Origin of the sequence: Pantoea sp. UBA5035, assembly GCF_002415245.1 — a bacterium.
Classification (GTDB): domain Bacteria; phylum Pseudomonadota; class Gammaproteobacteria; order Enterobacterales; family Enterobacteriaceae; genus Pantoea; species Pantoea septica.
Window position 1 is genome coordinate 226,613 of the sequence record NZ_DICD01000014.1, and the last position, 45,301, is coordinate 271,913.

Here is a 45,301-nt window from a genome sequence, read left to right on the forward strand (position 1 = left end):
CGGCGTTGCCCATCTTGAAGCCGTTGGTGAGCATGCCTTTCAGATCGATCAGCATACAGTTGAACATGGGGAAGAACGGGGAGTAGTCGAGATCGTGATAGTGGATCTCGCCGCGCTCGTGCGCCTGCACCACGTCGCGCGGCAACAGCTGCTGCTGCGCATAATGTTTCGCGACGATGCCCGCCAGCAGGTCGCGCTGCGTCGGGATCACCTTACTGTCTTTATTGGCGTTTTCATTCAGCAGCGCGGCGTTGGTCTGATCGACCAGGCCGCGAATGGCGTGGTGCAGCTTGCCGCGCTGCTCGCGCGCTACGTCGCGATCGTGACGATATTCGATATAGGCACGCGCCAGCTGCGGATAAGGGCCGCACATCAGCGTCTCTTCAACCGCGAACTGAATATCGCGGATATCCACTTCGGCGCGATCGGCCAGCTTCTCGCTGACGCGCTGAGCCACCGTTGCGCACCAGGGCGCGTCCTCGACCTGCGCCGCGCGCGCCGCAGCGGCTACTGCCGCCTCGATTCTTGCTGCGTCAAACTCTGAGCGACAGCCGTCGCGCTTCACCACTACCTTTGCCATGCTCTCTCCATCCGCTACATGTTGTGCTGCGAGAGATTCTAACCACTATATATGGGCATCAGGAGAATATAATCGCCACGGTTTTGACCTGAAACAAAGAAGATTGGGTCGTGGTGCAAAGCCAGGCAGAAGAGAAAACAGAGGGGCAATAAGAGGAGAAAGAGATGCGCGCTGCGGGCGCAGCGCGCAGCGGATCCTTAGCGGCGCAGGGCGATCGCTTCGATCTCGATCTTCACGTCTTTCGGCAGACGCGCCACTTCCACGCAGGAGCGCGCCGGGAAGCTGGCGTTATGCTCGGCGAAGAAGGCTTCGTAGGTGGCGTTGACGGTGGCGAAGTCGTTAAGGTCTTTGACGAACACCGTGGTTTTCACGATGTCGCCAACCTGCAGGCCAGCCGCTTCAACGATCGCTTTCACATTTTCCAGCGACTGACGCGCCTGGGCGTCGATCGCGTCTGGCACCGTGCCGGTCGCCGGATCTACCGGAATCTGGCCGGAGGTGATGATCATATTGCCCAGATCCACGCCCTGCACATAGGGACCGATCGCCGCTGGCGCTTTTTCCGTACTGATTTCGCGAGACATACTTGCTCCTTAAGAGTGACGCAGCGGCGGCAAGCCGCCGCTGGCGAGAAACATCGCCCCATTATAGGGACGAGCAGGGCGATTACCAGTGACCGAGCACCACGTGGTGCGCAAAGGCTTTCTCGCAATATTTGCAGGTCAGCAGCACCTCGGCATCGCGCTTTTTCACCGCAAAGCTGGAGAAGACCGGCTCGCTGCGGCTGATGCAGTTGCCGTTGGGACAGGTCAGCACGCGCTCGATGCGCTCCGGCAGCGTCGGCGCGATTTTCGCAACCACTTCATAGTCGTCGATGCGGTTGACCGTGGCGTGCGGCGCATAGACCGCCAGCTGGTTGATCTGATCTTCGGTGAGAAAGGTGTTTTCGATCTTGATCAGATCCTTGCGGCCCATCTCGCCAGACGGGAGGTTAAGGCCGATGGTGATGCGCTGGTCGGTTTCCGTCAGGCGAAACAGCGACAGCAGCTTAAACCCGACCTGCGCCGGAATATGGTCGATGACCGTGCCGCGCTTGATCGCTTCTACCTGCAGTTTGTTGTCGTGAGTCATGGCGATTGCTCCTTACAGATCCTGTTCGCTGTTGAGTACCAGCGCCAGCAGAGCCTGACGCGCGAAGATGCCGTTGCCCGCCTGCTGGAAATACCAGGCGTAGGGCGTTTTATCCACGTCGGTGGCGATCTCGTCAACGCGCGGCAGCGGATGCAGCACTTTCATATTGTCGCGCGCGCCGGCCAGATCCGCCGCGCGCAGAATAAACTGCGCTTTGACGTTGGCGTATTCCGACGGGTCGAGACGCTCTTTCTGCACGCGGGTCATATAGAGAATATCGGCGTGCGGGATCACCGCTTCGATGCTGTCGTGACGCGACCAGACGATGCCGCGCTCGTCCAGCGTATCGGTGATATAGGCCGGCATCGCCAGCGCGTCGGGCGCGATAAAGTAAAAGCGGTTGCCGTCGAACTTCGCCAGCGCCTGCGTCAGGGAGTGCACCGTACGGCCATATTTCAGGTCGCCGACCATGGCGATGCTCAGGTTGTCCAGGCGGCTCTGCGTTTCGCGGATGGTAAAGAGATCGAGCAGCGTCTGGGTTGGATGCTGATTGGCGCCATCTCCGGCGTTAAGGATCGGCACGCCGCCGGAAAATTCCGTGGCGAGCCGCGCCGCGCCCTCTTGCGGATGACGCATTACGATGGCGTCGACGTAGGTGCCGATAACGGAAATCGTATCCGCCAGGGTTTCGCCTTTTTTGCCGAGCGAGGTGTTGCTGCCGTCGGCGAAACCCACCACCGACGCGCCTAGCCGGTGCATCGCCGTTTCAAACGACAGGCGCGTGCGCGTCGAGGCTTCAAAGAAGCAGCTGGCGATGACCTTGTGCTTCAGCAGCTCCGGCTGCGGGTTGGCTTTCAGCCGCGCGGCGGTATGCAGCACAAGCTCGAGTTCGTCGCGACTGAGATCGTTAATAGAAATAATATGTTTGCGATATAACGGGTTAGCCATAGTTCGCCTCTCTGCGCTGCCGAATTGCGGACAAAAAAAAGCCCCTGCTTAAGGGGCTTTTTTTACGATCGGGTTGATGACGGAAAAAACAGGGGCGCCGCCTGCGTTCAGGCGTGATGTCGCGTGAATGTTTGCGCTGCGCTGTTGCATGCTTCCTCCGGCAAATTGGGGCGCATTATACCCGTCCGGCGTTTTGCATCAAGGGAAAACGTTTGCGGAGCGGCTACGCCTGGCTCAGCGTCGCCACCATCACCGCTTTAATGGTATGCATGCGGTTTTCCGCCTGGTCGAACACGATGCTGTGCTCCGATTCGAAAACCTCGTTGCTCACCTCCATGCCGCCGTGCAGGCCGTACTGTTCGGCCATCTGACGGCCCAGCGTGGTCTGATCGTCATGAAACGCCGGCAGACAGTGCAGGAACTTCACCTGCGGGTTGCCGGTCAGCTGCAGCATCGCCTGATTGACCTGATAGTCGCGCAGCAGCGCGATGCGCTCTTCCCATACCGCTTTCGCTTCACCCATCGACACCCAGACGTCGGTATAGATAAAGTCCGCGCCCTTGACGCCTGCGGCGATATCCTCGGTCAGGGTGATGCTGCCGCCGGTTTGCTGCGCCGCCTGGCGGCAGGTTTCGACCAGATCGGCCTCCGGCCAGCAGCCTTTCGGCGCGACCAGGCGCAGATCCAGGCCGGTCACCGCTGCCGCTTCCAGCATGCTGTTGCCCATGTTGTTGCGGGCGTCGCCGACGTAGACCAGCGTCATCTCGCTCAGCGCCTTGCCCGGCAGATGCTCCTGCATGGTGAGCAGATCCGCCAGCAGCTGAGTAGGGTGAAACTCGGTGGTGAGGCCGTTCCACACCGGCACGCCGGCAAATTCCGCCAGCGTCTCTACCAGCGCCTGGCCGTAGCCGCGATACTGGATGCCGTCATACATGCGGCCCAGCACGCGGGCGGTATCTCTCATCGACTCTTTGTGGCCGATCTGGCTGCCGCTCGGGCCGAGATAAGTGACATTAGCGCCCTGATCGTATGCGGCAACTTCGAAAGAGCATCGGGTGCGGGTCGAGTCTTTTTCGAAGATGAGCGCGATGTTTTTGCCCTTCAGACGCTGAGTTTCGCTACCGTTTTTTTTAGCGCGTTTTAATTCAGCGGCGAGGTCGAGCAGGGAGGTGATATCGGCCGGGCTAAAATCGAGCAGCCGAAGGAAGTGGCGTTGAAAAAGGTGACTCATAACGGGCTCCAGTGCAGCCATTCTGATTGAATGAAAATTCAATCTAAACGTATGAATATTCATTTTCAACCCCAGCGTAAAGAAACTTTCCGTTTTGAGTAGTGGCGCGCCGGGCAGTGTGGGAAAATACTTGTTTATTGCCGAACACTGAGGGGAATTCGCCATGGCATATGAAGCATTGCTGGAAGAGCAGCGTGAAGAGACACGCCTGATCATTGATGAGCTGCTGGAAGACGGCAGCGATCCGGATGCGCTCTATACCATTGAACATCATCTCTCCTGCAACAACTTCGACTCGCTGGAAAAAGCGGCCGTCGACGCGTTTAAGCTGGGTTATGAAGTGACCGAGCCGGAAGAGCTGGAGCTGGAGGACGGCACCACGGTGATGTGCGTCGATATCCTCAGCGAGTCGGCGCTGAAGCCTGAACTGATCGACGCGCAGGTTGAGCAGCTGGTCAATCTGGTGGGCAAATACAACGTCGACTACGACGGCTGGGGCACTTACTTCGAAGATCCCGACGCCGAAGATGAAGATGACGACGAAGATGGCGACATTATCGACGGCGACGAAGATACCGGCGTCCGCCACTGATTTCCCCTGGCGGAGCCGCGCGCTCCGCCTTTCCGTTTCCTGCCTTTTGAACAGACATGAACTACGCACTGCTGCTTGAGCCTATCTATCAGTTTCTACTCTGCCGCACGCCGCAAGCCTGGATTGACGAGGCGCGCAAACCGGAAAACCTGACGCTGCTGCTGACCGACCATCTGGTTTGCGAACTGAAAGCGGCGCAGACCGCCACCTGGCTGATCCGTAAGTATGTCGCCGACAAGCCGAGCGGCGAGGCGATACTCGCCTGGCTGAAGCCCTACGAAGATTTTATTTTCCGCGAGCACCCCGACAGCCAGTTCATTCAGGCGCATAAAAGCCTCTCTAAAAGCATCATTGTGCGCAACGAGCTGCCCTGGGCGGACGATCTGGTGGAGAAGATGGTGCTGCTGATTAAAGAAGAGCTGCACCACTTTTATCAGGTATGGGAGATTATGCAGGCGCGCGGCTTGCCCTATAAAAAGATCACCTCCAGCCGCTACGCCAAAGGGCTGCTGCGGGAGATCACCACGCACGAGCCCGATACGCTGGTGGACAAGCTGATCTGCGGCGCCTATATCGAAGCACGCTCCTGTGAACGCTTCGCCAGCCTGGCGCCCTGGCTGGATGCGGAGCTGGAGAAGTTCTATATCTCGCTGCTGCGCTCGGAAGCGCGCCACTATCAGGATTATTTAGCCCTGGCGGCGCAGATCTCGCCGAAAGATATCGCGCCCCGCGTGCGGGCGATTGGCGAAGCGGAGGCGAAGCTGATTAGCGAGCCGGACGCAGAGCTGCGTTTTCACAGCGGCGTGCCGGCCTTCTGACCGGAAAGGCGCGGTTACAGCGTCTTCAGCATTCTGTATTCGCAGTCGCCGTGGCCGGTACAGCCGAGCACCTCGTCGATGCGTTCAAAGCCCAGCGACTCATAGAGTTTAATAGCGCGCGTCAGGCTGCCGGTGGTTTCCAGATAGCAGCGGCGGAAACCGCGCTGGCGCGCATGCTCCATCGCGCGCAGCGCCAGCTCGCGCGCCACGCCGAAGCCGCGCACCTCCGGCAGAAAATACATTTTCTGCAGTTCGCAGATATCGGGCGCGCTGCAGGCGAGCGGGGCGATGCCGCCGCCGCCCGCCACTTTCCCCTGATGCTCCACAATCCAGTAGGCGCTGTGCTCGGCGCTGTAGAGTTCATACAGGCTGTCGAGCTGCGGATCGGCCACGGTATAGCCTTTGTCGGCGGTCAGGCCGAACTCTGCCGAGACGGTGCGGATAACCTGGGCGATATGGGGATTGTCGGCGGCGCTGATAGGGCGCAGCTTAAGTGAAGGCTGAGTATCAGGGATCATGGCGAAATAGCGTGGTTAAAATCGGTTAGACATTCACCAGAAATAGCATTATCGTCGGGTAAAAGCAATATTCATTAACATGCATGGAGGCATTCGATGATTTTTTCCCGCATTTTTAAAATTATCAAAGAACTTTTCCCACTGTTTATTATTGCAGGTTTTATTAACGTATGGGGTTATTTAAAATGGATTGGTAGGCTGGATGTTTTTCCGCTTATCATTAATAACGCTTCTGGCGTAATTGCTGTACTCATTACCTCACTGCTTTTCTTTAGCGTTTTTTCCATAACGCTGCTTCTGCCTTCTGGATTTTGCACCCTTTCAGGAACGCAGAGTAAGAAAAAAACCAAATTAAAAATCAGATACAATGAGGGGTGCTGCGCTATTACCGCGCTAACTGCAGTGTTAGTGGCTTTTACACTTCTTTTTCTGGATAAGTTGCCAACGGGTTGGATAGTGGGGATTGCAGCAGCTGCCGCGTTGCTGGTGCATGTTTATGCTAATAATAAACTCAACCGATACAGACAGCAGCATCGTCGTTACCTGATAGCGTGCCGCGAAAGAATAAGAAGTCGCTCTGCGCCGCTAAAGCCAAACATCAGACGGCGATTTGTACTGGAAAAGTTTAAAGCGAGTGCGGTGTTTATTAACTTTTCTTACACCTTGTGTGCGTTAATGGTCGCCCTGTTTTCCATTGTGCCTCTGGCCTTTCTGATGCAAGGGAATATCTACTTCTCACATGAGAAGCCGTGGGTGCAATATCTTATAATAGTCGCGATTTATATTCTGCTTTTCATGCCTGCTTTATTATCACTTTTGACGAACAGAATCAAAGCTCAGCATGGCTTCAAAGCCGTTATGGCCTTTTTTCCGGCGCTGGTGATTGCCGTTTTCTCGCTATTTTCCGTCCAGCTTATCCAGATCAATCAGCGCTCTATCGAGATAGTCGGTATGGCGTTATGGCAAGAAAAGGTCTTCGCGTTTAAGCATGAGAGCTTTCCCGACTACTATTTTCCGAACCAGATCTGGGGGGGGAGCAAAGTTATCGGCACGGAGCGGCTGACTGAAGGCATTGAAGCATTTTCAAACGGAGAAGTGCATCTTGTTTGTCCAAAACGCCTCAAAGCGCTGCGGGAAACGGCGTTGAAAAACAACGCGTTCACCTGGCAGACGGATGAAAACGCGAAAGCTGCGCTCACTGTCATGAGCCAGTACTGTTTGCTGGCGAAAAGCGATCAGGTCCGAACGGGCGCGGCGCTTACGACTCTTTTTAGGTCGTCGGCACGTTGACGGCCTTATTTCTCCTGCATCAGCCAATAAAAAACCCCGCGCCGAAGCGCAGGGTTTTCTACAGACACGGCGTTAAATCAGAGCGCCGCAATCACCGCCTGCTGTTCAATCAGTTTCGCTTTTGACTGCTCCAGCTCGGCAACGCGCTCGCGCTCTTTCGCCACCACGGCTTCCGGCGCGCGCGAGACAAAGCCTTCGTTCGCCAGCTTGACCTGAATCTTCTCGATTTCGACGTCGAGCTTGCCCAGCTCTTTCGCCAGACGATCCAGCTCTGCCGCCTTGTCTACCAGGCCCGCCATCGGGATCAGCAGCTCGGCGCCTTCGACGATTTTCGTCACGGAAACCGGACCTTTCTCGCCCGCCGGCAGGATGGTCAGGCTCTCCAGACGCGCCAGGCGCGACAGGAAGGTGCGGTTCGCTTCCACACGGCGCAGCGCCGCAGGAGAACAGTCGCGCAGCAGCACGTCGAGCGGCTTGCTCAGGGCGATATTCATCTCGGCGCGGATATTACGCACCGCGACGATCGCCTGCTTCATCCACTCGATATCCGCCATCGCTTCCGCATCCACTTTCGCCGCGTCGTACTGCGGGAAAGGCTGCAGCATAATGGTGTCGTCGCTGATGTTTTTCAGCACCTTAACGCGCTGCCAGATGGTCTCGGTGATAAATGGAATGATCGGATGGGCAAGGCGCAGCAGCGCTTCCAGCACCGTCACCAGCGTGTTGCGCGTGCCGCGCAGCTCCGCTTCGCTGCCGTTGTTCATCACCGGCTTGGTCAACTCCAGGTACCAGTCGCAGAACTGGTTCCAGGTGAAGTCGTAGAGAATATTCGCGGCGATATCGAAACGGTAGCTGTCCAGCGCCTCGCGGTACGCTTTCACCGTGTTGTTGAACTCGGCGAGGATCCAGCGATCTGCCAGCGACAGCGTCATCTCGCCGCCGTTCTGACCGCAATCCTGATCTTCAGTGTTCATCAGCACGAAGCGGCTGGCGTTCCACAGCTTGTTGCAGAAGTTGCGGTAGCCTTCAAGACGCTTCATATCCCAGTTGATGTCGCGGCCGGTCGAGGCGAGCGCCGCCAGGGTAAAGCGCAGCGCGTCGGTGCCTGATGGCTCGATGCCGTCCGGGAACTGCTTCTCGGTGCGCTTGCGGATCTTCTCCGCCAGCTGCGGCTGCATCATGTTGCCGGTACGTTTTTCCAGCAGATCTTCCAGCGAGATGCCGTCGACCATATCCAGCGGATCGATAACGTTGCCTTTGGATTTCGACATCTTCTGGCCTTCTTCGTCGCGGATCAGACCGGTCATATAGACGGTCTTGAACGGCACCTGCGGCTTGCCGTCTTCATCTTTGAGGAAGTGCATGGTCAGCATGATCATGCGGGCGATCCAGAAGAAGATAATGTCGAAGCCGCTCACCAGTACGCTGGTCGGGTGGAACTGACGCAGCGCCTCGGTGTTCTCCGGCCAGCCGAGGGTCGAGAAGGTCCACAGGCCAGAGGAGAACCAGGTGTCGAGCACGTCTTCATCCTGACGCAGCGCCACGTCCGCGCCCAGATTGTTTTCGCTGCGCACTTCCTCTTCGCTGCGGCCGACATAGACGTTGCCGTCGTTGTCGTACCAGGCCGGAATGCGGTGGCCCCACCAGAGCTGGCGCGAAATGCACCAGTCCTGAATGTCGCGCATCCAGGAGAAGTACATGTTTTCATACTGCTTCGGCACGAACTGGATATCGCCGTTCTCGACCGCCTCGACCGCGACTTTCGCCAGCGGCGCGGTACGCACGTACCACTGGTCGGTCAGCATCGGCTCGATGACCACGCCGCCGCGATCGCCGTAAGGCACCGTCAGGTCGTGCGGTTTGATCTCGTCCAGCAGGCCCAGTTCGTCCACGGCGGCGACAATCGCCTTACGCGCGGCGAAGCGCTCCATCTTCTGGAACGCCGCCGGGATCTCATCCGAGCAGGCGTCGCTGACTTCGCCGTTGGTGTCGTACACCTGGGCGCGCTCGCGGATATCGCCGTCGAAGGTCAGGATATTGATCATCGGCAGCTTGTGGCGACGACCGACTTCATAGTCGTTGAAGTCGTGCGCCGGCGTGATTTTCACGCAGCCGGTGCCTTTTTCCATATCCGCGTGCTCGTCGCCCACGATGGGAATGCGACGGTTCACCAGCGGCAGGATCACCTCTTTGCCGATCAGATCTTTGTAGCGCGGGTCTTCCGGGTTGACCGCCACGCCGGTATCGCCCAGCAGGGTTTCCGGACGCGTGGTGGCGACCACCAGATAATCTTTGCCTTCGGCGGTTTTCACGCCGTCCGCCAGCGGATAGCGGATGTGCCACATCGAGCCTTTGCTCTCGCGGTTTTCCACTTCCAGATCGGAAATCGCGGTGCGCAATTTCGGATCCCAGTTCACCAGGCGTTTGCCGCGATAGATCAGGTTCTCTTTATGCAGGCGAACAAACACCTCTTTCACCGCATTGGAGAGGCCGTCATCCATAGTGAAGCGCTCGCGCTCCCAGTCCACGGAGTTACCGAGGCGACGCATCTGGCGGGTAATGGTGCCGCCTGATTCCGCCTTCCACTGCCAGATCTTGTCGATAAAGGCGTCGCGGCCGTAGTCCTGGCGCGTTTTGCCCTCTTCGGCGGCGATTTTGCGCTCTACCACCATCTGGGTGGCGATGCCCGCATGGTCGGTACCGACCTGCCACAGCGTGTTTTTCCCCTGCATGCGCTGGTAGCGAATCATGGTGTCCATGATGGTCTGCTGGAAAGCGTGACCCATGTGCAGGCTGCCGGTGACGTTCGGCGGCGGGATCATTATGCAGAAGCTTTCCTGGCTGGTATCGCCGTTAGGCTTGAAATAGCCTTGCTCTTCCCAGTGCTCGTAAAGCGGCTGCTCGATGTCTTGCGGGTTATATGTTTTTTCCATTTCTGCTATGTCGTTTGCGGCTGTGGCGGCGTGGCCGTATTCAATTGGAAACCAACGCTGCGGTACGCTTTATAGCGGTCGCGCGCCAGCTGTTTCTGAGACTCTTCGTAGGGTACGAAGTCTATCACTTCATGGAAAGCAGTAGCAAAATCTGCAAACTGCGGCAGCAGGCTGATCAGCAGATCGCGCGGCGAGCTGCCGCGACGCTGCGGCCAGGCGAGCTCGACCGGCGCGCCGTAGCGCGGACCTTCGCCCGCCAGATTGTGCGGCACGAAGGCGTTGGCCGGGCGCTGCCACAGCGCCTCGTCGAGGCGAATGGCCTGCTGCTCGTCTTCACAGGCGATCAAAATGCGTTTGCCCGCCCGCCAGCGCGTTTCCGCCAGATCGCACACCAGCGCCTCGATGGCGCTCAGCTCTTCGCTGGGCGAGTCCGTTTCCATTACGTAGAAGGTTGCGTTTTTCATGGAAATGCCTTGTGGGTGAGAGGTGTCGATGTTACCAGCTAAGGCGCGCGGTAGCACTTCCCGATGAGATGGATATGGCGTCTGCGGTGGTATAAATCAATGCGCGCCGCCCCTGAGAGCGGCGCGCAGCGGGGCTTAGTCGTCGCCGTTCAGGCCGGCGCGGTTCAGCAGGAACTGCGACAGCATCGGCACCGGACGACCGGTTGCGCCTTTGGCTTTGCCGGAGCGCCAGGCGGTGCCGGCGATATCCAGGTGCGCCCAGTTATATTTACGCGCAAAGCGCGCCAGGAAGCAGGCGGCGGTGATCGCGCCGCCGGGACGGCCGCCGATATTCGCCATATCGGCGAAGTTCGATTCCAGCTGCTCCTGATATTCGTCCGCCATCGGCAGGCGCCAGGCGCGGTCGCCGGACTGCTCGGATGCGCCAATCAGCTCGTGCGCTAGCGGATTGTGGTTCGACAGCAGGCCGCTGACGTGGTGGCCGAGCGCGATAACGCAGGCGCCGGTCAGGGTCGCCACGTCGATCACCACTTCCGGATCGAAGCGCTCTACGTAGGTCAGCGCGTCGCACAGCACCAGACGGCCTTCCGCATCGGTGTTCAGCACTTCCACCGTCTGGCCGGACATGGTGGTCAGCACGTCGCCCGGACGCATGGCGCGGCCGTCCGGCATGTTTTCACAGCCCGCCAGCACGCCGACCACGTTAAGCGGCAGGTTCAGCTCCGCCACCATGCGCATCACGCCGTAGACCGACGCCGCGCCGCACATGTCGTACTTCATCTCATCCATCGATTCCGCCGGCTTGATGGAGATGCCGCCGGAGTCGAAGGTCAGCCCTTTGCCCACCAGCACGATAGGGCGCGCTTCCGCGTCCGGGTTGCCTTTGTACTCGATGACCGACATCAGCGACTCGTTCTGCGAGCCGGCGCCGACCGCGAGATAGGCGTTCATGCCCAGCTCCTTCATCTGCTGTTCGCCGATGACGCGGGTGGTGACGTTTTTGCTGTAGGCGTCCGCCAGCTGGCGCGCCTGCGAGGCGAGATAGGCGGCGTTGCAGATGTTCGGCGGCATATTGCCGAGATCTTTCGCCGCCTTCACGCCGGCGGCGACCGCCAGACCGTGCTGGATAGCGCGCTCGCCGCTGGTGAGTTCGCGGCGCGTCGGCACGTTGAACACCAGCTTGCGCAGCGGACGGCGCGGCTCGGTTTTGTTGCTTTTCAGCTGGTCGAAGTTATAAAGCGCTTCTTTAGAGGTTTCGACCGCCTGACGCACTTTCCAGTAGGTATTGCGGCTTTTTACATGCAGCTCGGTCAAAAAGCAGACCGCTTCCATCGAGCCGGTGTCGTTCAGCGTATTGATCGTCTTCTGGATCACCTGCTTATACTGGCGCTCGTCCAGCTCGCGCTCTTTGCCGCAGCCAATCAGCAGAATGCGCTCGGAAAGAATGTTGGGTACATGATGCAGCAGCAGGGTCTGGCCCACTTTGCCTTCCAGCTCGCCGCGGCGCAGCAGGGCGCTGATGTAGCCATCGCTGATTTTGTCTAACTGCTCGGCGATCGGCGACAGACGACGCGGCTCGAAAACACCGACAACAATGCAGGCGCTGCGCTGTTTTTCCGGGCTTCCGCTTTTTACACTGAACTCCATGCACTCTCCTGAATCTTAAAGACAACGGCCGCGGCTGTCGCTAGAATGGTCCGCTTGATACCACAGAGGTAAAAAATTTTGTTGGTAATCAGCGTTCGAACTACGTTTAGTGTGGCAATGCGTTAATTTTCACCACCCTGACGCGTTTGTCATACCATTTTAGCTACGACGCAGGCCATTGATGAAGAAAAATGGCTAATAAGCGTTGAAACTAGCGATTTTCCTGCAAAAAGACAAGTTATCACAGGCGTACTAAGCGTGATCATCATTAGATATCTGGTTCGGGAAACGCTCAAAAGCCAGCTGGCTATCCTTTTCATCCTGCTGCTTATCTTCTTTTGTCAGAAGTTAGTGCGGATTTTAGGGGCTGCGGTGGACGGCGAAATCCCAACAAATCTCGTTCTGACTCTGTTAGGGCTTGGCGTGCCTGAAATGGCACAACTTATTCTGCCGTTAAGCCTGTTTCTGGCGATCCTGATGACGCTGGGCAAGCTCTATACCGACAGCGAAATCACCGTGATGCACGCCTGCGGATTAGGCAAAAGCGTGCTGGTGAAGGCGGCGATGGTGCTGATGCTGCTCACCTCCGTCGTGGCGGCGGTCAACGTTATCTGGCTCGGTCCCTGGTCCTCGCGCTATCAGGACGAGGTGACGCAAAACGCCAAAGCCAACCCTGGTGCGGCGGCGCTCGCGGCTGGCCAGTTCCAGAGTTCCAGCGACGGCAGTTCGGTGCTGTTTATCGAAAACGTCAAGGGCAACCAGTTCGGCAACGTCTTCCTGGCGCAGCTGCGTGCCAAAGGCAACGCGCGGCCGTCGGTGGTGCTGGCGGACAGCGGCCATATGGAGCAGCACAAAGACGGCTCGCAGGTGGTGACGCTGGATAAAGGCACCCGCTTCGAAGGCACGGCGATGCTGCGCGACTTCCGTATTACCGACTTCACCAACTACCAGGCGCGGGTCGGTTATAAAGAGGCGACGCTCGATCCGAACGACGCCGAGCAGTCCGATCTCACTACGCTGCTCAGCAATGACACGCCGGCGTTCCGCTCGGAGCTGCACTGGCGCTTTACGCTGATCTTCTCGGTGCTGGTGATGGCGCTGATGGTGGTGCCGCTCAGCGTGGTCAATCCGCGTCAGGGACGCGTGCTGTCGATGCTGCCCGCGATGCTGCTCTATCTGATCTTCTTCCTGCTGCAGAGTTCGCTGAAGTCGAATGCGGCGAAAGGGCGGCTCGACCCGGCGATCTGGATGTGGGTGGTGAATATCAGCTATCTGCTGCTGGCGGTAGCGCTTAACCTGTGGGATACGGTGCCGATGCGCCGCGTGCGCGCCCGCTTCAGCCGCGGAGGTTCCGTCTGATGTTTCGCGTTCTCGACCGTTATATCGGTAAAACCATTTTCAATACCATCATGCTGACGCTGTTCATGCTGGTGTCGCTTTCCGGCATCATCAAGTTCGTCGATCAGCTGCGTAAGACCGGGCAGGGCGCCTATACCGCGCTCGCCGCCGGTTACTACACGCTGCTCAGCGTGCCGAAGGATATTGAGATCTTCTTCCCGATGGCGGCGCTGCTCGGCGCGCTGCTCGGCCTGGGCACGCTGGCGCAGCGCAGCGAGCTGGTGGTGATGCAGGCAGCGGGCTTTACCCGCATGCAGGTGGCGCTGTCGGTGATGAAAACCGCTATCCCGCTGGTGCTGCTGACCATGGCGATCGGCGAGTTTCTCGCCCCGGCGGGTGAGCAGATGGCGCGTAACTACCGCGCGACCCAGCTCTACGGCGGCGCGCTGGTGTCGACGCAGAACGGCCTGTGGGCGAAGGACGGCAATAACTTTATCTATATCGAACGCGTGCGCGGCGATAACCAGCTCGACGGCGTCAGCATCTATAACTTCAGCGACGACCGTCGTCTGAAGAGCGTGCGCTACGCCGCCAGCGCCACCTGGGACCAGGCGAACAAGCGCTGGAATCTGGCGCAGGTGGATGAGTCAGATCTCAACGATCCGAAGCAGATTAGCGGCTCCCAGAGCCTGAGCGGCGAATGGAAAACCAACCTGACGCCGGACAAGCTCGGCGTGGTGGCGCTCGATCCCGACGCGCTGTCGATTCGCGGCCTCTATAACTACAGCAAGTACCTGAAGCAGAGCGGCCAGGAGTCGGGACGCTACCGGCTCAATATGTGGAGCAAGATTTTCCAGCCGCTGTCGGTGGCGGTAATGATGCTGATGGCGCTGTCGTTTATCTTCGGGCCGCTGCGCAGCGTGTCGATGGGCGTACGCGTGGTGACGGGCATCAGCTTCGGCTTCCTGTTCTACGTGCTGGATCAGATCTTCGGCCCGCTGAGCCTGGTGTACGGTCTGCCGCCGATAATGGGGGCCATCCTGCCCAGCGCCGCCTTCTTCGCCATTAGCCTGTTCCTGCTGGTTAAACGGCGTTAAGCCCAGGTATCAACCCAGAAGCAAAAATGAGGCCGCAAATTGCGGCCTCACTCTTATAACGCACTGAAAACCAGTAGCCTTTACCGGTATCGCTAATGACTCGCTTTTTCAGCTATGCCAGGCTCTGCGCAGGTTTTTTCAGAGTCAGGAAAGATGAAGAAGAAAAAGAGTACGCCGACCCCGCACGACGCCGTCTTCCGACAACTTCTCAGCCAGCCGGACGTGGCGCGCGACTTTATGGAAATCCACCTGCCGCCGCAACTCCTTGCGCTCTGCGACCTCAGCACGCTCAGGCTGGTCTCCGGCTCTTTCGTAGAGGATGATCTGCGCCCTTACTTCAGCGACGTGCTCTACAGCATGAAAACCCGCAGCGGCGACGACGGCTATGTGCAGGTGCTGATTGAGCATCAGTCGACACCAGATAAACAGATGGCGTTTCGGCTGTTGCGCTACGCGGTGGCGGCGATGAAGCGCCACCTCGACGCCGGACATAAGAGGCTGCCGCTGGTGATACCGGTGCTGTTTTACGCCGGTCAGCGCAGTCCTTATCCATATTCAACCTGCTGGCTGGACGGGTTCGGCGACCCGGCGCTGGCCGCCGCTCTTTACGGCAAGGCTTTTCCGCTGGTCGACGTCACCGTTATTCCTGACGATGAAATCGTGCAGCATCGTCGTATGGCGGCGCTGACGCTGCTGCAAAAACATATTCGCCAGCGCGATTTAGCAGAGATAATGGACCTGCTGGTAGCCGCCTGGCAGGCGGACAAATCTTCATCACAAACACTCTCGCTGGTAAACTATATTATTCAGGCAGGCGAAACCACAGACGCCAGCGCCTTTGTTCGAGAACTGGCACAGCGGATGCCGCAACAAGAGGACGCTCTGATGACGATTGCAGAACAGCTTAAGCAGGAAGGTGAGCTAAAGGGCAAGCTTGAGGGCAAACTGGAAGTCGCGCGCAGCCTGCTGAAAATGCAGCTGCCGCGCGACACCATCTTGCAGGCTACCGGGCTGACGGAAGAAGAATTAGACCGCCTCGACGACCAGTAACCGTCCTAAGCTGTACTCCACACCGATCAACACAATAAAAGAACCCGCCTTAAAAAGCGGGTTCTGTCTGTCGCGTTGCGGGGTTTTAATGCGCCAGCAGCGGCAACAGCGCCGGGAGCTGCGACAGCAGATAGAGGATCAGCCCGATGGTGCCGCCCACCAGTGTGCCGTTGATGCGGATAAACTGCAGATCCTTGCCGATATTCAGCTCAATCTGCTGCGACATATCGCGCGCGTCCCAGCTCTTCACCGTATCGCTGATATGACGCGTCAGGAAGGCGGCGAACTCCGGCGCGACGCTGCGCGCGGCCTCCTCCAGATGACGGTTCATCGAGGCGCGTAGCGCGTCGTCGCGCGCCAGATTCTCGCCCAGCCACAGCGCCGCCTGACGCACCTTCTCCTGCACGCGCGAATCGTCGCTGCTGAGATCGGTTTTCAGCCAGGCGCGCAGGTCGTTCCACAGCTCGCCGATATAGCGGTTCAGCGACGCATCCTCTTTGATCCAGCGCTTTATCTCCTCCGCGCGCGCCGCCATTTCGGGATCGTGCTTCAGCTTCTCAATCAGCCGATCCACCGCGCGGTTAAAGCCGAGGCGCAGCTCGTGGCCCTGATCGGCCGCCACGTCGTCCAGCACCGAATCCACCGCGTTGGCGACCAGCTCGGCGCTGTGCTCGCCCAGCCAGTCGGTCGGCAGCATTTTGGCCTTAATGGGATGCTCGCGCTTCAGCCAGCGCACAATCTGCATGGCGATAAATTCGCGCGTGGCGGGTTTATGCATCAGGCGCAGCAGCTGATCGATCGCCGCGTCGAGCAGCTCCTGATGGCGGTTGTTTTTGGTCAGGCTCTCCAGCAGCACCGCGCTGGTCTGCGACAGATCGACCTTGTCGATGGCGCGATGCACCGCGCGGCGCATAAAGGCCTGAATACGCGCGTCGTCGGTAAGATCGAGGAAGCCGCGCATCACCTGTAAAAGATGACGCCCGACGCGGTCGGCATTGCCCGGCGCGTTAAGCCACTGCGCCAGCATCTGCGCCGGATCGTGACGGCGGATCAGCGCCAGCAGCGAGTCGGTATCAAGAAACTTCTCCTGCACGAAGCGGCCAAGGTTGTCGCCAATGCGATCTTTATTGCGCGGGATAATCGCCGTATGGCGCGAGATAAAAGGCACCGGCACGCGGCGAAACAGCGCCACTACGGCGAACCAGTCCGCCAGCGCGCCGACCATCGCCGCCTCAGCGATCGCCTTTACGCCGCTGACCCAGAAGCTGGGCGGCAGAAAAAGGGTGGTGATAAAGGTGGCGGCGGCCAGCAGCAGCAGGCCGAGCGCCAGACGTTTTGTCCGTTTAAGTTCGCGTAATTTATCCATGCTCACAGCTTAGCAGAGGCCAAACCGCTGCGGAAATCGCCTTAGCGACGGCGTCCGCCCAGCAGGCTGCCGAGCACGCCGCGAATAATCTGGTTGGCGATCTGCCGCGTGGCGCTCTTCGCCACGCTCTGCACAATCCCGTCATGCTTGCCGCCGCGCGGGCCGGTATGGCCGAACAGCACCTCTTTCAGTCCGCCGAGAATGCCGTCGTCGACCTCGACCTTGTTGCCCTTCGCCTGTGGCGCGTCAGCCTGCTCGCTGGCGCCTTTCACGCCCTGGTGCAGCTTCTCACAGGCGGACTCGCGGTCGATCTCCTCGTCATATTTGCCCGCCAGCGGCGAGTGGTTGATCAGGCCGTTGCGCTCGTCGAGGGTAACCGGCCCCATACGCGAGCCGGGCGCGATCACCATTGCGCGCTCAACCACCGACGGGCTGCCTTTTTCATCAAGGAAAGAGATCAGCGCCTCGCCGGTGCCCAGCGCCTGAATCGCCTCGACGGTATTGAACGCCGGGTTGGCGCGCAGGGTGTCGGCGGCGCTCTTCACCGCCTTCTGATCTTTCGGCGTAAAGGCGCGCAGCGCGTGCTGCACGCGGTTGCCGAGCTGGCCGAGCACGCTCTCGGGCACGTCGGCGGGGTTCTAGGTGACGAACCAGACGCCGACGCCTTTCGAGCGGATCAGGCGCATCACCTGTTCGACCTTCTCCAGCAGCACCGGCGGCGCGTCGTTGAACAGCAGATGCGCCTCGTCGAAGAAGAACACCATCTTCGGCTTCTCCAGATCGCCCGCCTCCGGCAGATGCTCGTACAGCTCCGACAGCAGCCACAGCAGGCTGGTGGCATAGAGCTTAGGCTGCTGGTAGAGCTTGTCCGCCGCCAGAATATTGATAAAGCCTTTGCCGTCGGCGTCGACGCGCATCCAGTCGCGGATATCGAGCATCGGCTCGCCGAAGAAGTGCTCCGCGCCCTGCTGCTCCAGCGCCAGCAGCCCGCGCTGGATGGCGCCCACCGACGCGCTGTTGATATTGCCGTACTGCGTCTGGAAGCTTTTGGCGTTGTCGCCGATGTACTGCGTCATCGCGCGCAGATCTTTGAAGTCGAGCAGCAGCAGTCCCTGATCGTCGGCGACGCGGAAGATAATCTGCAGCACGCCGCTCTGGATCTCGTTGAGATTCAGCAGGCGCGCCAGCAGCAGCGGGCCGAGGTCGGAGACGGTGGCGCGCACCGGATGGCCCTGTTCGCCGAAGATATCCCACAGCATCACCGGATTGCGCTGCGGCTGCCAGTCGGTGACGCCAATCTTCGCCAGCCGCGCCAGCAGTTTCTCGCTCTGCTGGCCTTCCGCCGCGATGCCGGTCAGGTCGCCTTTCACGTCCGCCATAAATACCGGCACGCCGACAGAGGAGAAAGATTCAGCCAGCTTCTGCAGCGTCACGGTTTTGCCGGTGCCGGTCGCGCCGGTGATCAGCCCGTGGCGATTCGCCATGGCGGGTAGAAGGTGGAGTTTCACATCGGGCGTCTGGGCAATAAGCAGCGGGGCGGTCATAGGTTCACTCTCTGACAAAGGACATTGTCTGAAGGATAGCAAGCGCGGCGGGGGAAAGAGAGAGTATTACGCTGAAACGGCTGTGCGATATAAGCGCCGTTGAGGCTGGCGCGCTGGACGATGCCCGCGCGCCACGAGAGTTATTTTTGCACCTCATCCAGCAGCAGCATGCTGACGCCGATGCCCTGCTTAACGTTGCTGAGGTTTTTGCGCACCGCCACCTGCTGCGCGCCCTGCAGAATAGTGACGAACGGCGAACTCTGCTGCACCTCGGTCTGCAAATGGGTGTAGAGCGCGCGGCGCTGCGCGGCATCGCTTTCGCCCGCCGCCTTGCGCGTTTCGGCGCTCAGCGCAGGAATATCCCAGCCGACGCGCCACGCCAGGGTTTTCGAGCCGCCCGGCACGTTATAGGCGAAGGCGCTGGCGTTGGTGTTCGGATCGATATAGTCCGCGCCCCAGTAAATAAAGATGGACTGGAAATCGCGGCCGCGCATTTTGCTCCACAGCTCCGATTCCGCCACCGGCTGAATATCCAGATTAACGTCCGCCTTTGCGAAGCTCGCCTGCAGCGCCTGCGCCACGTCGATATAGGGCGGCTGGTTCACCACCGTCAGGGCGATATGGGTGCCCGGCGCGATGCCGCCATCCTTCAGGATCGCCTTTGCCTTACTGACGTCGTAGTGGAACGGGGTGGTGTTGAGCGCGCCGTCAAAGCCGTCCGGCAGGAAACTCTGATGAATGCGGTACTGACCTTTCAGCAGCTGGTTGGCGATACTGTCGTAATCCACCAGCCAGCGCGCCGCCTGCCACAGCGCCGGGTTGCCGAGCGCCGGCTGCTGCGCGTTTTTGGTGTTGAAGCCGAGGTAGTAGACCAGGCTCGACGGGAAGGCGTCGATACGCACGTTGGCATCGCTCTTCAGCGCGGCGATCTGATCGGGGCCGAGCTGATAGGCGACATCCACATCGCCCTGCTGCACCAGCAGGCGACGGGTGCCGGGATCGGCGACGCCCTTCAGCAGCACGCGCTTCAGGTGCGGCTGCGGGGCGGCGTGCGGATTGGCCTCCAGCACCAGCGCCTGCAGCGGCACAAACTGTTTGATGGAAAACGCGCCGCTACCCGCGGAATGGGTCTTCAGCCAGCCGTTGCCGGTGTCGTTATTGCTGGCGTGCTGCAGCGCGGTTTTGCTGTCGACTACTGAGCTAACCGGCGCGGTGAGCAGGCGCAGCGCCAGATCCTGACCGATTTGCGCCGGCCAGCGGATCTCCAGCTGGTGGTCATTGAGCGCCGTGAACTGGCTGTCGATATTGTCAGGCGTCCAGCCGAACTCGCCGAGAATAAACGAGGGCGCTTTGTTGAGCTTCACCGCGCGCGTCAGCGAGAAGATGACATCCTGCGCGGTCACCGGATTGCCGCTGACGAAGCGCGCATCGGGATTGAGGTTGAAGATCAGGCTGTGGGGCGTTTCGCCCTGCTGCCAGCTGCGCGCCAGCAGCGGCGACAGCTTTTGTGGATCGTCTTTATTCGGCTCTGCCAGCGTCTGGTAAACATTACGCAGGCTGCTGTTGCTGACCGTTTCAAAGCTCTCTGCCGGATCGAAACTGATAATGCCGTCGAGCGGCACGGCGATAACCAGCGTATCTTTCGGCGTCCCGGCGTGCGCCATCGGCGCTAAGGCCAGCGCGCTTAACATCACAAGCAAAATGCGTCGCATAGAGGTTTATCCTGAGTCGTTGATAAACCGACTATATCCGCGGCGCGCCAGAGTCAAAATGCCGCTTGTTATGAGCTTTGCATAAAAAAATCGTCTCTGTTTTTGGCGCTTTTCACTGTTTTAGCGCGGTGGTGATGAGGGAAATGCATTTATTTAGCGCCCGCCCCAAAATAGCCGTTTGATAAAAGAGCGATCACATTTTCCGCAATATGTCATTGCTGCTGTAAATAAGTGAATATATTGTTGCCGATGAGAACGGTTCTCTTGTATGGAAGTATGATTTTTTTTGATTGATTATTTTCGGCAACTGTCACTTACCGTAAATAAAAATGGTCCTGCGCACAAATTTTCTGGTTAATAAATCATCAATTGTGCATTTTTAAACAAAATTCCCGCCTTCACAGCCCGTTACCCGCCTGTAACCATCCAATAACACAATTATAAATTTTCACTAAAACACATTTCTACTTTTATTGTTACATTTAGACATATCTATATCCCTAATATTGCCGCGGAAATGACCGATAAGATTTGTGTTTAACAAATATATTACTTTTACAGCAAGTGAGAGTCGTGCCGCTATGCTTCTTGAAAAACCCACCACCAGACGAAAGTTTTTGCTCGGGTCTCTACTGGCATTGCCGCTAGGTGACCTGGTTTTAAAAGGGCTGACCGCAGCGCAGGCGGCAGAAATGGCCGCGCCGGATCTGGCCGACTATAAACCGGGCTTTTTTAGCGCGGACGAGTGGCAGTTTATTCTGGCCGCGACCGATCGCCTGATCCCGGCAGGCGGCAAAGGCAAAGCGCCAGGCGCGCTGGAAACCAACGTGCCGATCTTTATCGACCAGCAGCTGCAGACCAGCGAGTTCGGCGATGAGATCTACATGCAGGGCCCGTTCAACGTCCACGCCGATCCCACCTTCGGCTACCAGATTCCGTTTACGCCGCAGCAGATGTACCACACGGCGATCAAGCTGGTGACGCAGTGGGTGCAGACCACCTATAACAAGCCGTTCCAGCAGCTCACGCTGGAAGAGAAAGATGACGTGTTGACCAAACTCAACAAGAACGGCATCGACTTCGCCGCGCTGGGCGAAGGCAATCTGAAAGCGTCGCAGTTCTTCAGCCAGCTGCTCTCTGATACCAAGCACGGCTATCTCGCGGATCCGATGTACGGCGGCAACAAAGGCATGAAAGCCTGGATCGCTATCGGCTTCCCGGGCGCGCGCGCCAGCTTCACCGAATGGGTGAAGCAGCACAACGTGCCTTATCCGCTGGGACCGGTCAGCCTTTTGGGTGAACGCGCTTAACGGCGTTGAATCAGGTATTTGAGACAGGATTATCATGGCACAGATTACTAAAAAAGAAGTCGACGTCGTCGTTTGCGGCCTCGGCTGGGCCGGCTCGCTGATGAGCATCGAACTGGCGCTGGCGGGCCTTGAAGTGCGCGCCTTAGAGCGCGGCGGCGAGCGCGACTACCCCGATTTCGCCTACCCGAAACCGGCTGACGAATACGCCTATAACGTGCGCAACAAAGTGTTTGCCACGCCGAAAGAAGTGGCGGTCACCGTGCGCTACGACACCACCCAGACCGCGCTGCCGACCCGTAAATGGGGCGCGTTCGCGCCAGGCACCGGCGTGGGCGGCGCAGGCATGCACTGGACGGCGGTACTGATCCGTCCGACGCCGACCGACATCAAGCTGAAAACCTACGTGGACGAGGCCTACAAGCCGGGCATCCTGCAGGAAGATATGCGCGTGATGGACTTCCCGTTCAGCTGGGAAGAGATCGAGCCTTACTACTACAAGTTCGAGCTGATCTGCGGCCAGTCGGGCACCACCGGCAACCTGCGCGGTCAGATTCTGGAAGGCGGCGACCCGTTCGAAGGTCCGCGCTCCGAGCCTTACCCGCTGCCGGCGCTGGAAGACACGCTGAACAACGTGATGTTTAAAGAAGCGGCGACGAAGCTGGGCTACCATCCGTTCCCCAACCCGTCGGCGTGCGTTTCCCGCGCGTGGAAAAACCCGTACGGCAACCAGATCGCACCCTGCAACTACTGCGGCTACTGCTCGAAGTACCCGTGCCTGAACTACTCCAAAGCGTCGCCGCAGACCGCGGTGATGGATGCGCTGAAGCGCATGCCGAACTTCTCCTACGAAGTGCACGCGGAAGTGGTGAAGGTGGTGCTGCATGACGACAAGAAGACCGCCAAAGGCGTGATCTACTACGACGTCGACGGCAACGAAGTGTTCCAGCCGGCGAAGATTGTCGTGCTCTCCAGCTTCCAGCTCTACAACGTGCGTCTGATGCTGCTCTCCGGCATCGGCAAGCCGTATAACCCGATCACCGAAGAGGGCGTGGTAGGACGTAACTACGCCTTCCTGTCGAACGGCGGCGCGACCCTGTTCTTCAAGGATAAAAACTTCAACCCGTACGCCACCGCAGGCGCCACCGGTCAGATGTTCAATGACATCTCCCCAGGCAACTTCGACGGTCCGGGCCTCGGCTTCCTCGGCGGCGCGAAGATCCACAGCTCGCAGGCCACCGGCACGCCGATCGCCACCTCGCTGCCGAAAGGCACGCCGAACTGGGGTATGGGCTACAAAGAGGGTCTGGAAGAGTGGTACGGCCACTCCATGAAGATCAGCATCACCACGACCTGCCAGTCGTACCGCGACGTCTATCTGGACCTCGATCCGAACTACACCGACCACCGTGGCCAGCCGCTGCTGCGTATGACCTTTAACTGGAAACAGAACGAGCTCAAGCTGCAGCAGTATCTGAAGGGCATCGTCGGCAATATCGGCAAAGAGCTGAACCCGGACAGCATGAGCATGAGCTTCCTGCCGATGGACGCCAACTTCGACCTGACCAAGTACGTCTCCACCCACAACGTGGGCGGCGCGGTGATGGGCGACAACCCGAAAACCTCTGCGCTGAACAAGTATCTGCAGAGCTGGGACGTGCATAACGTGTTTGTACCGGGCGGCAACGCTTTCCCGCAGAACTTCCAGGCGAACCCGACCGATACCATCGGCGCGATTACCCTGATGGCGGCGCAGGCGATCAAGGAACAGTATCTGAAGAACCCCGGTCCACTGGTACAGGCATAAGCATATGAAACTGAAATCATTGTTACTCGCCAACGCCGTGCTGCTGGGATGCATGGCGAATCAGGCGCATGCGGAAGATGAGGCCCAGCTGATCAAGAAGGGCGAATACCTGTCGCGTCTCGGCGACTGTATGGCCTGTCACTCTGTCGCGGGCAAGCCGGACTATTCCGGCGGGCTGGCGATTGAGTCGAACCTCGGCACCATCTATTCGACCAACATCACGCCGGACAAGGCGCATGGTATCGGCAACTACAGCGAGCAGCAGTTCTCCGACGCGGTGCGCAAAGGCGTGCTGCCGGACGGTTCGCGCCTCTATCCGGCGATGCCGTACCCGGACTACGCCAAAATCAGCGATGAAGATATGCACGCGCTGTATGTCTACTTTATGAAGGGCGTGCAGCCGAGCGCCGAGCAGCCGCCGGAGACCAGCCTGAGCTTTCCGTTCAGCCAGCGCTGGGGCATGCGTTTCTGGAACTGGGCCTTTACCAGCGACAAGCCGTTCCAGCCGATCGGCGGCGCCTCTGAAGAGATCAACCGCGGCGCCTATATCGTCGAGAGCCTCGGCCACTGCGGCAGCTGCCACACGCCGCGCGGCCTCGGCATGAACGAGAAGGCGCTCGACAGCGGCGATGCGAAGTTCCTGGCGGGCGGCAGCCTGAATAACTGGGACGTGCCGTCGCTGCGCGGTCTGCCGCGCTGGAGCGAGCAGGAGATCGTCGATTACCTGCAGACCGGCCGTAACGACAAGGCAGCGGTAGGCGGCGAGATGAAGTCGGTGATTGAGCACAGCAGCTCGCATATGACCGACGCCGATCTCAAAGCGGTCGCGGCCTACCTGAAGTTCCTTGGCGGCAATCCGCCGCTGCAGGCCTATAACGTGCAGGCGCAGCAGCAGACTGAAGCGAAGCTGACGGCGGCGAAGAACCTGAGCGAAGGCGAGCGTCTCTATCTCGACAACTGCGGCGCCTGCCACTTTGTCACCGGTAAAGGCGCGCCGGGGATTTTCCCGGAGCTGGATCAGGCAACCATCGTTAACGCTAAAGATCCGACCGGACTGATCCACACTATCCTGGAAGGCGCGCAGCAGCCGTCTACCGAGAAGGCGCCGTCAACGCTGGCGATGCCGGGCTTCGGCAAGCGCCTGAGCGACGATGAAGTGGCGCAGCTCGCGACCTTTATCCGTCAGGGCTGGAGCAACAACGCGCCGGCGGTGAGCAAGGATCAGGTTGCGGATGTGCGGAAGTCGCTGAAGCACGACTAAAGGGCACTGCGTCTTCTTTCAGACGGCTGAGAAGTAAGAGAAGGGCGCCGCGGCGCCCTTTTTTGTTGGCTGTTATGTGCAGACGCGGGTGACAAGGCCCGATCGCAAAGGCGCTTTACGCATCCTTGCCCGCTCGGCCCGCGACATCCCTGTCGCGGGACGCTTTGCTCTTCGGGCCATGTCACCCGCGTTTCAAGTTTGTTAGCTGCCTGATAGAACATACTGACCGCCTGACGTGCGCTCTTCGACACTTGCCTTAATGGAAGTTATGTCCCACTTCCAGCACGCCGTTAATCACAAACTGCACGCCCATACAGACCAGCAAAAAGCCCATCAGGCGCGAAATCGCCTCGATGCCGCCTTTCCCCACCAGCTTCATAATGCTGCCGGAACTGCGCAGCGCGACCCACAGGATCACCGCCACCAGCAGAAAGGTGAGCGGGGGTGCTACGGCAATCACCCACGCGGGAAAATCGACGCCGCTTTTCACCGTGGAGGCGGAGCTGATAATCATCGCGATGGTGCCGGGACCGGCAGTGCTCGGCATCGCCAGCGGTACAAAGGCGATATTGACCGGCTCCTGACGCGTGTCGCTGTTCTCCAGCTCATCCTGCTTGTGCTGCGCCTCTACCGAATGGCCAACCGGCTGTGCGGGAAACAGCATGCGAAAGCCGATAAAGGCGACGATCAGCCCGCCCGCGATGCGCAGGCCGGGAATCGAGATGCCGAAGGTATTAAGCACCGCGTTGCCCGCGTACCAGGCCACCATCATAATGGCGAAAACATAGATGGAGGCCTGAAGCGCCTGACGGTTGCGCTCGCTGAAGTTCATCTCGCCCGCCAGCCCCAGGAACAGCGCCACGGTGGTGAGCGGGTTAGCGAGCGGCAGCAGCACGATCAGCCCTAATCCCACCGCTTCTAATAACGCCTGCATATGCGTCCTCTTCTGTCGCGGGATTAGTGTTTAGGCCGTTCCATCGCTTCCAGCAGCTCCGGGAAGAAATCTTCCAGCAGCTCAGGCGTCATCAGCTCTGGATAGCGCATCAGGTGCTCGCGGATGCGTTCGCTCAGCTCCGGGATCAGGCTCTGCGCGGCGGCAAGCGCGGTGATCTTCTTCTGCTTCACCAGGCGCAGCACGTCATCCGGCAGGCTGTCTTCGTCGTCTTCCTCTTCCACCTCTTCCAGCGCGTCGAGATCGTCGAACATATCGAGCAGCGCCTCAATCTGCGGCGTGCGCGACACATACTCTTCCGGCTTCTCCTCTTCCAGATAGCGCAGCAGCGCGCGCACCGGCGTGCCGTCCGGCGTGGCGGGCGGCGAGGAGGTGAACCACTCCAGCATCAGATGGGTGCTGACGCGATGAACGTGATAGCCGTTATCCACCAGCTCGTCGGCGAGGATATCGGCGGTGTCGTGCTCAAGCAGGCAGATATGGGTGCGATTTGGCGTGAACTGTTCCAGCCACTGGTAGATCTCTTCAATAACCGCATCGTCGTACTGAAAATTTTTGCTCAGATAGCTGCCGTCCGGCTGGTGTACGGTCGCGAAAATGAGATCGGGATCGAAGTAAATCGCAATGTTGATGCCTTTCATGCGTGCTGTCCTTTGTAGTGCAAAACCTCACTATAGCCTCAGGGCGCGCAGAAAAACATGGGGCGACCAGCAGCCTGCGCTGCTGGCGTTAAAAATTAATGTAATTCAGCGCGATCCAGCCCGTATGCGCTGTCGAGCGCGCCCGGCGCCATCTGCGACAGGATCTGCAGGCGGTTCCAGCTGTTGATCACCGCGATGGTAAAGGCCAGCTCGCTGATCTCTACCTCAGAGAAGTGCTCGCGCAGCTCGCCGTAGAGCGCTTCGCTGACGCCCTGTTCGCCGATGCGCGTCAGGGCTTCGGTCAGCGCCAGCGCCGCTTTTTCCCGCGCGTTAAACAGCGGCGACTCGCGCCAGATAGCGACGTGATGCAGACGCAGCTCGCGCTCGCCGTGCAGCTTCGCCTCCTTCACGTGCATGTCGAGGCAGAACGCGCAGTGATTGAGCTGCGAGGCGCGGATATCCACCAGATGCTTCAGCGTGGCGTCCAGCGAGGTTTTGCGTAGCGCCATGGAGACGTCGCCGAGGGATTTAGCCAGCGCCGGAACGGTTTTAAAGTGGTTAACGCGTGATGTCATGATGCTTTCCTTTTTCAGAACAGTGAGTTGATAGTGTTTAACGCATGGGGCAATGCGGTGGCGCGGCTGACGGGATCGTGCGTGCCGTCGACGCGGATAAATTCCACATCCTCGATGCCGATGTAGGCGAGCGCGACGCGCACGTAGGGCGTGAACTGGTCATCCTGCGTAAATGGCCCGTGAGCGAAAACGCTGCCGCTGGCGACCACGCAGTAGACCTTCTTGCCTTCAACCAGCCCGACTTTGCTGCCGTCGGCGGTAAAAGCGAAGGTGCGGCCAGCGCGGGTAATGTGATCGAACCAGGCTTTAAGCACCGAAGGCAGGCCGAGGTTCCACATCGGCGAGGCGATCACCAGCGTGTCGCAGGCGAACAGCTGATCTACCAGCCTTTCCGAGTTTTCGATAGCGCTGCGCTGGGCGCTGGTGCGCGCCTCCGGCGGCGTAAAAAAGGCGCCGATGGTAAAGGCGTCCAGATGCGGCAGCGGATGCTGCGCCAGATCCAGCACCGTCTCTTCCAGCTGCGGATGGCGGGCGCGCAGCCGCTCGACCAGATGCGCCGAGGCGGCGCGCGACGCGGATCCGCTGATATCGGGGCTGACGTTGATATGCAGTAGTTTCATAAGTGACTCTTTCGCGGCTAAACAATGGAGAGATGATAAGCTTCTATGTCAGAGTAGAAAGGGCCATAAAACGTGAAAACAGGTAGGACATAGCGGTGGGGTACAGAGAGATTTACGCGCGCTATCGTCAGCAGATCCAGGCGGGCGTGCTGAAGCCGGGCGACCGCGTGCCAGCGATCCGCGTGCTGGCCAGCGAGCTGCGCGTGGCACGCAAAACGGTAGAAGCCGCCTATGAGATTCTTGTAGGCGAAGGCTACTTCGTTAGCCAGGGCGCGAAGGGCACGCGCGTCAATCCGGCGCTTACGCCTGTCACCAAAGAGGAGCCAGCGTGGCAGCCAGAGGAGAGCGACCTGCCGCTGCGCATTGAGCAGCGGGAGAGCAAGGGCGAGATGCGGCTCGGCATTCCGTCGCTGGACGCCTTTTCGCTGAAGAAGTGGCTGCTGATTTCCGGCAAAGCGGCGCGCAGCCTGCGGCCGGATGAGATGCTGATCCCGCCCGTGATGGGCTACACGCCGCTGCGCGAGGCGATCGCCAGCTACCTCAACATCTCGCGCGGGCTCGACTGCCAGCCGGAGCAGATCTTTATCACCAGCGGCTACCGCGCCAACCTGCGGCTGATTCTGGCGGTGCTGGCGCAGGCGGGCGACAAGGTGCTGTTCGAGGATCCCGGCTACTTCTTCGGGCAGAAATTGCTGAAGCGGATCGCACCCAACCTGCACTATGTGCCGGTCGATCGCGACGGGATCGACGTCGATCATCTGCTGCGCTATCACGCCGACGCGCGCTTTGCGGTGGTGACGCCGACCCATCAGAGCCCGCTGGCGGTGACGCTGTCGCTGCCGCGCAAGCATCAGCTGCTGGCGTGGGCGCAGGAGAACGAGAGCTGGATTATCGAGGATGACTATGACGGGGAGTTTCACTACACGCGCAAGGTGATCCCGGCGCTAAAAAGCCTCGATACGCACGACCGGGTGATCTACACCGGCACCTTCAGTAAAACCATTATGCCTGCGATGCGCATCGGCTATCTGGTGATGCCCAAAGCGACGCTGGCGCGCTTTCGCGAGCTGGGTGAGATTCTGGAGAACGGCCTGCCGCTGCTGCCGCAGAAGATCCTCGCGCAGTTTCTCAGCGAAGGGCACTTCTATCGCCATATTAAAAAGATGCGCATTCTCTATCAGCAGCGACGCCGCATGATGCTCGACGCGCTGCAGGCCTGCTTCCCGGATCTGTTTGAGTATCAGCTTACCGACGGCGGCATGCATATCGTCGCCTTTCTGCGGCGCGGCATTCAGGATGTGACGCTGGCGGAGGTGTGGCAGCGTCATCAGCTGCGCGTGCTGCCGCTCTCCGGCTGGTATATGCAGACGCAGAAGCGCTATGGGCTGGTGATTGGCTATACCAATATTCGATCCTATGAACAGGCGCTGGCGCTGCTGCAGGGCGTGGAGGAGGAGACGAGAAGGGCGATGGCGTGACCAACGGCTTAGAAGGCCGTTGCGCAAGAAGAGAGGCGCGAGGGACAGCTCGCGCCCGTACAGCGGCGGATTACATGCCGATGTATTTTTTGCCCTGCTTCAGCACCACGTCGCAGGCTTTGGTTTTCAGCTTCTCGCCCATCGGCGAGTTGCTCAGGCTCTGCAGATTCAGCTGCTGGCCGTTGCCGGTGTTAAGCAGGCCGGCGATGCCCTGCTGGTAGTCGGTGCTCTGCGTCTGTGCTGTCTGCGTGCTCAGGCCGAGCTTGTCCAGCACCTGCTCTTTCACCGACTTCACGTTGTTATCTACCACGTTATGCTGCACGCAGTACTGCATCACGCCTGCGGCGTTGGTCATGCTGTTGGAGCTGACCGCCTTGTCGCCACCGTTCAGCAGGCCCGTCAGCGAGCCGAGCGACAGCCCGCCGTTCTGCGCGTTGCTGTTGGTCGCGCTGGTGTTGCTGTTGTTCTGCTGGCTGAGCTGCGACGCCGCGCTGCTTAGCTGATCCTGCCAGCTTGCCGCTGATGCGCTACCTGCCAGCAGCAGCGCGCTGAACCCCATCCCCAAAATTGTGCTTAGCGTGGTTTTATTCATTTTACCCTCGTTAATGTTCAACCTGCGCGCGGTGAGTTGCTGCGCCAGTTTTGCTAAGAGGAATCTGAGGTGGGAAAGTTCCGAGTGCGGGAGGGGAGAAGGGTGGAATCGGAGGATTCTGTAGGGGAAGGGTTGGGGCGTGCTGGTGCGGGATGGGGTGAGAGAGGGTATGACGCTTTTTTGGACGTTTAGCGCGCAGGGAAGGTGATTCCGGTTGCGCGGCTGGTGGGTAACGGTATAATCCTCAACGTTTTCCGCATCCCTTCCGTGCCGGAGTGGCGAAATCGGTAGACGCAGTTGATTCAAAATCAACCGTAGAAATACGTGCCGGTTCGAGTCCGGCCTTCGGCACCATACAAAGCTTTATTCAAGTTTACTAACGTCTACTTTAGCTCATAAAAAAGTAAGTTAAGTCGGTTTCTGATTCAGCTTAGTCTGTTCACGTCTACTCAATCTCTTGAACATATACCAACTACTTAAATTTTACGAATGGGCAGGATATGCACCTTCGCTACTCCAATACCGTCTGATAGTAAATAGAAAGTGGTGGCATTGGGTGTTTATCCAACAGCATATCTGGGTGAAGCTCGCCGGAAGCGAGATGAGGCTGAAAAGTTTGTATCTGATGGTATCGACTCTTTCGGGACGGTATTTATGTGTTTCTGCTGCTTGCGATCTTGTGCCTACACAGGGTAATGACCCATATCATAAAAGATTAAGTCCTCATCGTTTGATTAAAGTGTTAGAACTTTTCAATGCTAATCAGAACAAAGCATTACCTAATGCAGAGAATTCTAAGTATATTTATGTAATCCATAAAAATGTCAGAAAATATTTATCTATATTTGAAGGCGATAAAAATTTACCTGTAGTTGATTATATGGTTGTTTTAAATCACGGGCGTACTCTTCCCGGAGGAGAGGAAAATATTCTTTCAGCGGTGTTCTTGAGTAGTATGGATGATAATGTAAAAAATATACCAGTCAAATTGAAATTAAAGTCCCAGCTTCGAAGTGGTTATGCTGAACGATACCAGGCTATTGCATCACAATACAGTTCTAGGATTGGTGTAGATTATGTATCGATGATGCCATAAAATATGCATGGCCGATATGATAAAGTGTTTTGTTATATCGGCTTTTTACAGTGTATTATTCTGATTTTATGTGTCCCCAAATTATAATTATCATTGTTATCGCTGCTTCAATCTTCTAAGCTTCATTGACTCAAGAGAAAATAACAATAAGGTTGTACTGTAAATAAATCCTGAGTTCGTTAGTAACTTTAGGTTTAAGGCGTTAGGTTGCTCACCTAAAAAATGAAATGCATATACTAAATAAATTGCTAATGCTGCCGTTCCAATCGTGGGGCCTATATCTCCCTGATCATGAGGTTCTAATGTGACATTGAACCTAAATATTAACCATTCATATCCCCATGTTAAAAAAACAACCATTGTCATTGCTGATAAAAGATATAATATGTTTTGAATATTAGGGTTTTTCAAAGCTGACTCGTTTTGGAAAAATTCACATGCTGACAAGCCAAAAAAAGTAAAATAAAGCGGTCTTGAACTAAATTTTTCAAAAATCTTAAATAAAGTATCCATATTCATTTCTCTAGAAGATATATATAAATTTTATGTATTATAATTGGTAGCGATTATGTTCACAACAAGAGAGAAGCAGAAAAGACCGAAGCGCGGTTGGAATATGTTGAAAGCGAGGCTTAATGGTTTCATGAGCTGTGAGCGATAGAGGCGTCAGTATCTAGGTGGAAATCTCATTCGATATGATTTTTGTGATAAATATAGTGGTAAAAAAATACGATTTATTAGCACAATTTCCGGGCGTCTTTTATTCTGAAAGCCTAAGAAATATATTCTCTATATATTATAATGTTTTCAGAAAAACCATATTTTAACCTGTTTAAATCTGGACTTACTCCCCTTCTTCTGATTATATATACAGGTATTTAGCGCGGCACGGATGTGCTGCAACACCTCCGCGCCGCTAATCACAACTACTATTTACGGAGAATAGTAATCATGACTGACACGCATTCTATTGCACAGCCGTCTGATCCAGAAGTCCTTCCATCAAATAATCGCCAAATAACCGTTGGCTATGCGAGTCGCTATCCGGATTACCGCAGAACTCCCGCCATTACCATGAAAGGGCAATGGCTGGAAGATGCTGGTTTTGCCAGTGGCACAGCAGTTGAAGTGAAGGTAATGAAAGGCTGTATTGTGCTCTCAGCCCAGCAGCAAGAAACTGAACTCATGCAGTCGCTGCGTCAGGCGTGCAAGCTGTCGGCGCGGAAACAAAAGCAGGTACTAGAGTTTATTAAGGTCATTGCCGGTAAACAAAAAGCCGCATAAATCGAAAACCGCTCCTGATACAGTATCGGGGGCGGTTAAATATCGCAAACCCGCTATCCCATTTTCCCAACTAACACATTCACCCACCGGTCGTTTCTTTCCCTTCGCTGATCCTCACTCATCCACTCCTGCATCACCTCCAATCCAGCAACGCCATACTCCCTCAGCATCCCCCCAATCTCCCCCTCGCGCATATCCGTAAACACCCGGCCATTATCTTCCCGCTCACCCTGACCATACTTAAAAGACGCATACAGCACGCCGCCAGCCTTCAATGCCCGCGCCAGCCGCCTGAACACCTCTGGCAACTCCGCCCGCGATACATGCAGCAGCGATGCGCAGCACCAGATCCCGTCATAGCGCGCAGATACATCCAGTTCCTGAAACCGCATCACCTTAACCGGCAAACCGCTATGCTGACTCGCCAGCTCAGCCAGTTCCGGCGAGGCATCAAACGCCTCAACCTGAAATCCCTGCTCAACAAAGGCTTTAGCATCGCGTCCTGAACCACAACCGGCATCCAGAACAGCGCCGTGCGCAGGGAGCAGGGCAGTGAAGCGATCGCGGATCTCTGCCATATCAACAGCGACCGTGCTCTCGAAGAACTGCTGCGCATAGCGCTGATAGTAGCGTTGCGTACTCAAAATAAGGCGTCTCCACAAGCCTGAGGCTGCCAGATATGGAACAACACGCTGCGCGCCGCCTGCCAGCCTGATGCCAGAAAGCTGCGCCGCATCGCTTCACTGTTGCCGGTCTGCTGAATCAGCGTCTCGCGCAGCGGCAGATGGCTGTTAATAAAATACTCGTTGCGCTTATGCAACCGTTCCAGCAGCGGCTGCGACGGGATATGGGCGAACTTGCCTTCCTTGCCGCGATTACAGCTCTGACACGCCAGCACCAGATTCCAGACGCCGTTGAGGTTCGGCACCTGGTCACGCGCCGCCCAGGGAATAAAGTGATCGATATCAGTGAGATCCGCGTGGCCGCGCTCAAGGCTGACCGGCCGATAGCAGTAGAAGCAGCGGCCTTTCTGGTAACCGTTCAGGCTGTTGCGACAGCTGGTGATATCGACGCGTCGCTCGCGCTGGCGCGTAAATAGAACCTGCTGCTCGCTGTCATACTCCACCGCCACCAGATTACGCGACACGCCCATCGACCAGGCCTGTTCGACCAGCCGCCAGCGCGCATCGGTTTCATGGATGAGGTTCTGAAACTGCTGGGTCTCGGTCAGCTTAAAGAACGCCTCGGTAAGCCGGATACCTTTTTGCGTTTTACGTTCATCGAGAAAAAAGCGCACGTCAATCTCTGCGCGGTTCACGTTGTGAAAGGCATCAATCACGTTAGCGAAGCCGCGCTTAACGGTAACCGCCAGCAGCGCCTCTTCACTGATTTTGCCATGATTGAACTGCGTACAGGCGTCGAGGAACTGGCTGCTTTTGGTGGTGATCTGCTTTGGCGCCTGTTCGAGATGACGGCACAGATGCTGGCTGAACGGACGCGCCAGCGCTTCCAGAGAGATGAGATCGTTGCCCTGCGTATGCAGATCGTAAAGCGCATGCGCCAGCGCGAATTTGTAGGATGCGACGTTGTTGCCGAACAGAATGACGCCGCGCCAGTAGTTCTCCAGCGTGGGATCGGCCTGATAAAAAAGCATGTTGCCTTGTCCTGAGCGAAGCCGATTTGCGAGCTGGCTTCCAGATTAACGAAACAAGTAACAGCTTTGCATAACAGGGAAAGAAATGCATCCCGGCCCCGATCCCTAATCTCAATCCCGCATACCCTTTCCCCAACTTCTTCTAAAAACCCCTTGCGATAACATATAGCGCTTCACTATTTCCCGATGCGTTTTATTAGTGCGAGGGTAAATCCGGGCATCCTCTCTGGAAAACGCACAATGACCTGGACAAGCTTACCGGTGCTGGATCTGGCGCAACTCGCCGGCAGTGAAACCGAACAAACCGAGTTTTTAACCCGCCTGCGCGAAAGCGCGCGCGACGTGGGCTTTTTCTACCTCATTAACCACGGCATCAACCCGCAGCTGCAGCAGAACGTGCAGAGCATTACGCGCGCCTTTTTCGATCTGCCGCAGGAAGAGAAGCTGCGCGTCTCGATGATCCACTCGCCGCACTTCCGCGGCTACAACCTGGCGGGCGTCGAGTACACCCGCGAGCAGCGGGACCAGCGCGAGCAGTTTGATATCGGCGCGGATCGCGAGCCGCTGCTGCTGCAGCCGGACGATGCGGCGTGGAAGCGCCTGCAGGGACCGAACCTCTGGCCGGAAGCGCTGCCGCAGCTGCGTCCGGTGATCAACGCCTGGCAGCAGGAGATGACCAACGTGGCGCTGCGCCTGCTGCGCGCCTTCGCCCGTTCGCTGTCGCTGCCGGAGGACGCCTTCGACGCGCTCTACGGCCGCTATCCCAACGAGCACGTCAAGCTGATCCGCTATCCCGGACAGAGCGCTGAGGAAAGCCAGCAGGGCGTTGGCGCGCATAAAGACTCCGGCTTTCTCACCTTTCTGCTGCAGGACGAGCAGCGCGGGCTACAGGTGGAAGTGACGCCGGGCAACTGGGTCGATGCCGCGCCGAAGCCGGGCGCGTTCGTGGTGAATATCGGCGAGCTGCTGGAGCTGGCGACCAACGGCTATCTGCGCGCCACCGTGCACCGCGTGCTCTCGCCGCCAGAAGGGCAGGAGCGCATCTCCATCGCCTTTTTCCTCGGCGCGCAGCTCGACACTCAGGTGCCGATCTACCAGCTGCCCGATGCGCTGGCGGCGGAAGCGCTGGGGCCGACCAGCGATCCCGCCAATCCGCTGATCCGCGACGTGGGCTGGAATTACCTCAAAGGACGTTTACGCTCGCACCGCGATGTGGCGCAGCGCTATTACGGCGATTATCTCAAGACACTTTCATAAGGACATTGCATGAAAAAGAAGATGGTAGCGACTCTGGCGCTGGCGGCGCTCTTCTCGGGCGCCAGTTCGGCGGCAGTGCTGCGCGTGGCGGCGGATCCGGTGCCGCACAGCGAGATCCTCAACTACGTGAAGAAGATCGATCCTGACCTCGATCTGCAGGTGATCGAACTCAACGGCAACCTCAACGCCAACGAGCTGCTGGCGCGCGGCGACGTCGACGCCAACTACTTCCAGCATGTGCCTTATCTGCGCGATCAGGAGAAGGCACTGGGCGAGACGTTCGACGTGGCGGCGACGGTGCATATTGAGCCGCTGGGGCTCTACTCGCGCAAGGTGAAATCCCTGAAAGATATCCCGGACGGCGCGCAGGTGGCGGTGCCGAACAACGTCACCAACCTGAGCCGCGCGCTCTATCTGCTGCAGGCCAACGGACTGATTACCCTGAAGGCGGGCAAGAACGACGCCATCAACAACCTGGCGACGCCGGCTGATATCGACAGCAACCCGCATCACCTGAAGATCGTCGAGATCGAGTCGCCGCAGCTGCCGCGCGCGCTGGATGACGTGCAGTTCGCGGTAATCAACGGCAACTACGCGCTGCAGGCGGGCCTGACGCCGTCGAAGGACGCGCTGGCGCTGGAGAAAGCGCAGGGCAACCCTTACGCCAACGTGCTGGTGACCACGCCGAAGCTGGCGAACGATCCGCGCATTAAAGAGCTGGCGAAAGATCTCGCCTCGCCGCAGGTGGCGAAGTTTATCGAGCAGCAGTACCACGGCTCGGTGATCCCGGTGAATCAGTAACCAGCAGGAGTAAACGGGATGTGACCGCGCGCCGCATCCCGTTCCCCGTTCGCCATGATTTACCGCCGCCTTTTAATGACGCGGGATCCTGACCGGCGGCGTCTCTGTCCAGTCAGGCCGCTCGCCAGACATCACCGCCCGCTGCTGCGAGGGCGTCATCGGCTGGAAAATATCCGGCATCGCGCGCCGGGTGTTATCCGGCGCTCTGGCCGCCGAACCGTTATCGTAACTACAGGCGGATAAGCCGCAGGCAACCAGCGTCGCCACAAGAAGCTTTTTCATAAATCCTTTTCCCCGAATGAAAATCAGGAAGCCTCCGGAGAGCGAAAGGGCAGTCGCCGCTCCGATAGGCGCTTCGTTTTACATCATTTCTCGCTAATATTATCAGGAAGCGCAACGCCAGACGTAGCGCCACCCACAACCACGGCTGACTCTATGCGATTAAGGTTTTTTCGAGGATGGATGCTCGCTGCCCTGGCGCTCTTGCTGGGCGGCTGCGCGCGCTCCGACGCGCTATGGATGGTGACGCAGGATCTCTGCATGACCAACTATCACTATCGGCGCGACCCGGCGCCCTGCCAGCAGATCTATCAGCCGCAGAGCAAAGAGCAGGGCTTCAGCGTCCTGCAGAATCCGCGCTATCCCTATCATTTTATTCTGGTGCCGAACCTGGCGATGTCCGGTATTGAAAGCATCGCGCTGTCGCGTGCGGGCCGCACAGACTACTTCGGCTATGCCTGGCTGATGCGCTACCGCCTGATGGCGGCGTATGGCGCCGACGTTCCTGAGGACCGGCTGGGCATGGCGATTAACTCCGCCTGGGGACGCAGCCAGAACCAGCTGCATATTCATCTCACCTGTCTGCGCGAAGACGTGCGCCGCCAGCTGCAGGCGGAGCGACCTTATATTGATGAGCAGTGGCGGCCGTTGCCCGATCGCTTGCTGAACCATACTTACTATGCCCGCCGCGTAATGCAGCCAGCGGCGATGGGCATCTATCCCATCGCCTCGGTGGCGCGCCACTTTCAGCTCTCGCCGCCGCAGCTGGCGGAGTATGGCGTGGCGCTGATACCCACGACTTTCTCGGGAGAGAAAGGATTTATCCTGCTGACCACGCGGCGCGGCTGGGATAAGGGCAACCGCGCCTCGGTGGAGTCGTTGCTGGATAAACGCTGCGAGATACTTACGGCTCCGCCAGCCGACGACCCCATCCCGCTTTCCCCTTAATCGCGCAGCTGCTGTGCAATCGCGCTATACATCAGCGACGCCTCCAGCGGCTGGGCGCTAAACGACGGCTCCGCCTGCGGCCAGGTCGACCACTGCACAATCACCAGCTGCTCGGCAGGGTTCACCATAATCACCTGACCATAGATGCCCAGCGCCCAGAGCGATCCCTTCAGCGACGCTTCCGGCGCAGGCTCAACGTTTTTCGCATTCGCCGGCACCTCGTTGTTCCACCACTGGAAGCCGTAAAGGCCCTGCGGGTGTGCGGCGGAAACCGAACCCTGCGCCTGGGTCCAGCTGGAAGCAAGCTTCAGCCAGCCGTCGGGCAGCGCTTTATCGCCGTTTGGCAGGCGCCCCTCGTGTCGCACAAACTCGCCGAAGCGCCCCCAGTCCTCCAGCGTAGCGTTGAAGCCGTGCGCGCCGACGTCATGTTTGCCGGGCTGATAGGCGTGCCAGACGCCGTCGCTCGCCATGCCGTAGGGCTGCCAGATGCTCTGCTGCAAATACGCGGCGAGCGACATGCCGGTGGCGCGCTCCAGCACGTCGCCCAGCAGCCAGGCGCCGCCCGACGAGTAAGACCAGTGCTGGCCCGCCGGATGCGCTTTTTTCAGGCCGGTAACCAGCTTACGCACGCAATCATAGGTGCCGGAACGCGCCTCGCACTGGGTCAGCAGCGCAAAGTCGGAGTCGGGCTGGGTGTAATCTTCGTTCCATGCCACGCCAGAGGTGTGGGTCAGCAGCTGCCGCAGCGTCACGTCCTGCCACGCGGTGCCTTTCAGCTCCGGCTCGTAGTCGGTGACCTTGTCATCCAGCGAGTGGATTTTCCCCTGTTTCAGCGCCACGCCGACCAGCGTCGAGACCACCGATTTGCCCACCGAGCGCGAGGTCCAGAGCGTGCTGTCGCTGTTGCCGTGCGCCAGATATTTGTAGGCGATCTGGCCGTTTTTCAGCACCAGCATCCCCGCGACGTTCTGACGCTGCAAATAGTCCGCCATGCTGTAGCGATGGCCGTTGACGCGGTAGCTCACCTCGCCGAGCTGACGCTTCGCCAGCGGCAGCGGCTGGGCGGCGCCGTGACGAAAAACATCGGCGGGATAGTTACGGTAGTCGTTGCGAAAGCCCACCACGCGATCCTGTTGATCCCAACTGAGCATGGTTTTGGGATCGGGCAGGGTGCGATCGAACGGCGTCGGACAGACGCTCAGCAGCACGCCGCCGCAGGGCGCAGTCTCTGCGGCCATTGCCGCGTGCGGCAGCAGCGTCGCCGTCGCCAGCGATGCCGCCAGCAGCAGGTTTTTCTTACTTTTGTTCATGCGGTTTTCCCTCTTAATAAACCTCAAAGCTGACGGGCCGCAGTATAGGTTCGGCCCGCGCTGTGCAAAAATCAGCATATGTGGGGAAATCCCCTCAACCATCGCATCAGGGAGCAGCTATGGCGGGTATCAGTTTTTCCTTTGCGCAGATAGAGGCGTTCTCTACCGTCGCCGCGCTCGGCACCGTTTCGCAGGCGGCGAAACAGCTTGGCAAGGATCGCGCCACGGTCAGCGAGCTGATCGAGTTTCTGGAGGCGGCGCTGGGCTATACGCTCTTTACGCGCCAGGGCCGCACGCTGGCGCTGACGCCAGAGGGCCAGCGGCTAAAGCGGCAGGCGGCGCTGCTGATGCGCCAGGCGCAGGCGTTCGACGCGGCGGCGCGCCATGTCCGCCACGATATCTCCGACGAAATCAGCCTGGTTTACGATCCCTTTGTGCCGCGCCCCTTTCTCTGCCGTCTGATTGCGGCGCTGGCGGAGAGCAACATCCGCGTCAGCGCCTGGAGCGCGGCGCGCGAAGAGGCGGAAGCGGCGCTCGCCTGCGGCGCGGCGCAGCTGGCGCTCTGCCAGGCGCGCAACCGCAGCCTGGGCAGCGAGATGGCGTGGCGCTCGGTGGGGCTGATCGAACTCGATTTTTACGCCGCCGCGTCGCTCTTCGCGGGCGAGTCGCCGGTATCGCTGTTCGATCTCGCCTCGCAGCCTCAGCTGGTGATGCATCCGGCACCCGACGGCGTGGCGGCGAAGCAGGGACGCATCGCCGATCGCGCCTTCTACACCAACGACCGGGCGCTGCTGCGCCATATGCTGGAGAGCGGGCAGGGATGGGCCTTTCTGCCGAAGCATTTTGCCGCCGCCAGCTGGCGCGACGTCGAAGCGATTAATGTGGAAGTCGGCAATCTGGCGCTGAGCCAGATGATCGTGATGCTGTGGAAGCCCGGCATGACGATGGATTTCGCCGTCAGCGAGGCGATGAAGATCGTTCCCGACGTCTGGGCGGATCGCCAGCAGTGACGCGTTTCTTTACATTTACCTGTCTCGCTTGCGGAACTGACAGGCTGTACAGATTGTCTTTATCCTGATCTACTCTTAACAAAATCAATCAACGTGGAAAACACTATGCGCAGGACTCAGAACGCACTCTTTTTAGCGGGTTTACTGTTTGGCTCGCTGAGCCTTGTTCCCGCCGCACAGGCTGAAGACGACGCCGCCGATACCGTTCCGCCGCCGCCGCAGGTTCAGCAGCAGGCGCCTGCCGATGCGCAGCCGCAGCAGGGCGACACCACCGACAGCAGCGGCCAGCCGCCGCTGGGACCGAACGCCGAAGAGCCGGAAGCGGGCAGCACGCCGTCTCCCGCGCCGGATGCTAACGCCGGCAGCCCGCAGGCGCAGTCGAACTACGATCTCAACCGCATCATCATCGACTATAAAGATTACAAAATCGGCGACAGCGTGCCGCAGCAGTATCTCGACAAATCCTACAACATTGTCGAGTGGCAGAAGCGTAACCTGCCCGCGCCGGAAACCGGCAGCCACTGGACCTATATCGGCGGCAACTACCTGCTGATCACCAACGACGTGGGCAAAATCCTGAAGGCGGAGTCTGGCGATATCTACTATCGCGGCTAAGCGCGCGAGCCGTGCTGACGCAGGTGAGAAGGCTCGATCGCAAAGACGCAAAAACGGCATCCCTGCCAGCTCGACCCGCGCGATTACGCCCCTCATCCCTGAGGGGCCCCCGTAAACGGGCCAACGCGCTGCGTTGTTCAAAAACGCTCCCGGCGTTTTTGTCCTTGTCGCGGGACGCTTTGCTCTTCGAGCCATCTCACCTGCTTGTGGATATTGTCAGTTGGATAAAGCCGGTCACGCGACCGGCTTTTTTTATGCGAACCGTTCCGGCCGGAAGCTCGCCAGCATCGGCTGCTTCTCGCCGGTCACGATCTCTTCCGCCAGCAGTTCGCCCGCAATCAGCGCCAGGGTGGCGCCGGAGTGGGTAAAGGCGACAAAGCAGCCGGGAACGCTCTCCAGCTCACCGAACACCGGCTCGCCGTCGCCGGGGATCGGTTTTAACCCCAGCTTCCAGCTGGCGGCGCGCAGCGGCTCGCCTTTCACTAACTGGCTCGCTTCGGCGGCGAGCTGCGCTACCACGCTCTCGTCAATGGCGTAACTGCCGTCGGCCTGCTGCTGAATATCCTCTTCATACCAGTCGTGATCCAGCGCGAAGGTGTTGCCCGGATTGGGGCGCACCGCCGCGCGCGGCGTGTTCAGCACCGCCTTCAGCCCGTGCGCGCCCGGCTCGGTGATCACCAGCATCGACACGGGCGAGCCGTTGGGAATGGTGACGCCGAGCGGCGCGACCACGTCGGGCGTTGCCGGGCCACAGGCGACCAGCACCGCGTCGGCGCGCAGCTGGTCCCCGCTCGGCAGCCTGACGCCGCTGGCGCGCGGGCCGTCGCGCAGCACCGCGCATTTTCCGGCGTGCTCAACGATCTCGCCGCCCAGCGCGCGCAGCTGCTGCGCCAGATACGCCACCAGGTGCGGCAAACTGACCCAGCCTTCGCCAGGATTAAAGATCGCCTCCTGCGCCAGCGCCGCGCCCTCGACCTGGGCATCCGCCTGCGCCAGGCTGCTGCGCGTCACCAGCTGCGAGTCGTAGCCGTGCGCCTTCTCATAAGCATGACGCGCACGCGTGCCGCTCAGGTCGTCCGCCGCCCAGAACAGGCCGCCGTCGAAGCGCAGCCAGTCGCGCGTCGGATCGGCGGCGAACAGCGTGCGGTAGCGGTCGATGCCCGCCATGCGCAGCGCGTGATAGGGCAGAGAGCGCTCGCCCGCCGAGTTAAGCCAGGAGAGCGAACGGCCGGAGGCGCCGGAGCAGAGTTCCGCCTCGGTCACCAGCGTGACCGCCGCACCGCGTTTCGCCAGATGCAGCGCGCTGGAGACGCCCAGCGCGCCGCCGCCCAGTACCACTACGCGACGCAGATCTTCTAATGCCATGATTCAGTTCCTTGTTCAGTTCTTAAAGGGGAAGGGTCTACAGCACTTCCTACAGAAAACGTTGCAGGCGCGGCGACTGCGGCGCATCGAACAGCGCGGCGGGCGGGCCCGCTTCGACAATCTCGCCTTCGTCCATAAACACCACCTGATCGGCGACCTTGCGCGCGAAGCCCATCTCATGGGTCACCACCACCATGGTCATGCCGCGCCGACAGAGATCGGCCATCAGCGTCAGCACCCCTTTCACCAACTCGGGATCGAGCGCTGACGTCGCCTCGTCAAACAGCATCACCTCGGGATCCATCGCCAGCGCACGGGCGATCGCCACGCGCTGCTGCTGGCCGCCGGAGAGATCGCGCGGACGGTGATCGGCGCGCTGGCCTAAGCCCACTTCCTCAAGCCGCTGGCGCGCAATCGCCATCGCCTGCGCCTTCGGCAGGCCCTTCACCTTCCAGGGCGCCAGCGCCACGTTCTCCAGCGCGCTGTGATCGGGAAAGAGGTTAAAGTGCTGGAACACCATGCCGATGCGCAGCCGCAGGGCGTCGGGCTTGTCCTGCAGCACCGAGCGTCCCGCCAGCAGCACATCGCCCGATTTGGGCTCATGCAGGCGGTTGATGCCGCGCAGCAGCGTCGATTTGCCGGAGCCGGACGGCCCGATAATGCAGGTGGTGCTGCCGGGCGCGATACGCAGCGATACGCCGCGCAACACGTCGATCGGCCCATAGGAGAGCGACAGATCGCGCAGCTCCAGGCTCGACCCTTTCCAGCTCGCCGCGGCGGGCGGCTCGCTCAGTTTCATTGCAACGCTCATGATTGCCCCCGATTGCCGGTTAAGGGTTGTGCGGTCAGCGCGCCCTCGGGGCGCTTTTGCACTTCTTCGACCTCTTTCAGGCCGCTCTGCGGCGCGGTAAGGCGTCGGCGGCCGGTGCGATAGCGCACGTCGATAACGTTTACCGCGTGGGTCAGCGGCACGGTGATGATCAGGTAGAACAGCCCGGCCAGCATCAGCGGCGACAGATTGCCGCTGAGCACCGCCGCATCCTGACCGACGCGGAACAGCTCGCGCTGGCCGGTCATCAGGCCGAGCAGGTAGACCAGCGAGGAGTCTTTGATAATGGCGATAAACTGGTTAACGATGGCAGGCAGCACGCGACGAATGCCCTGCGGGATCACCACCTGGCGCATGGCGCGGCCGTAGCTCATGCCGAGCGCGCGGCACGCCTCCATCTGTCCGCGCTCGACGCTCTGAATGCCAGCGCGAAAAATTTCGCCCATATAGGCGCTGGCGATCAGGCTGAGGGCGAAGATGCCGAGCGGATAGGGCGTCGGGCCGAACAGCTGATAGCTAAAGCGCGCCAGGCCCTGGCCAATCAGCAGAATGGTCAGAATCGACGGCAGGCCGCGAAACAGATCGGTATAGATACGCGCCGGCAGCCGCAGCCAGCGCGACGGCGAAATGCCCATCAGCGCCAGCACCAGGCCGAACAGGGTGCCGAGCAGCGTCGAGGCGATCGAGATGATCAGGGTATTAACCAGCCCGGTCGCCAGCAGCTGCGGCAGTACTTCCTTCATTGAGGCGAAGTCAAAGAAGGTGCGGGAAAGCATTGTCAGAAGATCCATCGCCGTACTCCACGGGTACGCGTGACGGGCGTGCCGTCACCGGTAAAAAGCTGAACGCTTAGCGCTCACGCACTACTGTCCGCCAGGCAGATACTGCTTTGGCATCGGCGAGCCGGGAAACCACTTCTGATAAAGCTGCTTCCAGGTGCCGTCCTGCATGGCGGCCTTGATGGCGCTGTCGAGCGCGGCCTTGAACGCCGGTTTGTTTTTGGCGATGGCGACGCCCGCCGGGGCATCGAACGACGGAATATCGGCGGCGGAGATCAGCTTGAAGCGCGCGGCATAGCTTTTGGCGGCTTCGTAGTCGAGAAAGACCGCGTCCAGCGTACCGTTGTTAAGCGCCGAGACGGCGGCGTTATTGTCGGGAAAGCGCACCACGTCGGTCTGGGTGAAGTGCTGCACCGCGTAGCTCTCCTGCAGCGTGCCCTGAATCACCCCAAGGCGGCGCTTCGCCAGCGTCTCGACGTTCTTCACGCCGCTGTCGCTGCGCGTCAGCACCGTCAGGTAGCCCGCCAGATAGCCGGTAGAGAAATCCACGGTCTTTTCGCGCGCCGGGGTAATGCCGATGGCGGCGACGGCGGCGTCGAACTGACCGTTGGCGACGGCGGGCAGGATGGCGGAGAAATCCTGTCCGACGAAATCGACCTGATCGATGCCCATGCGGTGCGCCACGTTTTTAAAGAACTCCACGTCGAAGCCGGTGAACTGGCCGCTGGCGTCGGTGAAGGTATAGGGTTTGGAGTCGCCCACGCTGGCGATGCGCAGGTGGCCAGGCTCCAGCAGGCCGTAGGGGTTATCGCTGCTGGCCGCCAGCGTACTGAAGGAGAACGAACAGAGTGCGATTGCGGCGCCGCACAGGGCGCTCAGGTGAATTGACGATTTCATAGCTCATCCGTTTTTGCAGGTTAAACATCAGAGACGGTTGAGCCGGTAATAATAGTGTTATGAGACCGGTCTCAACGCAGGTAACGACAAGAGAACAGTTGTTGTGAGACCGGTCTCAAGGCGATACAATGAGTTTAAGCACAGCCTTTTTTCGACGTCAATCTCTCTGTCATCAACCTGTGATTCGAATTAATTATGACCAACCAGAAAGCACGCATTAAAGCGCCCACCGTCGCCGACGTCGCCCGGGCGGCCAGCGTATCGAAAGCGCAGGCGGCCAGGGCGCTCGGCGGCTACGGCGCCGTCAGTGAAGAGGTCCATACGCGGGTCAACCAGGCGGCGGCGGCGCTGGGCTACCGGCCCAACGAGGTGGCGCGCACCATGAACACCGGCCGCTCCAACACCATCGGCGTGATTGTCGGCGATATCGAGAACCCGCACTTCGGGCTGGCGCTACGCGGCATGGCCGACGTGGCGCGCCAGGCGGGCTTTCATCTGCTGCTGGGCAACAGCGACGAGAAACTGCAGGCCGAACAGGATGCGGTGCGTGTGATGCTGGAGAAACGGGTCGACGGCATCATCGTCGCACCCAGCCACTCGGCGCGCGAAAAAAACGGTCATTTGCTGCAGGTGCTGGAAGAGGGGCGCGCGCTCCGGCTGTTCGATCGCGCGGTCATCGGCCTCGATGTTGAGGCGATCTGCTGCGATTTCACCGCCGTGGCGCGGGAGGCGACGCAGCGGCTGCTGGCGGCCGGGCACGAACGCATCGCCTATATCACCAGCATGGAGCTGGAAGGCGCCTACCGCGACGCCGCGGATTTTGGCCTGACGCCGGTGGCGCAGCGCGTCGGCGGCATCATGGACGCTTTTGCGGCGGCCGGTCGGGACTACGATACGTCGCTGATCCAGGCGAACGCCGGCGACGACGCGCAGATTGCGCGCATCGTCGAGTCGCTGTGGCAGCGCGCCGCGCCGCCGACCGCGATTATCGCCTCGGACAGCCTGGTCGCCATGTCGCTGCTGCGCGCCGTGGCGCAGCGCGGGCTGCGCATTCCGCAGGATCTCTCCTTTATCATGTACGACAACTTTCCCTGGAGCGAAATCGTCGCGCCGCCGCTGACGGTGGTGGCGCAGCCGGTCTATGAGATGGGCCGTGAAGCGGCGCGCCGCCTGATCGCCGATATTCGCGGCGAGCGCGTCGGACCGCTGCCCGCTTTCGGCGCCGAGCTTATCCTGCGGCACTCCATCGCCGCGCCCGCTCAGTAGCTGCTGCGTGACGCGCCTGAGGCCTGCTGGCGAAACTGCGCCAGCCGCCGATCCAGCGCGTCGGTGTAGAGCATGGTATCAACGCCGATGGCGACAAAGTTCGCGCCCCAGCTAATTGCCCGCTGCGCCATTGCGCTATCAACCGCCAGAAAGCCGGCGGCTTTGCCCGCCTTGCGGATGCGGCGGATGCTTTGCTCGATAACCTGCTGTACTTCCGGATGCGAGGCGTTATCGGGATAGCCCAGCGAGGCGGAGAGATCGGCCGGACCGATAAAGATGCCGTCGACGCCCTCAACTTCCAGTAGCGCATCAAGGTTATCAATCGCGGTTTTGCTCTCCGCCTGGATCAGCAGGCAGAGCTCCTCATTCGCGCGCGCCATATAGTTTTCTACTCGCCCCCAGCGCGCCGCGCGCGCCAC

The 45,301-nt window shown here is 59.3% G+C and carries 43 protein-coding genes, 1 tRNA gene and 2 pseudogenes (1 of these 46 only partly in view); 19 read left to right on the top strand and 27 right to left on the bottom strand.

Annotation, left to right across the window (positions count from 1 at the left end; translation table 11 throughout):
• The 5 genes from nrdD to argF form a co-directional block, all read right to left on the bottom strand.
• Nucleotides 1–580, bottom strand: partial view of an anaerobic ribonucleoside-triphosphate reductase gene (gene nrdD / locus B3229_RS11130; RefSeq protein ID WP_286870756.1) — the 5' portion only. It extends 1,559 nt beyond the left edge of the window; the window shows 580 of its 2,139 coding nt (coding positions 1–580); the start codon lies at nucleotides 578–580; its stop codon lies off the left edge, out of view.
• Between the two features lie 197 nt (nucleotides 581–777).
• Nucleotides 778–1,164: a 2-iminobutanoate/2-iminopropanoate deaminase gene (gene ridA / locus B3229_RS11135; RefSeq protein WP_048781966.1), complete on the bottom strand. Its 387-nt coding sequence runs from the start codon at nucleotides 1,162–1,164 to the stop codon at nucleotides 778–780.
• A gap of 82 nt (nucleotides 1,165–1,246) precedes the next feature.
• Nucleotides 1,247–1,711 (bottom strand): aspartate carbamoyltransferase regulatory subunit, encoded by a 465-nt coding sequence (gene pyrI / locus B3229_RS11140; RefSeq protein ID WP_286870759.1) that lies wholly within the window; start codon nucleotides 1,709–1,711, stop codon nucleotides 1,247–1,249.
• A gap of 12 nt (nucleotides 1,712–1,723) precedes the next feature.
• The gene (gene pyrB, locus B3229_RS11145) at nucleotides 1,724–2,659 is read right to left on the bottom strand and encodes an aspartate carbamoyltransferase (protein WP_286870761.1); all 936 of its coding nucleotides are present in this window, start codon (nucleotides 2,657–2,659) and stop codon (nucleotides 1,724–1,726) included.
• Between the two features lie 223 nt (nucleotides 2,660–2,882).
• Nucleotides 2,883–3,890 (bottom strand): ornithine carbamoyltransferase, encoded by a 1,008-nt coding sequence (argF, locus tag B3229_RS11150; RefSeq protein ID WP_286870763.1) that lies wholly within the window; start codon nucleotides 3,888–3,890, stop codon nucleotides 2,883–2,885.
• Nucleotides 3,891–4,053: 163 nt separating this feature from the next.
• Here argF and rraB point away from each other — a divergent pair, with 163 nt between their 5' ends.
• Entirely contained in the window at nucleotides 4,054–4,482 is a 429-nt protein-coding gene (gene rraB, locus B3229_RS11155) for a ribonuclease E inhibitor RraB (RefSeq protein ID WP_048781961.1), read from the top strand.
• A 56-nt stretch (nucleotides 4,483–4,538) separates the two neighbouring features.
• Nucleotides 4,539–5,300 carry a tRNA isopentenyl-2-thiomethyl-A-37 hydroxylase MiaE gene (gene miaE / locus B3229_RS11160; RefSeq protein ID WP_286870766.1) on the top strand — a complete coding sequence of 254 codons (762 nt, stop codon included), beginning with the start codon at nucleotides 4,539–4,541 and terminating at the stop codon, nucleotides 5,298–5,300.
• A gap of 14 nt (nucleotides 5,301–5,314) precedes the next feature.
• Here miaE and B3229_RS11165 read toward each other — a convergent pair whose 3' ends face one another.
• Complete coding sequence (locus tag B3229_RS11165; RefSeq protein WP_048781958.1) at nucleotides 5,315–5,818, bottom strand: GNAT family N-acetyltransferase; 504 nt, start codon at nucleotides 5,816–5,818, stop codon at nucleotides 5,315–5,317.
• Nucleotides 5,819–5,914: 96 nt separating this feature from the next.
• Between B3229_RS11165 and B3229_RS11170 the strand changes: the two genes are divergently transcribed.
• Nucleotides 5,915–7,108 (top strand): hypothetical protein, encoded by a 1,194-nt coding sequence (locus B3229_RS11170; protein ID WP_286870768.1) that lies wholly within the window; start codon nucleotides 5,915–5,917, stop codon nucleotides 7,106–7,108.
• 77 nt (nucleotides 7,109–7,185) lie between these two features.
• On the opposite strand, the gene B3229_RS11175 is transcribed toward B3229_RS11170, so the two are convergent.
• The 3 genes from B3229_RS11175 to pepA form a co-directional block, all read right to left on the bottom strand.
• Nucleotides 7,186–10,041 carry a valine--tRNA ligase gene (locus tag B3229_RS11175; protein WP_048781955.1) on the bottom strand — a complete coding sequence of 952 codons (2,856 nt, stop codon included), beginning with the start codon at nucleotides 10,039–10,041 and terminating at the stop codon, nucleotides 7,186–7,188.
• Between the two features lie 5 nt (nucleotides 10,042–10,046).
• Nucleotides 10,047–10,505: a DNA polymerase III subunit chi gene (locus B3229_RS11180; protein WP_033749344.1), complete on the bottom strand. Its 459-nt coding sequence runs from the start codon at nucleotides 10,503–10,505 to the stop codon at nucleotides 10,047–10,049.
• A gap of 135 nt (nucleotides 10,506–10,640) precedes the next feature.
• On the bottom strand, nucleotides 10,641–12,152 hold the full coding sequence (pepA, locus tag B3229_RS11185) for a leucyl aminopeptidase (protein WP_033749345.1): 1,512 nt from the start codon (nucleotides 12,150–12,152) through the stop codon (nucleotides 10,641–10,643).
• A 258-nt stretch (nucleotides 12,153–12,410) separates the two neighbouring features.
• On the opposite strand from pepA, the gene lptF reads away from it, so the two are divergent.
• The 3 genes from lptF (at nucleotide 12,411) to B3229_RS11200 (ending at nucleotide 15,637) form a co-directional block, all read left to right on the top strand.
• Nucleotides 12,411–13,511 (top strand): LPS export ABC transporter permease LptF, encoded by a 1,101-nt coding sequence (gene lptF / locus B3229_RS11190; RefSeq protein WP_033749346.1) that lies wholly within the window; start codon nucleotides 12,411–12,413, stop codon nucleotides 13,509–13,511.
• Nucleotides 13,511–14,587, top strand: a complete 1,077-nt coding sequence (gene lptG, locus B3229_RS11195) for an LPS export ABC transporter permease LptG (RefSeq protein WP_033749348.1) — start codon at nucleotides 13,511–13,513, stop codon at nucleotides 14,585–14,587. The genes lptF and lptG overlap by 1 nt, the downstream gene beginning before the upstream one ends.
• Before the next feature lie 153 nt (nucleotides 14,588–14,740).
• Nucleotides 14,741–15,637 carry an Rpn family recombination-promoting nuclease/putative transposase gene (locus B3229_RS11200; protein ID WP_286870773.1) on the top strand — a complete coding sequence of 299 codons (897 nt, stop codon included), beginning with the start codon at nucleotides 14,741–14,743 and terminating at the stop codon, nucleotides 15,635–15,637.
• An 85-nt stretch (nucleotides 15,638–15,722) separates the two neighbouring features.
• Here the strand turns inward: B3229_RS11200 and B3229_RS11205 are convergent, their stop codons facing one another.
• The 3 genes and pseudogenes from B3229_RS11205 to B3229_RS11215 form a co-directional block, all read right to left on the bottom strand.
• Nucleotides 15,723–17,003, bottom strand: coding sequence for a DUF445 domain-containing protein (locus B3229_RS11205; protein ID WP_286870775.1), 1,281 nt, complete (start codon nucleotides 17,001–17,003; stop codon nucleotides 15,723–15,725).
• A gap of 41 nt (nucleotides 17,004–17,044) precedes the next feature.
• Nucleotides 17,045–18,547 (bottom strand): annotated as a pseudogene (locus tag B3229_RS11210) (helicase HerA-like C-terminal domain-containing protein).
• A 140-nt stretch (nucleotides 18,548–18,687) separates the two neighbouring features.
• A complete protein-coding gene (locus B3229_RS11215) occupies nucleotides 18,688–20,259 on the bottom strand; it encodes an ABC transporter substrate-binding protein (protein WP_286870777.1) in 1,572 nt (523 codons plus the stop codon).
• A 581-nt stretch (nucleotides 20,260–20,840) separates the two neighbouring features.
• Here B3229_RS11215 and B3229_RS11220 point away from each other — a divergent pair.
• From B3229_RS11220 to B3229_RS11230, 3 genes are read left to right on the top strand one after another with little or no spacing between them, the layout of a single operon-like run.
• On the top strand, nucleotides 20,841–21,569 hold the full coding sequence (locus tag B3229_RS11220) for a gluconate 2-dehydrogenase subunit 3 family protein (protein WP_048781946.1): 729 nt from the start codon (nucleotides 20,841–20,843) through the stop codon (nucleotides 21,567–21,569).
• A 34-nt stretch (nucleotides 21,570–21,603) separates the two neighbouring features.
• Nucleotides 21,604–23,373, top strand: coding sequence for a GMC family oxidoreductase (locus B3229_RS11225; protein ID WP_096072510.1), 1,770 nt, complete (start codon nucleotides 21,604–21,606; stop codon nucleotides 23,371–23,373).
• Between the two features lie 4 nt (nucleotides 23,374–23,377).
• Complete coding sequence (locus tag B3229_RS11230) at nucleotides 23,378–24,634, top strand: c-type cytochrome (protein WP_286870778.1); 1,257 nt, start codon at nucleotides 23,378–23,380, stop codon at nucleotides 24,632–24,634.
• Between the two features lie 256 nt (nucleotides 24,635–24,890).
• On the opposite strand, the gene B3229_RS11235 is transcribed toward B3229_RS11230, so the two are convergent.
• The 4 genes from B3229_RS11235 to B3229_RS11250 form a co-directional block, all read right to left on the bottom strand.
• A complete protein-coding gene (locus B3229_RS11235) occupies nucleotides 24,891–25,568 on the bottom strand; it encodes a MarC family NAAT transporter (RefSeq protein ID WP_048783474.1) in 678 nt (225 codons plus the stop codon).
• A gap of 23 nt (nucleotides 25,569–25,591) precedes the next feature.
• A complete protein-coding gene (locus tag B3229_RS11240) occupies nucleotides 25,592–26,227 on the bottom strand; it encodes a hypothetical protein (protein ID WP_286870780.1) in 636 nt (211 codons plus the stop codon).
• Between the two features lie 95 nt (nucleotides 26,228–26,322).
• Nucleotides 26,323–26,802: a carboxymuconolactone decarboxylase family protein gene (locus B3229_RS11245; protein ID WP_033749356.1), complete on the bottom strand. Its 480-nt coding sequence runs from the start codon at nucleotides 26,800–26,802 to the stop codon at nucleotides 26,323–26,325.
• A gap of 14 nt (nucleotides 26,803–26,816) precedes the next feature.
• A complete protein-coding gene (locus B3229_RS11250; protein WP_286870782.1) occupies nucleotides 26,817–27,422 on the bottom strand; it encodes an FMN-dependent NADH-azoreductase in 606 nt (201 codons plus the stop codon).
• Nucleotides 27,423–27,517: 95 nt separating this feature from the next.
• Between B3229_RS11250 and B3229_RS11255 the strand changes: the two genes are divergently transcribed.
• Nucleotides 27,518–28,900: a PLP-dependent aminotransferase family protein gene (locus B3229_RS11255; RefSeq protein WP_286870784.1), complete on the top strand. Its 1,383-nt coding sequence runs from the start codon at nucleotides 27,518–27,520 to the stop codon at nucleotides 28,898–28,900.
• Nucleotides 28,901–28,970: 70 nt separating this feature from the next.
• Here the strand turns inward: B3229_RS11255 and B3229_RS11260 are convergent, their stop codons facing one another.
• Nucleotides 28,971–29,492 (bottom strand): DUF2501 domain-containing protein, encoded by a 522-nt coding sequence (locus tag B3229_RS11260; protein WP_286870785.1) that lies wholly within the window; start codon nucleotides 29,490–29,492, stop codon nucleotides 28,971–28,973.
• A gap of 269 nt (nucleotides 29,493–29,761) precedes the next feature.
• Between B3229_RS11260 and B3229_RS11265 the strand changes: the two genes are divergently transcribed.
• Nucleotides 29,762–29,846: transfer RNA gene (locus tag B3229_RS11265), tRNA-Leu, on the top strand.
• A gap of 295 nt (nucleotides 29,847–30,141) precedes the next feature.
• Nucleotides 30,142–30,588 (top strand): annotated as a pseudogene (locus B3229_RS11275) (hypothetical protein); the annotation flags it as partial.
• 96 nt (nucleotides 30,589–30,684) lie between these two features.
• Here B3229_RS11275 and B3229_RS11280 read toward each other — a convergent pair.
• The gene (locus B3229_RS11280) at nucleotides 30,685–31,101 is read right to left on the bottom strand and encodes a hypothetical protein (protein WP_286870787.1); all 417 of its coding nucleotides are present in this window, start codon (nucleotides 31,099–31,101) and stop codon (nucleotides 30,685–30,687) included.
• Nucleotides 31,102–31,539: 438 nt separating this feature from the next.
• On the opposite strand from B3229_RS11280, the gene symE reads away from it, so the two are divergent.
• The gene (symE, locus tag B3229_RS11285; protein ID WP_286870792.1) at nucleotides 31,540–31,872 is read left to right on the top strand and encodes an endoribonuclease SymE; all 333 of its coding nucleotides are present in this window, start codon (nucleotides 31,540–31,542) and stop codon (nucleotides 31,870–31,872) included.
• A 53-nt stretch (nucleotides 31,873–31,925) separates the two neighbouring features.
• Here symE and B3229_RS11290 read toward each other — a convergent pair whose 3' ends face one another.
• Together B3229_RS11290 and B3229_RS11295 are read right to left on the bottom strand one after the other, a co-directional pair.
• Entirely contained in the window at nucleotides 31,926–32,516 is a 591-nt protein-coding gene (locus tag B3229_RS11290) for a class I SAM-dependent methyltransferase (RefSeq protein WP_286870794.1), read from the bottom strand.
• Complete coding sequence (locus B3229_RS11295; RefSeq protein ID WP_286870795.1) at nucleotides 32,513–33,526, bottom strand: HNH endonuclease domain-containing protein; 1,014 nt, start codon at nucleotides 33,524–33,526, stop codon at nucleotides 32,513–32,515. The genes B3229_RS11290 and B3229_RS11295 overlap by 4 nt, the downstream gene beginning before the upstream one ends.
• Before the next feature lie 240 nt (nucleotides 33,527–33,766).
• Here B3229_RS11295 and B3229_RS11300 point away from each other — a divergent pair, with 240 nt between their 5' ends.
• Together B3229_RS11300 and B3229_RS11305 are read left to right on the top strand one after the other, a co-directional pair.
• Nucleotides 33,767–34,783 carry an isopenicillin N synthase family dioxygenase gene (locus B3229_RS11300; protein WP_286870797.1) on the top strand — a complete coding sequence of 339 codons (1,017 nt, stop codon included), beginning with the start codon at nucleotides 33,767–33,769 and terminating at the stop codon, nucleotides 34,781–34,783.
• 9 nt (nucleotides 34,784–34,792) lie between these two features.
• Nucleotides 34,793–35,584: a MetQ/NlpA family ABC transporter substrate-binding protein gene (locus B3229_RS11305; RefSeq protein WP_286870799.1), complete on the top strand. Its 792-nt coding sequence runs from the start codon at nucleotides 34,793–34,795 to the stop codon at nucleotides 35,582–35,584.
• Between the two features lie 72 nt (nucleotides 35,585–35,656).
• On the opposite strand, the gene B3229_RS11310 is transcribed toward B3229_RS11305, so the two are convergent.
• Entirely contained in the window at nucleotides 35,657–35,866 is a 210-nt protein-coding gene (locus B3229_RS11310; RefSeq protein WP_286870800.1) for a hypothetical protein, read from the bottom strand.
• Between the two features lie 180 nt (nucleotides 35,867–36,046).
• Between B3229_RS11310 and B3229_RS11315 the strand changes: the two genes are divergently transcribed.
• Complete coding sequence (locus tag B3229_RS11315; protein ID WP_376747174.1) at nucleotides 36,047–36,811, top strand: CDP-diacylglycerol diphosphatase; 765 nt, start codon at nucleotides 36,047–36,049, stop codon at nucleotides 36,809–36,811.
• On the opposite strand, the gene B3229_RS11320 is transcribed toward B3229_RS11315, so the two are convergent.
• A complete protein-coding gene (locus tag B3229_RS11320; RefSeq protein WP_286870802.1) occupies nucleotides 36,808–38,121 on the bottom strand; it encodes a serine hydrolase domain-containing protein in 1,314 nt (437 codons plus the stop codon). The genes B3229_RS11315 and B3229_RS11320 overlap by 4 nt on opposite strands.
• A 119-nt stretch (nucleotides 38,122–38,240) precedes the next feature.
• Here B3229_RS11320 and B3229_RS11325 point away from each other — a divergent pair, with 119 nt between their 5' ends.
• Together B3229_RS11325 and B3229_RS11330 are read left to right on the top strand one after the other, a co-directional pair.
• Nucleotides 38,241–39,131: a LysR family transcriptional regulator gene (locus B3229_RS11325; protein WP_286870803.1), complete on the top strand. Its 891-nt coding sequence runs from the start codon at nucleotides 38,241–38,243 to the stop codon at nucleotides 39,129–39,131.
• A gap of 105 nt (nucleotides 39,132–39,236) precedes the next feature.
• On the top strand, nucleotides 39,237–39,746 hold the full coding sequence (locus tag B3229_RS11330; RefSeq protein WP_286870804.1) for an RcnB family protein: 510 nt from the start codon (nucleotides 39,237–39,239) through the stop codon (nucleotides 39,744–39,746).
• Nucleotides 39,747–39,998: 252 nt separating this feature from the next.
• Here the strand turns inward: B3229_RS11330 and B3229_RS11335 are convergent, their stop codons facing one another.
• From B3229_RS11335 to B3229_RS11350, 4 genes are all read right to left on the bottom strand, one after another.
• A complete protein-coding gene (locus tag B3229_RS11335) occupies nucleotides 39,999–41,111 on the bottom strand; it encodes an NAD(P)/FAD-dependent oxidoreductase (protein WP_286870806.1) in 1,113 nt (370 codons plus the stop codon).
• 49 nt (nucleotides 41,112–41,160) lie between these two features.
• Nucleotides 41,161–41,910, bottom strand: a complete 750-nt coding sequence (locus B3229_RS11340) for an amino acid ABC transporter ATP-binding protein (protein ID WP_286870807.1) — start codon at nucleotides 41,908–41,910, stop codon at nucleotides 41,161–41,163.
• 8 nt (nucleotides 41,911–41,918) lie between these two features.
• A complete protein-coding gene (locus B3229_RS11345) occupies nucleotides 41,919–42,731 on the bottom strand; it encodes an amino acid ABC transporter permease (protein ID WP_048784278.1) in 813 nt (270 codons plus the stop codon).
• 72 nt (nucleotides 42,732–42,803) lie between these two features.
• Nucleotides 42,804–43,616, bottom strand: a complete 813-nt coding sequence (locus tag B3229_RS11350) for an ABC transporter substrate-binding protein (protein ID WP_286870809.1) — start codon at nucleotides 43,614–43,616, stop codon at nucleotides 42,804–42,806.
• Between the two features lie 195 nt (nucleotides 43,617–43,811).
• On the opposite strand from B3229_RS11350, the gene B3229_RS11355 reads away from it, so the two are divergent.
• Nucleotides 43,812–44,882 carry a LacI family DNA-binding transcriptional regulator gene (locus B3229_RS11355; protein WP_286870811.1) on the top strand — a complete coding sequence of 357 codons (1,071 nt, stop codon included), beginning with the start codon at nucleotides 43,812–43,814 and terminating at the stop codon, nucleotides 44,880–44,882.
• Here the strand turns inward: B3229_RS11355 and B3229_RS11360 are convergent.
• The coding region (locus B3229_RS11360; protein ID WP_286870813.1) for an aldolase/citrate lyase family protein at nucleotides 44,876–45,301 on the bottom strand (426 nt) is incomplete at its 5' end. The genes B3229_RS11355 and B3229_RS11360 overlap by 7 nt on opposite strands.

Bases quoted from the DNA above. Each gene is read 5' to 3' on its own strand.
- B3229_RS11315 (WP_376747174.1), top strand. From the start codon at position 36,047: ATGCTCGCTGCCCTGGCGCTCTTGCTGGGCGGCTGCGCGCGCTCCGAC.
- pepA (WP_033749345.1), bottom strand. From the start codon at position 12,152: ATGGAGTTCAGTGTAAAAAGCGGAAGCCCGGAAAAACAGCGCAGCGCC.
- B3229_RS11200 (WP_286870773.1), top strand. From the start codon at position 14,741: ATGAAGAAGAAAAAGAGTACGCCGACCCCGCACGACGCCGTCTTCCGA.
- B3229_RS11325 (WP_286870803.1), top strand. From the start codon at position 38,241: ATGGCGGGTATCAGTTTTTCCTTTGCGCAGATAGAGGCGTTCTCTACC.
- B3229_RS11350 (WP_286870809.1), bottom strand. From the start codon at position 43,616: ATGAAATCGTCAATTCACCTGAGCGCCCTGTGCGGCGCCGCAATCGCA.
- B3229_RS11330 (WP_286870804.1), top strand. From the start codon at position 39,237: ATGCGCAGGACTCAGAACGCACTCTTTTTAGCGGGTTTACTGTTTGGC.
- B3229_RS11250 (WP_286870782.1), bottom strand. From the start codon at position 27,422: ATGAAACTACTGCATATCAACGTCAGCCCCGATATCAGCGGATCCGCG.
- B3229_RS11355 (WP_286870811.1), top strand. From the start codon at position 43,812: ATGACCAACCAGAAAGCACGCATTAAAGCGCCCACCGTCGCCGACGTC.
- B3229_RS11175 (WP_048781955.1), bottom strand. From the start codon at position 10,041: ATGGAAAAAACATATAACCCGCAAGACATCGAGCAGCCGCTTTACGAG.
- miaE (WP_286870766.1), top strand. From the start codon at position 4,539: ATGAACTACGCACTGCTGCTTGAGCCTATCTATCAGTTTCTACTCTGC.
- B3229_RS11215 (WP_286870777.1), bottom strand. From the start codon at position 20,259: ATGCGACGCATTTTGCTTGTGATGTTAAGCGCGCTGGCCTTAGCGCCG.
- B3229_RS11345 (WP_048784278.1), bottom strand. From the start codon at position 42,731: ATGGATCTTCTGACAATGCTTTCCCGCACCTTCTTTGACTTCGCCTCA.
- B3229_RS11310 (WP_286870800.1), bottom strand. From the start codon at position 35,866: ATGAAAAAGCTTCTTGTGGCGACGCTGGTTGCCTGCGGCTTATCCGCC.
- B3229_RS11240 (WP_286870780.1), bottom strand. From the start codon at position 26,227: ATGAAAGGCATCAACATTGCGATTTACTTCGATCCCGATCTCATTTTC.
- B3229_RS11170 (WP_286870768.1), top strand. From the start codon at position 5,915: ATGATTTTTTCCCGCATTTTTAAAATTATCAAAGAACTTTTCCCACTG.
- B3229_RS11245 (WP_033749356.1), bottom strand. From the start codon at position 26,802: ATGACATCACGCGTTAACCACTTTAAAACCGTTCCGGCGCTGGCTAAA.
- B3229_RS11165 (WP_048781958.1), bottom strand. From the start codon at position 5,818: ATGATCCCTGATACTCAGCCTTCACTTAAGCTGCGCCCTATCAGCGCC.
- argF (WP_286870763.1), bottom strand. From the start codon at position 3,890: ATGAGTCACCTTTTTCAACGCCACTTCCTTCGGCTGCTCGATTTTAGC.
- B3229_RS11220 (WP_048781946.1), top strand. From the start codon at position 20,841: ATGCTTCTTGAAAAACCCACCACCAGACGAAAGTTTTTGCTCGGGTCT.
- B3229_RS11235 (WP_048783474.1), bottom strand. From the start codon at position 25,568: ATGCAGGCGTTATTAGAAGCGGTGGGATTAGGGCTGATCGTGCTGCTG.
- lptG (WP_033749348.1), top strand. From the start codon at position 13,511: ATGTTTCGCGTTCTCGACCGTTATATCGGTAAAACCATTTTCAATACC.
- B3229_RS11225 (WP_096072510.1), top strand. From the start codon at position 21,604: ATGGCACAGATTACTAAAAAAGAAGTCGACGTCGTCGTTTGCGGCCTC.
- B3229_RS11180 (WP_033749344.1), bottom strand. From the start codon at position 10,505: ATGAAAAACGCAACCTTCTACGTAATGGAAACGGACTCGCCCAGCGAA.
- pyrB (WP_286870761.1), bottom strand. From the start codon at position 2,659: ATGGCTAACCCGTTATATCGCAAACATATTATTTCTATTAACGATCTC.
- ridA (WP_048781966.1), bottom strand. From the start codon at position 1,164: ATGTCTCGCGAAATCAGTACGGAAAAAGCGCCAGCGGCGATCGGTCCC.
- B3229_RS11205 (WP_286870775.1), bottom strand. From the start codon at position 17,003: ATGGATAAATTACGCGAACTTAAACGGACAAAACGTCTGGCGCTCGGC.
- B3229_RS11295 (WP_286870795.1), bottom strand. From the start codon at position 33,526: ATGCTTTTTTATCAGGCCGATCCCACGCTGGAGAACTACTGGCGCGGC.
- B3229_RS11335 (WP_286870806.1), bottom strand. From the start codon at position 41,111: ATGGCATTAGAAGATCTGCGTCGCGTAGTGGTACTGGGCGGCGGCGCG.
- B3229_RS11340 (WP_286870807.1), bottom strand. From the start codon at position 41,910: ATGAAACTGAGCGAGCCGCCCGCCGCGGCGAGCTGGAAAGGGTCGAGC.
- B3229_RS11280 (WP_286870787.1), bottom strand. From the start codon at position 31,101: ATGGATACTTTATTTAAGATTTTTGAAAAATTTAGTTCAAGACCGCTT.
- B3229_RS11260 (WP_286870785.1), bottom strand. From the start codon at position 29,492: ATGAATAAAACCACGCTAAGCACAATTTTGGGGATGGGGTTCAGCGCG.
- rraB (WP_048781961.1), top strand. From the start codon at position 4,054: ATGGCATATGAAGCATTGCTGGAAGAGCAGCGTGAAGAGACACGCCTG.
- pyrI (WP_286870759.1), bottom strand. From the start codon at position 1,711: ATGACTCACGACAACAAACTGCAGGTAGAAGCGATCAAGCGCGGCACG.
- symE (WP_286870792.1), top strand. From the start codon at position 31,540: ATGACTGACACGCATTCTATTGCACAGCCGTCTGATCCAGAAGTCCTT.
- B3229_RS11300 (WP_286870797.1), top strand. From the start codon at position 33,767: ATGACCTGGACAAGCTTACCGGTGCTGGATCTGGCGCAACTCGCCGGC.
- B3229_RS11305 (WP_286870799.1), top strand. From the start codon at position 34,793: ATGAAAAAGAAGATGGTAGCGACTCTGGCGCTGGCGGCGCTCTTCTCG.
- B3229_RS11320 (WP_286870802.1), bottom strand. From the start codon at position 38,121: ATGAACAAAAGTAAGAAAAACCTGCTGCTGGCGGCATCGCTGGCGACG.
- B3229_RS11230 (WP_286870778.1), top strand. From the start codon at position 23,378: ATGAAACTGAAATCATTGTTACTCGCCAACGCCGTGCTGCTGGGATGC.